The sequence below is a fragment of the Vibrio sp. 10N.239.311.G01 genome (assembly GCF_041465805.1).
Taxonomy (GTDB): Bacteria; Pseudomonadota; Gammaproteobacteria; order Enterobacterales; family Vibrionaceae; genus Vibrio; species Vibrio crassostreae_C.
The window spans coordinates 230686-288356 of the sequence record NZ_JBFSRM010000001.1; the positions used below are offsets into that span (position 1 = coordinate 230686).

The window sequence follows — 57671 nt, forward strand, 5'->3', positions numbered from 1 at the left end:
TCATCGGTGGCGATGAAACGCGATACAAGCGAGTGGTTTTTAACGAAATCACTAAGAATGCTATTCAACAAGCCTTCGAAACTCCGGGTGAGCTAAACATTGACGGCGTAAACGCACAACAAGCACGACGTTTTATGGACCGTGTTGTTGGCTTTATGGTGTCACCTTTGCTTTGGAAAAAAGTAGCACGAGGCCTATCCGCTGGCCGTGTTCAATCAGTCGCTGTAAAACTACTGGTTGAGCGCGAGCGCGAGATCAACGCTTTTATCCCTGAAGAGTTTTGGGATGTGCATGCTGATACCAAAACAGCAGAGAAAACAGATTTCAGACTGCAAGTCGCTCAGAAAGACGGCGTTGCGTTTAAACCTGATAATGAAGCGCAAACACAAGCTGCAGTTAGCGTTTTAGAAAAAGCGCAATACGAAGTCTGTAAACGTGAAGACCGCCCAACTAAGAGTAAGCCGTCTGCACCTTACATCACGTCGACACTGCAACAAGCGGCGAGTACCCGTCTTGGTTATGGCGTAAAGAAAACCATGATGCTGGCTCAACGCCTGTATGAAGCGGGTTACATCACTTATATGCGTACTGACTCAACCAACTTGAGTTCAGAAGCTGTAGAAGCCGCTCGTGAATACATTGGTTCTGAGTACGGCGCGCAATACCTTCCACCTAAAGCACTTGTATACGGCAGCAAAGAGGGCGCTCAAGAGGCCCACGAAGCGATTCGTCCTTCAAGTGTAGATGTTAAGTCGGAAGATCTAAACGGCGTAGACGCAGACGCACACAAGCTTTACTCGCTAATTTGGAATCAATTCGTTGCGTGTCAAATGACACCAGCTCAATACGATTCAACGACAGTAAGCGTTAAAGCAGATGAGTACACGTTGAAAGCGAAAGGTCGTATTCTTAAATTTGATGGTTGGACTCGTGTTCAGCGTCCAATGGGCAAGAACGAAGATACGATCCTTCCAGCAGTACAGATCGGCGATAAGCTTGATCTGATTGCGCTAGACCCTAAACAGCACTTCACTAAGCCACCGGCTCGTTTCACTGAAGCGGCGCTAGTTAAAGAGCTTGAGAAGCGTGGTATTGGTCGTCCTTCAACATACGCATCAATCATCTCAACGATTCAAGATCGCGGTTATGTAAAAGTTGAACAGCGTCGTTTCTATGCTGAGAAGATGGGTGAAATTGTTACTGACCGTCTAGATGGCAGCTTCAATGACCTAATGAACTACGACTTCACTGCTCGTATGGAGCAGAAGTTGGACCAAATCGCAGAAGGCGAAGCAAGCTGGAAAGGCGTGCTAGATAACTTCTTCGAAGACTTTACTGGCGATTTGGAAAAAGCAGACTTAGACGAAGACGCTGGTGGCATGAAGCCAAATCATATCGTGGAAACCGATATTGAGTGTCCGACTTGTAGCCGTAAAATGGGTATTCGTACTGCTTCGACAGGCGTATTCCTTGGTTGTTCTGGCTATGCACTTCCACCAAAAGAGCGTTGTAAGACAACAATCAACCTTGGTGATGAAGAAGGCATTATCAACGTGCTTGAAGAAGACGTTGAAACAGCAGCACTTCGAGCTAAAAAGCGTTGTCCTATTTGTGAAACGGCAATGGATGCCTATCTAATCGATGATAAGCGTAAGATGCACGTATGTGGTAACAACCCGAACTGTGAAGGTTATGTGGTTGAGCACGGCGAATTTAAAGTGAAAGGCTACGATGGTCCACTTGTTGAGTGTGACAAGTGTGGTTCTGACATGGTTCTGAAGAACGGTCGTTTTGGTAAATACATGGACTGTACGAGTGAAGATTGTAAGAACACTCGTAAGATTCTGAAAAATGGCGAAGTTGCGCCACCAAAAGAAGACCCGGTGCATTTCCCTGAACTTCCGTGTGAAAATTCAGACGCGTACTTTGTTCTTCGTGATGGTGCTTCTGGTCTATTTATGGCTGCGAGCAACTTCCCTAAATCACGTGAAACACGTGCACCATTAGTGGAAGAGCTGGTTCGTTTTAAAGACCGTATCTCACCTAAGTTCCAATACCTAGCATCAGCGCCAGTTGCTGACCCTGATGGTAAGCCGACAGTGGTTCGTTTTAGTCGTAAGACTAAAGAAAACTACGTTCGTACTGAAGTAGATGGAAAACCGTCCGGTTGGACTGCGTTGTACATCGACGGTAAGTGGGAAGTTACGGATAAGCGTAAAAAGCCTAAAGAGAAGTAACTGAACGTTATTGATGAAAAAGCAGCCTAATGGCTGCTTTTTTTTTGATCTCAATATGACCAATTATGCAACTTGTTGACCTGGTGTTTCGTCGGTGGGGATTTATTAAATTCACACCGCGAAATTAATGGCGGCAATTAATCATATCTTCTTATGCAACTTTAACGAAAATGTAACTTAATTAAAATATTGTAACTCACAGATCAGCGTTTAGTTGTATACCTGATGTGTGTCGGGTGTTAATGTAATGTTTCGTCTGGACGGTGTAGTGTGAGCTGCTTTAAGTCTTAGGAAAGCAATCAGCTTACGTACCACAGAATGGCGTATTAAAAATTGAATTCGGCCGAAAAGTCGATAACGTATATAAAACCAAGTGCAAAGAATAGTGCACACATAACAACGTTTGGCTTAGGATATTGTCACTGTATGTGATTGGATATTCGCTAAATACCGAAATAAGTGTTGGTGCTCATCCCCCAGAGGAAGATACCTCTACGAGTACTAACATCGACAAGCTATAGATATATGGAGAATAAAATGGCTGGTGTATTGGGAATGATTCTTGCTGGTGGTGAAGGCTCTCGCTTAAGACCTTTAACTGAATCTCGCAGCAAACCCTCGGTTCCTTTCGGTGGTAGTTACCGCTTAATTGATTTCGCTTTGAACAACTTCGTTAATGCTGATCTAATGAAGATCTACGTATTAACACAATTTAAGTCACAGTCACTGTTCCACCATATGAAAAAAGGCTGGAATATCAGTGGTATAACAGACCGTTTTATCGACCCAATTCCTGCGCAAATGCGTAAAGGAAAGCGTTGGTATGAAGGCACAGCAGATGCTATCTACCAAAACATGGGCTTTATGGAGTTGGAAGAACCTGATCAAGTATGTATTTTTGGTTCAGACCATATTTATAAGATGGACATCAAACAGATGCTTGATTTCCATAAAGAGAAGAAAGCGGCTCTAACAGTATCAGCATTGCGCATGCCGCTTGCTGAAGCATCAGAATTCGGTGTTATTGAGGTTGATGCTGACGGCCGTATGATTGGCTTTGAAGAGAAACCTGCAAATCCGAAGTCGATCCCGGGCGATCCAGAATCAGCGCTCGTTTCAATGGGCAACTACGTGTTCGAAGCGAAAGAGCTTTTTGCCGAACTAACGGAAGATGCTGATAGAGAAGGTTCGACACACGATTTCGGCAAAGACATTATTCCAAACATGTTCCCACGTGGTGATGTGTTTGTTTATGATTTCAGCACCAACCGTATTACTGGTGAGAAAGAAGAAGTTTACTGGCGCGATGTAGGTACGATTGACGCGTACTGGCAAGCGCACATGGACCTTCTTAAGAAAGATGCGCCATTCTCGCTATACAACCGTAAATGGCCTCTACACACTTATTACCCGCCACTACCACCAGCTACGTTTACTGATTCGGCAAATGGTCGAATTCAGATCATTGATAGCCTTGTGTGTAGCGGTAGTTATGTACGTGGTTCGCGTATTGAAAAGAGTGTACTGGGCTTCCGCAGCAATATCGCATCAGCGTGTGATATTAGCGAAAGCATCTTACTCGGTGATGTAAAAGTGGGTGAGGGTTGTATCTTGCGCCGCGTTATCATTGATAAAGACGCAGATATCGCACCGGGTACACAGATTGGTGTAAATCTGACAGAAGACAAAAAGCATTACCACGTATCTGACGATGGTGTCGTAGTGATTTCTAAAGGAGCACGAGTTGGTTACTAAGACTCTCTCGGTACTTTTTGTAGCGTCTGAAGTTGAAGGCTTGATTAAAAGTGGTGGCTTGGCTGATGTAGCCAAGGCACTGCCGAAAGCGTTGCAAACACTCGAACAGGACGTTCGAGTGACTATCCCCGCATATAGAAACATTCCAAACATTGATTCAGCAGAAGTTATTTTATCGACTGAACTCGATCATTGGCCTCATACGGCTTATCAAGTTAAAAAACTGAGCGTAGAAGGCGTTCCAGTTTTTGGTATTGAATGTGCCAAGTATTTCGACCGCCCGGAAATGTACGCAGAAAACAATCAAGCTTATGCTGATAACGGAGAGCGCTTCTCGTTCTTTAGTGCAGCCTGTCTTGATATGCTTCCTAAGCTTGGTTTTCAACCGGATATCATTCATGCAAATGACTGGCATACTGGTTTCGTTCCTTTCTTGCTTAAATCGCGTTATCAACAACACGATTTCTTTGAAAATACGCGCAGTGTTATCTCGATCCACAATGCGGTTTTCAAAGGTGTGTTCGCATACGATGAACTTCAATTCCTGCCAGAGATGCACAGTTACCATGCGCCTGAAGCTTCAGTGAGTGACACTCATGTCACTATGCTAAGAGCTGGAGTGATGTGTGCGGATAAAGTGAACGCAGTAAGTCCTACCTATGCAGAAGAGTTGAAAACGGAATTAGGTAGCCACGGTATGGCTGCAGAATTCCAACACAGATCTGCTGATCTGTTCGGCATTTTGAATGGGTGTGATTATGGGGCTTGGAATCCGGAAACTGATGCTTTCCTTCCTCGTAAATACAAAGCGACCAAGCACAGCATGGCTCGCGGAAAATCAGCTTGTAAGCAAAAACTGCAACAAGATGTAGGTTTACCCGTTGCCGATTGCGCGGTTTATGGCATGGTTTGTCGCTTGACGAATCAAAAAGGTGTTCATTACTTACTGCCTATCATCGAACAGTTTTTGAAAAATGATCTTCAGATCGTGATTGTCGGTACTGGCGATCCGGTTTTGGCGAGTCAATTGAAAGAGCTATCAGCGCTTCACTCAGATAAGTTCTCGTTCGTAGAAGCGTACAATAATGAACTTGCGCACTTGGTTGAAGCAGGCTCTGATTTCTTCTTGATGCCTTCGGAATTTGAACCGTGTGGCTTAAACCAAATCTACAGCATGGCTTACGGTACTTTGCCGATTGTTCGTTCTGTGGGAGGTTTAAAAGACAGCGTGAATGATTACGATGAAGATCCTGAAGTCGCGACTGGGTTTGCTTTTGAAGAGCCAACACCGCAAGCGTTATTGGCTGTGTTACATCGTTCATTACTGCTTTACGCACAAAACCCATCTGAAATTAAGCGTGTTCAGCTTTATGCGATGCAGCAAGATTTTAGTTGGGAAGATGCGGCTAAAGAATACCTAGCTATGTATCATTCAGCATTTTAACTTGTTGACTTAGCTTTAAAGTTAGCTGGCGAGCAACTGCCGCTCGTACTAAATGAAGGCGCTCTAATTGTAGAGTGCCTTTTGGTTTCCTGGTCAGAGCACATCACGTTTACGAAGACAAAGCTTGCAAACTCATTTTAGTCAGGTAGAAAAGGTGAGGTAGGTATTCACATGACTAATGATATGTTTGACACTATTATCACTTAAAGTTCTTAATAGCGTGGTATCCTTAGTCATCGCCTCGTGATGAGGCATAGCTCCATTCCAATAATTAAAGCGATAGGTATGTCTGAGAGTTTACTATTTCATAAAACATTTACTCACCCTACGAGCGATGAGTGGGTTGTATTTGTGCATGGCGCAGGAGGCAGTTCCTCCATCTGGTTCAAGCAGATCAAAGCGTATAAACAGCATTTCAACTTACTTCTCATTGATCTGAGAGGGCACGGTAAATCAGACAATATACTTAAAGGGCTGATTTCGAATCGTTATACGTTCAAATCGGTGACGCTTGATATTCTTAAAGTGTTAGACCATCTTAAGATCCGTTCTGCACATTTCGTTGGCATGTCTTTGGGCACGATTATTGTGCGTAACGTTGCCGAACTGGCGGCTGGCCGTGTACGTTCAATGGTACTGGGTGGCGCTGTCACCAAGCTAAACACTCGCTCTCAAGTGTTAATCAAGTTGGGTAACCTCAGCAAGCACATCATTCCTTACATGTGGTTATACAGCCTTTTTGCTTATGTTGTGATGCCACAAAAAAGCCAAAAAGAGTCTCGTCACCTTTTTATCCGCGAAGCCAAAAAACTGTGCCAGAAAGAATTTAAACGCTGGTTTATCTTAACAGCTGATGTAAACCCCTTGATGAAATATTTTAAAGATAGAGAGCTACCAATACCGACTCTTTATTTGATGGGTGAACGTGACTACATGTTTATTAAGCCTGTAAAAGAAATGGTTGCAGCGCATGAATCGAGCGAGCTAGTAGAAATCCCGAATTGTGGACACGTGTGTAACGTGGAAAACCCTGAAGAGTTTAATCAGCGTTCGATTGCGTTTATTCAAAAACAAATTCAGTGATTTTCTAGGCGTGAAATCAAAGATGATGAGTTAATCGAATTGAAATAAAAACGGGAAGCTAACTTTAGCTTCCCGTTTTTAATTGGAGGAGGTATCTGACCGAATCGTTCTATCAGGTCACTGAAACCCTGCTATTCAGGTGAGGCAGCACCGCACTGCCAGCAAGAGCCGAATTGCGCTTCGTTGACTTCATGACACTCACCACAACGCCACTCTTCATAGATGATCGAATCTTGCTGCTTTTGGTAGTCATTGACAAGCATGCGAGCTTTACTGGCCAATTCTGGCTCATATAACCATACGTAAGGGTCAGTTTCTTCAGTGAATGGGATTTCCCCTTTCAATCCGAACAACCCCTCGCCACGGACTTCACAGGCAATATTCTCGCTTTCTAACAACCCACAGATGATATGAGCTTCTGTCGGATTCGATGCACTGAAGATTTTCATTGAATTAGAACCTTATTCGGCTATCTGTGTTATTTAGTTATTATAAATTATTCAGCTACGGGCGCTGAACGAAACTTACCCATCAACCATTTAGCCACTATTGGGAATATACCCAATAACGCAAATGACAATAGTACTGAAGGGGAGACGATGCCCGAAAGTGAATCAATTTCTGCGAGCTGAGTACCAGCATTCAAGAAAACCGCCGTCCCCGGTAACATCCCGATTTGACTCGTAAGGTAGTAACGACTCACTGACATGGGTGTTAGACCCATCAATAGGTTGATAAGGAAAAATGGGAATACAGGAATCAGACGCAGAGAAAACAGGTAAAATGCGCCGTCTTTTTCAACCCCCTTGTTAATCGTCGCCAATTTGTCACCAAACTTGGTTTGAATCCAGTCACGCAACAGGTAACGGCTACTTAAGAAGGCTAAGGTCGCACCGATCGCACTTGCGAAAGATACCAGCAGCAAGCTGTTCCAGAAGCCAAATAGCGCGGCCCCTAATAGGGTCACAACAGCGGCACCGGGAATGGAGAAAGCTGTAATCATTACATACGCGACAAAATAGATAGCGGCAGCCGCAATAAAGTTGCTGTCAATGTAGTCATTTAACACAGCTTGTTGGGCCTTAGCATTTTCAAGCGTTAAGTACTGGCCGAAATTGATGCCTAACAAGACGATGGTTACGACCAACACAATACCCAATATCATTTTCTTACTCATTGATACTTCCTCTAAATTTTCAATGCATACCGATAGTATAGATAGACAGGCAAAGCATAGATTAACTTTCACCAGATATAAAAAAAGCCGCAGTAAATGCGGCTTAGTTATGTATATAGATTGCACTGACAATGTTAATTGACGCGATTGATAAGCTCTTCGCGACGCTGCTGCGGTATAACAGACCAATGTGTACCATTAATCGCGCCTTCTAGCGCCCAAAGTAGTTCAATACTGACAGAAGACGCATGCGATTCTTTGATGGCGTTAAATGCGTTTACAGAGCCAGATTCATATAAACGTTCTACAGAATCGATCCCTGCCTTTTTCAACATACGCTCGGTAGCGAGTCGAAGATTAGGCAGATCTTTGAGTCGGGTCGGCTTAGCAGAAGACTGCTCAGCTTTTTCTTCTTTAGCAAAACCTAGAGACGTGGTTGCAAGCTGCAAGATTTTCTCTTGGTCTTGCCAGAGGCCTTCAGGTAAAGCGAAATATTTAGTAACGACAGGGAAACCACGTTTTTTGTAGACGTACGGTTGAAACCCTTGTTGTTCGAATTGTTTCGTTGTGCCTTTGTCTGCGCGTATGTGCAACTGGTCATTTACAACCAGAGCAAACATAGTGTCATCAGCAAAAAGACCGAAGCCACCAAACATTGAGCGTGATTTTATTTTTCCTAGGGACTCAAATAACTTCATCGAGTCCTTTAGTATCGGTTTATCCATGTTATTTATCTCGGTGTATTTGAACTACGCCACCAAATAAGCAGGTCCGAGAGATTAGCAAAATGTTGCAATTAAATTGTCAATAAGCCGTAAATTACTAAATTATTAGTAGTTACTGCATTTTGCCATCGGTAACCCCGCTACCATACCAACGAGTGGTTTAGGCCGGAAGCTTTGCGTCTCACTCTTTCGAGTGGTTTGCCCTGTGCGTGACTGATTGAATAGAATAAAGTTTTTGTTGAATGAAGCTCACAGTTGATATTTCAAAATGTGACATTGCTTCAATTAATGATCTTTCATTTATGCATAAGGGTTCATTATAGTTGCTGATAAAAAAAGCGCACCTAAAGGTGCGCTTGATGAAATTAAACTCGAATTATCAACTAATTTAACGTTTTAACTGTACTTCGTTCAACAATTTCAGGGTGCATTTCGAAGACGCGTTTTTCGTGGTCTTTGTCTTTGATGCGCTCTAATAGAATTTCGAATGCATTCTTACCAACACGACGTTTTGGTTGGTGAACGGTCGTTAGCGGCGGAGAGAAGTATTCAGCGAGTTCGATGTTGTCGTAACCGATCACTGAGATATCTTCTGGAATGCGAATGCCTTTTTCTTGCAGGCGGCTCATTAAGCCGAGTGCCATTGTATCGTTAAAGCAGAATACCGCTGTTGGACGATCTTCCATCTCAACGATTTGTTCTGCAGCAAGAACAGCCGTATCACACTCAAAGTTGCCTTCGATGATCATATTTTCATCAGCAGAAATCTTTGCTTCGTTGAGTGCGCGCTTGTAACCGGCAATACGTTCAACACATGCTGCTTTGTCTAAGTGGCCACTTAAACATGCAATCTTAGAGTGACCGCGTTCAATAAGGTATTTGGTCGCTAGGTAGCCACCTTCTTCTGAGTTATCGATGATCTTATCAGCCTGAGAGCTCTCAGGGCCCCAGTCCATGATAACTTTAGGGATGTCAGCGTGACGGTCTAACATCTCTCTTAGTTCTTCAGTTAGGTCTGAACACATAACTAAGATGCCATCTACACGTTTCTCTGCAAGCATTCGAATGTAGTCACGTTGCTTCTCATAGATACCGCCCGTATTACACAGGATCAAAGTGTAACCTTGACGGTAGCAGTAGCTCTCAACACCATCGATAACTTCAGAGAAGAATAGGTTAGTTGATTGAGTCACTAGCATGCCGATGGTGCGTGTTGTATTACACTTCAAACTACGAGCAACAGCACTTGGTGCATAGTTCAGTTCATCTACGGCTTTGTTTACTTTTTCTTGAGTTGCTTCTGCAACAAAGCGAGTTTTGTTGATTACGTGAGAAACGGTTGTTGTTGATACGCCGGCTAAGCGAGCGACATCTTTTATAGTGGCCATGGTTTTATCCTATTAGAAGCTACTTTCCCAAAGTACGGAATAAAGTAGCCGTTAAGCTACCTAACTAAGAGCTTAAATTTGTAGGGCTCTTTGGGTACTAAAGTGCTAAAAAACAAAAAACCGCTATTGAGCGGCTTGTCTTAACACCGAAATGCTCTGAACTTTAATAAGCATAGCATTTCGTGAATGTTTCATATTTTATCGTTTGCGGTCACAATTTTAGACTGACTAGAAATTACTCGCAATAAAATTCACCCAGAAATCCGGGTGAATTGTCACATTCTACTGAATTTATTTACCTAGTCATCCAAGAAGCTATTCACCAGCTAAATATTGAGTGTCTAATTGACAGAATGCGAGTAGCAAAGATGAGACACTAGCGTAGAAACCGAATTCATCAACGTCATGACATTTTACGTTGAACTTTGGTACCCAAGTCAGCAGTTGTTGTTCGATAAACTGCTGTTGAACGGCAAATAATTTCTCTAGCTCTTCTTCAATATCTGTTTCGTTTGAACGAATGATCAAGTTACCAAGGAAATCGAGTTCAATAGCAATGTGGTCTGCTGGCTCTTTTAGATCTTGGTTCACGATTAAGTTGTGCTTAGCCATGATCTCTTCCATATCTTTTGCTGGCTTATCATTCAAAAGGCCAGTTTCGCCGATATACATAGAAGCGTAAGGAAGAGCGCCGTGCTTATCTGTCTTTAAGAAAAGATCGCAAAAGTCTGCAGACAGTTCTAGCTGAGCATCTTCACGAGTTTGTAGGCGGTTCAGCGCATCCACTAACTTATCAATCGCTGGCTTTAGTGTCTCATTTTCGCCTAAACCAGTTAGGAAAGAACGAATTTCAACAGAGTGGTAGTGATCGAGTTCTTCTTGAGTGAGCTCTTTGGCAAATAAGCTTGATAGCCACCAGTATATTTCTGCTCTTTGCTCGTTGAACGCTTTCGTATCTTTCATTTGTTAGATCCTGACTTAGTCTTGTGATGTTGCTTATATGCATCTTGAAGTCACTTGGGCATAAGCACACCAAGGCTGAATAACAAGGTTATTTGCGAAACGCAAAGTTACTCGTTAGTAGTAATGCCTATATTGAATTGCGATGGACGATAAATAGCAAGGTTTAAGATTGTCTTGTATCAAAAAAAATCCATGTTTCTGGCTTTTATCTTCTGTACCACTAGAATTGTTACTAGTTATGAATAGAATAGTCACTGAAACTATTAAATAAGAAAAGTGGTGTAGATGAGCTATCACGTATTAGTCGTAGAAGATGATGTGGTAACCCGCAGTAAACTGGTTGGATACTTCCAGAACGAGGGTTACACAGTGAGCGAAGCAGAAAGCGGCGCTCAAATGAGAAACGTGTTAGAAGAAAACAACGTTGACCTCATTATGCTGGACATCAACTTACCAGGCGAAGATGGATTGATGCTAACTCGCGAATTACGCAGTCAATCAGACATTGGAATTATTTTAGTTACTGGACGCACGGATAGCATCGACAAGATCGTAGGCCTTGAAATGGGCGCTGACGATTACGTTACTAAACCCTTCGAACTTCGCGAGTTATTAGTTCGAGTTAAAAACCTACTTTGGCGTATCTCTGCTGCTCGTAAAACAGCAGCGGGCGCTGTAGAAGAAACATCAGATGAGTCTGTGGTTCGTTTTGGTGAGTGGACATTTGATATCCCTCGTCGTGCGTTAAGCAAGAACGGCGAACCAGTGAAACTGACCAAAGCAGAATACGAACTGCTAGTGGCTTTGTCTTCTTACCCTAATCAAGTATTAAGCCGCGAACGTATTTTGAATATGATTAGCCACCGAGTGGACGCGCCTAATGACCGTACTATCGACGTGCTGATTCGTCGTATGCGTGCAAAAATGGAGTTCGATCCTAAGAACCCACAAATCTTTGTGACGGTTCACGGTGAAGGTTACATGTTCGCTGGTGATTGATTTCCTTCGGGAGTGATTAATTAACAACGACATTTAAACGTAAAAAGCCGAGACATCATTGATGTCTCGGCTTTTTTATTACTCAGCTTTTACTGTTAACAACCAGAGAATCTACAAATACTTGGCGACTCTGTATGCTTAAGATGAGTTTAAAGATTCAATGGGCTTATTGAGGCTGAGCCGCGGAAACTTCACCGTCATCTTCAATTAAGCTGGAAGCTTCTGGAATAACAGGCTCTTCAACAATGTCATTGCTTGTATCTAGCCAATCACGCAGGCTTTGCCAAACCAATCCCATGGTTTCGTGCCAGTAACGCTCAGTCTGCTCAAGGTATAGCGCTTTCGGCATGTACTTTTCCCACGGCTCAACTATACCTTCTTGTGCAAGGTAGTTAGTTGGTGCCGGCAGTGGTTTCATTCCAGCAGCATTGAATTCGTTCAGTGCGCGAGTCATATGGCTCGCTGAAGTCACCAACACCATTCTTTTATTCTTAACGAACGCAGCGGCTTGGCGGGCTTCTTCCCAAGTGTCTTTTGCGGTTTCAAGCAGAATGATGTCGGGCTTTGCTACGCCAAGTGCTAAAGCCACTTTAGCCATCATTCTTGCGTTACTTACTTCAGTGCCTGCGCCATAGCCAGACAAAATGAGTTTTGCACCAGGGTAGAGGCGTAGAATACGAATCCCTTCACTTAAACGCATCAGGCCGGTGCGGCTAAGTTCTGATGTCGGTGGAATTTGGTCGTCTACGACGTGACCACTTCCAAGAACCATCACGTAATCGACGGTTTCATCGACAGGTAAAAATGCGGTGTGTTGCCTTTCCATTGGCATTAAAAGTTGACTAGAAACTGGCTGGAAAGCGATTAGGAAAATACCACATAGGGCTGAGAGGGTGATTAGGCAACCAGTCTTCCTTTTGGTAGTAAACATCACTAGGGCTAAACCCAGAAAAGCGAGAATTAACATTGCTGGCAGTGGCATCAATAGCGAAGACACTACTTTTTTCAGCTCAAACATATCCGAATAGTCCGAAAAAACATCACTTAGTAGTAAAAAGAGACATCGCCTCTTTATTCCTGAAATTCCTGTGACAGAATAGCAGGCACGATAGGACATAATAACTCAAGTAGCCGTGACTGAAGACCGTAATTTCGACGATATTGCCCACAAATTTGCAAAAAATATTTACGGCTCTGACAAAGGAGAGATCCGTCAGATCATCGTATGGGAAGATTTAGAACAAGCTTTGAGCAAGTTTGAGCAATCAGCTTCGCCGCTGCATGTGCTTGATGCTGGAGGCGGCCTTGCGCAGATGTCGCAAAAAATTGCGTCGCTTGGGCATAACGTTTCTCTGTGTGATCTCTCTTCTGAAATGCTGAAGCTCGCCGAAGAAAGTATCAGCGAAGCGGGTTTGCTAGAGCAATATCGATTTATTCATTCACCGGTACAAAAAGTCGCAGAACATCTCGATGAGAAAGTCGATTTTGTGATGTTTCATGCCGTAATGGAATGGTTAGCCGATCCTAAAGAGGCGCTTGATTTATTGCTTGAACAAGTTAAGCCAGGTGGTGTTGCCTCGATAATGTTTTACAACCACCACGGATTAGTCCTGAAAAATGTGATTTGTGGCAACATTCCTCATGTATTGAATGGGATGCCACATCGAAAACGGTTTAAGCTGCAACCACAAAAAGGCTTGAAGCCGGAAGAGGTTTATCAATGGATAGAAGACGCTGGTCTAGAAATCTGTGGTAAATCAGGCATTCGCTCTTTCAGTGACTACATAGGTAATATGGAGTACATGGGCGATTACCAATTTGAAGATGTATTGGAACTGGAAAAACAGCTATGTCGTCAAGAGCCATATCTGTCACTAGGCCGTTATATTCACGTTTGGGCTCAAAAACCTGCGCAATAACAGCGGTGAATGTGGTAAAAGAAGCCACAACATGCGCTATGCAATCGTAAGAAGCCCGCGTCATAAAGAAATAGGCGTCATATCTAATACATTCGATATGACGAAGAACAGTAACAGGAACCACAATGAGTGAAATGACTCAAACTGCCGAAGAGCAGCCAATTGATGAGTTGGTGGGCTGGGTCAAGCAGCATGATTTTTCATTAAACTTGCCACCAGAGCGCTTAGCATTTTTGATTGCTATCGCAGTACTAAGCAATGAAAGGTTCGATGAAGAGTTGGGCGAGGGTGAACTGCACGATGCATTTACCATCGTCACTCGACTGTTTGAAGATACTGGCGAAGCGTCCGCGTTTCGTGCCAACAATGCCATCAACGAGTTAGTTAAACAGAAGTTGATTAGCCGCTTTACCAGCGAAATCACCGATGGTGCGAGTATTTATCGCTTATCACCATTGGCGATTGGTATTTCAGATTATTACTTACGCCACCGTCAGTTCTCTAAGTTAAAACTGTCTATCCAGCTTTCTATGGTTGCGGACGAGATGGCAAAAGCCATTGAAGCAGCACAAAAAGGCGGAACTCCAGGACATTGGAGAAAGAATGTTTACGGCGTGCTCAAGTATTCTGTTGGTGAAATTTTCGATCAGATTGATCTTAACCAACGTGTTATGGATGAGCAGCAGCAAACCGTTAAACAGCAAATTGCCGACCTTTTAAACAAGGATTGGCGAGAGGCGATTAACAACTGTGAAACCTTGCTTTCAGAAACCTCGTCCACACTAAAAGAATTGCAAGACACCTTGCAAGCGGCGGGGGATGAACTGCAAACACAGATCCTCGATATTCAAGAAATTGTTTACGGTGACGATGAACTCGAGTTCGTTGGCGAAACCCTGTTCGGCTTGCAGATGAAGCTAGACCGAATCACCAGTTGGGGCCAACAAGCCATCGATTTATGGATCGGCTACGACCGCCATGTTCACAAGTTCATCCGTACCGCGATTGATATGGATAAAAACCGCGCCTTTAGCCAGCGCTTGCGTCAGTCAGTCACTGACTACTTTGATGCGCCTTGGTTATTGACCTACGCCGATGCTGAGAAGCTGACGGATCTTCGTGATGAAGCGCTCGTGCTTCGTGATGACGAAGTGATGGGACAAGCACCAATCGACGTAGAGTACGAAGAATTTGAGCAAGTAAATGACCTGCTTTCAGATCGAATTGCAGAGATGTTAAAAGCTCACAAACAGCAAGGCGCGCCAATTGATCTTGGCCTTGTGTTACGCGATTACCTCGCTGCACACCCTCGCACACACCATTTTGATTTAGCCAGAATTGTTGTCGACCAAGCCGTGCGCTTAGGTTACTCAGAGTCTGACTATCAGGCTATTCAGCCAGATTGGCAGGCAATTAACGATTTCGGTGCAAAGGTACAAGCAAATGTCATTAACAAGTACTGATGATTACATGCCAGAGAAACTGGTAAAAGCGATAGCGAACCCACTGTTCCCTGCGCTAGATAGCATGCTGCGTTCAGGTAAGCATGTTTCAACAGAAGACCTAGATAACCACGCGTTGCTGTCTGATTTTGAAGTTGAGCTTCAGCATTTCTATCAACGCTACAATACGGAATTGGTAAAAGCGCCGGAAGGTTTCTATTACCTGCGTCCGCGTTCTACGTCTCTGATTGGTCGTAGTGTGTTGTCTGAGCTCGACATGTTGGTTGGAAAGGTGTTGTGTTTCTTATACCTAAGCCCAGAACGTCTTGCTCATGAAGGTATCTTCACCAACCAAGAACTGTTTGATGAGTTGATGTCGTTAGCGGATGAGAAAAAACTCATGAAGCTAGCAACCAACCGTGCGTCTGGTTCTGACCTAGATAAAGAAAAGCTGTTCGAAAAAGTACGTACTTCTCTACGTCGTTTACGCCGTATCGGCATGCTGATTGCGATTGGTGAAACCGGCAAGTTCCGTATCAGCGAAGCGGTATTCCGTTTTGGCGCTGACGTTCGTGTTGGCGATGATATGAAAGAAGCGCAGTTACGTCTTATCCGTGATGGTGAAGCTGTGGTGCATACCCAAGAGCCTAACCAAGGTAGCTTGTTGAATGAAGAACAAGCGGAAGCCACATCAGAAGTAGATGCAGACGTAGACGAAAACGGTCAACAAGACATTTTTAACGATCAAGCTGACTTTGACCTTGAGTCAAATGCTGGCGAACAAACAAAAGTAGAAGGTGAAGCATGATTGAAAGAGGTAAGTATCAATCATTAACCATGGTCAACTGGAACGGCTTCTTTGCGCGTACTTTTGATATTGATGGATTGGTTACAACGCTTTCTGGCGGTAACGGTGCGGGTAAGTCGACCACAATGGCGGCATTCATCACAGCACTGATCCCTGACCAAAGCCTTCTGCATTTCCGTAACACAACGGAAGCGGGTAGCTCACAGTCATCTCGTGATAAAGGCCTTTACGGTAAGCTTCAGCCAGGCGCATGTTATGCCGCACTAGATGTTGTGAACTCTCGTAATCAGCGTCTATTGTTTGCAGTAAAACTGCAGCAAGTCGCGGGTCGTGATAAGAAAGTCGACATTAAACCGTTCGTTATCCAAGGCCTTCCAAGCCATGTGAAACCAACGGATGTGTTGATTCAGAACGTTTCAGACAGCCACGCTCGCGTATGTCAGTTGAACGACGTGAAAGCGGCGGTTGCACAATACGAAGGCACGCATTTTAAGGCCTTCTCTTCGATTGTTGATTACCACTCGCAAATGTTTGAATACGGTGTGGTACCGAAGAAACTACGTAACAGCAGCGACCGTTCTAAGTTCTACCGCCTAATTGAAGCATCACTTTACGGTGGTATCTCAAGTGCGATTACGCGTTCTCTGCGTGATTATCTGTTACCGCAAAATGGTGGTGTGAAGAAAGCGTTCCAAGACATGGAATCAGCACTACGCGAAAACCGTATGACGCTAGAAGCGATCAAAACGACTCAGTCGGATCGTGATTTGTTTAAGCACTTGATCACTGAATCTACGAACTACGTGGCAGCAGATTACATGCGCCATGCTAACGATCGTCGCAACAAGCTTGATCAAACCATGAAGTTCCGTGGTGAGCTGTTTGGTTCTCGTGAAACCTTGCTTGATCAAAACAACTTGTTGAACCGCGTTCAAGAAGAACTAGAGTTACTTGTCGATCAAGAATCAGCACTAGAGCAAGATTACCAAGCGGCTTCGGATCATCTGCAATTAGTTCAAACTGCACTTCGTCAGCAAGAGAAAATTGCCCGCTACAGCGAAGATCTAGAAGAGCTTAACGAGCGTCTAGAAGAGCAAATGATGGTGGTTGAAGAAGCTCAAGAGCGAGTACTTCTTGCTGAAGAGCAGGCAACCATCACTGAAGAAGAAGTGGATAGCCTGAAAACTCAGCTTGCTGACTACCAACAAGCATTGGATGTTCAGCAGACTCGTGCACTTCAATACCAGCAAGCGGTTCAAGCATTAGAGAAAACTAAGCAGCTACTTGGTGATGAGTCTATTACGGCAGAAAGCGCACTAACTCTGGTTTCTGAGCTAAAATCACAAGAAGAATCAAGCACTCAAACGCTGCTGTCTACTAAACATAAACTAGACATGTCTTCTGCTGCTTCTGCGCAGTTCGACAAAGCGCTCGCTCTTGTTAAAAGTATTGTGGGTGACGTTGAGCGTAAAGAAGCGTCTCAAAGCGCTAAGCAAGCTTTAGAAAAAGGCCGTAACGCAAAACACGTTGTTGAAAATGAACAGCAGTGGCGTGCTCAGCACCGCGATATGGCTCGTGATGTGGCTCAGCAGCGTCAAGCAAAAGAGCTAGCGACTGAATACCAAAAGCAACACAACATCTCACTGACTGACGAAGCGGTTTTCGATGAAGAACGTGAACGTCATGCTATGCAGATCGAGTCTCTTGAGTACGCTCAAGAAGAGCTGCGTGAAGCGAAGAGTGAGCAACGTCGTGTACAACAAAACCACGATCAAGAGATTCAAAAACTTGAGTCTATTGCTCCAGCATGGATCACGGCAAACGATGCGCTTGAAGCATTAAGAGATCAAACCGACGCTGAGCTAGAAGATAGCCAAGCGGTGATGACTCAAATGCAACAAGTGCTTGAAGATGAGAAATCTCAAGCGGTAGCAAAAGATCAGTTGGCTACGCGCCGAGCTGAACTTGAGCACGAAATTGAGCGTTTAGCGTCTCCAGGTGGTTCTAACGATCCTCGCCTCAAAGGCCTAGCGGATACGCTTGGTGGCGTGCTGCTTTCTGAGATCTACGATGATATCACTATTGGTGATGCGCCGTACTTCAGTGCGATGTACGGCCCGGCTCGTCACGCAATTGTGGTTTCTGATCTTGATGGTATTAAAGAGAAGCTGGTGGATCTTGATGATTGTCCAGAAGACCTTTACATCCTAGAAGGCGATGTCGACGCGTTTGATGACAGTTCATTCAATGCCGATGAGCTTGAAGGCGCAGTGTGTGTTCAGCTGAACGATCGCCAAATGCGTTACTCTCGTTTCCCTGAGATCCCACTGTTTGGCCGTGCGGCTCGTGAACAACGTCTAGAGAAATTGCGCGAAGAGCGTGACGTTGTGGTTGAAAACCACGCGAAGGCAGCGTTTGACTCTCAAAAACTGAATCGCCTATACCAAGCATTCAACAGCTTTGTTGCGAAGCACCTGCACGTTGCGTTTAACGCAGACCCAGAGCAAGCACTTGCTGCGATTCATGATAAGCGTAATCAAATTGTTCGTTCTCTGGCTGAGCTTAACTCTAAAGAGCAGCAGCAACGCAGTCAGCTTCTACAAAGCAAGCAGGCACTTGGTGCGCTAGATAAATTAGCACCAATGGTTCGTATTTTAGAAGACGAAACATTGGCTGAGCGTTTAGCTGAATTAGAAGCGCAACTAGAGCGTTTAAGTGAAGCGAAATCTTACTTGAATACGCACGGCAAGGCGCTTACTTCTCTAGAACAGTTCGTATCTGCACTAGACGCTGACCCAGAGCAATTCGAAGCTTTGGAAGCAGAGTACCGTCAAGCAGACAACGCGCTACAAACGCTAAAAGGCAAAGTGTTCGCACTGTCTGATCTGATTGAGCGTCGTCATTACTTTGCTTACGCGGATTCTGTTGATTTGCTTAATAAGAGCAGTGAACTGAGCGAGCAACTGAAAGCGAAGTTGGTTCAAGCTGAACAAGCAAGAACCAAAGGCCGCGATGGCTTGAAGCAAGCTCGCGAACAGATGAACCAATACAACCAAGTATTGGCGGCACTGAAGAGCTCACATCAAGCGAAGCAAGAAACGGTTCAAGAGTTCAAACAAGAGCTACAAGAGTTCGGCGTAAACGCTGACGAAGGCGCTGAAGAGCGTGCTGTACGTCTTCGTGACGAGCTTCAAGAGCGTCTGCACACATCTCGCAGCCGTAAGAGTGAATACGAGCGTACGATTACGTCAACTGAACTTGAGATGAAAGCACTGGCTAAGCGTCTTAAGAAAGTTCAAAAAGAGTACACCGAGCTTCGTACTTTCGTTGTTGCAGCGAAAGCGGGTTGGTGTTCAGTACTTCGTTTAGCTCGTGAGAATGATGTTGAACGTCGTCTGCATAAACGTGAACTGGCTTATCTAACGGCAGGCGAGCTTCGCTCTATGTCGGATAAATCACTGGGTGCGCTACGTCTGGCGGTAGCCGACAATGACGACCTGCGTGATTCGCTGCGTTTATCTGAAGACAACGCGCATCCAGAGCGTAAAGTTCTGTTCTACATTGCGGTTTACCAACACCTTCGTGAGCGTATTCGCCAAGATATTATTCACACGGATGATCCGGTTGAAGCAATCGAAGAGATGGAAGTGGAGCTAGCTCGACTAACAGAAGAGTTGACGCAGCGTGAAAATCGCCTGGCAATCAGCTCTGAGTCCGTAGCAAGCATCATCAAGAAAACGATTCAGCGCGAGCAGAACCGTATTCGAATGCTGAACCAAGGTTTGTCTAACATTTACTTTGGTCAGGTTAAAGGCGTACGTCTGAACGTTAAGATCCGTGAAAGCCACGAGATCTTGCTATCAGGGCTAGCAACTCAACAAGAGCAACACAAAGACTTGTTTGAATCAACGCGCTTTACCTTCTCAGAAGCGATGGCGAAGTTGTTCCAACGAGTGAACCCGCATATCGATATGGGTCAACGTTCTCCACAGGTTCTTGGTGAAGAGCTACTGGATTACCGTAACTACCTAGAGCTGAGTGTTGAAGTTAACCGTGGTTCAGATGGTTGGTTACAAGCTGAATCGGGCGCATTGTCTACGGGTGAGGCGATCGGTACGGGTCAGTCAATCCTATTGATGGTTATTCAGAGCTGGGAAGAGGAATCTCGTCGACTTCGCAGTAAAGACATCGTTCCATGTCGTTTGTTGTTCCTTGATGAAGCAGCACGTTTGGATTCTAAGTCGATCTCTACGCTGTTTGAACTGTGTGACCGTTTGGGTATGCAACTTCTGATTGCAGCACCTGAAAACATTAGCCCAGAGAAAGGTACAACCTACAAACTGGTTCGTAAGGTCTTCAAAGACCACGAACACGTACATGTTGTTGGCCTGCGCGGTTTTGCTCAAAACAAACCAGCATCTCCGGTGCAAGAGCTTATCGAAGAAACTGAGCAATAACTTTGATAGCCGAATTATAATCTTGATAGCCGAGCAATAACCTTGATAGCCGAGCAATAACCTTGATAGCTTAGCTATAAGCTCGAAAGCGACTCAATGATATTTGTTCAAAGCCCCTAATCATTAGGGGCTTTTTTGTACCTTGAATCTAATTTCTTACTTCTTACTTCTTACTTCTTACTTCTTACTTCTACAGCAGAACCCCTCCCGCTTAATCCTTTCGTCGACACTGATAAGACCACTCATACATTATGGTTATTATCAATGGAACTTGTTTGAGGTCACACGCACAAAACCACAAATAATGTATGGTAATGACATAGATTTAATAATATTAATAATATTGTATTACTTAAATTTTAATTGTTGATAACTCGCGTGTGCGAAAGGTAAAGGTAGGACTTAGGTATGATTCAAATCGTTATTGATGGGAAATATCGAATCGTCGAGCAAGGACAAACCGTTCTTGAAGCGGCAAAAACATGTGGTTTGGAAATCCCATCTTTATGTGGTTTGAATAAAACAGCGGATAAAGTGCCGTGTGATTTGTGTGTCGTTGAAGTTGATGGCGTTGGTGTTACTCGCTCTTGTGAGCTTGAAGTGTCTAATGGGTTGAATATTACCACTCAGTCAAAACAGTTAACGAATCATCGACAAGAAGCGTTGAATCGCATTATGACCGATCACTACGCTGACTGTGAGGCGCCATGCCAAACAGCCTGTCCTGCTGGGGTCGACATCCAATCTTACCTGCACCATATTGCTCAAAATGATCACATCAAAGCGATTGAAGTGATCAAAAAGACATTACCAATGCCGCTTTCAATTGGTCGTGTGTGTCCTGCTTTCTGTGAAACCGAATGTCGTCGTAACTTGGTTGATGAATCCATTGCGATTCGCCAACTCAAACGACACGCTGCCGACGCGGATTTAGCGACTCAAGAGAGCTACATGCCAGCTAAGAAACCGAATAAAGGCAAGAGTATTGCAATTGTCGGTAGTGGCCCCGGTGGTCTTACGGCGGGTTATTACCTATCTAACGAAGGCTATGATGTCAGTGTCTATGAGTCGATGCCGCAAGCGGGTGGTTGGCTGCGTTACGGTATCCCTGAATATCGCTTACCTAAGTCGATTCTAGATAAAGAAATCGAGTTGATGTGTCGCAACGGAATGGTGGTTGAGTGCGGTAAAAAACTCGGTGTTGATTTTACACTGTCTGATTTAAGTAACGATTTTGATGCGGTTTGTTTAGCCGTTGGTGCATCGCAAGCGGTCGAGATGAATTACCCGGGTAGCGAACTCGGAGGTTGTTATTTGGGTGTCGATTATCTGAAAGATTACGTGACCGATCAGCAGTACGTCACTGGTAAAAAGGTTGCCGTGATCGGTGGCGGTAATACAGCGATTGACTGTGCTCGAACCGCAGTTCGTGATGGCGCGGATACTACGCTGATTTATCGTCGTACTCGAGATGAGATGCCAGCAGAAGATTACGAAATCGAAGAAGCTGAACATGAGGGTGTGAAGTTCCACTTCTTAACCAACCCTGCAGAAAACATAGCCGATGAAAATGGTCATGTATCAGAAATACGATTAGAACGAATGGCTTTGGGTCCTGCTGATGCTTCAGGCCGCCGCAGCCCTAAACCAACTGGCGAGTTCTTTGTTGAAGCGTTTGATACGGTTATTGCTGCCGTGTCGCAAAAGCCTGATCTGAGCTTTATGGACAATGAAGCGATTGATATTCCTCTTACTCGTTGGAATACCGCAGATGCTGATCCACAAACCATGCATACCGGAACCGGAAATATTTTCAGTATTGGTGATTTCCGACGCGGCCCTGCAACCGCAGTCGAAGCGGTGGGGGATGGGCGTATTGCTGCACAAGCGATCGATCGCTTCTTCCATGGTGATATGGACAATATTCCAGCCAAACCGTTTAACTCAAGAAAGCACAAACAGCTCAAAGCGGTGGATCCTGAGCAATACCAGTCGATACAACGCATGGCTCGTAAGATCATGCCAGAACTAACGCCCGAGCAGCGTGAACAAAGCTTTGATGAAGTAGAAACAGGGTTTGAGAATGCTGATGCAATAGCGGAAGCTGCAAGATGTCTAGAGTGTGGCTGCCAAGCCAATACCGATTGCGACCTACGAGACTACTCGACCGAATACAAAGCAACGCAAACGCATCCAGAGTACAAAATCGATGTGGCTTCGAATGAGAGTTGGCAGGCGATTCGTGCTGAAGAAGCGAAGGTCGGGTTAACAAGGCAAAAATTTTCGGTCGATGACAGTTCTGAGTTCATTATCTTTGACGCCAACCGCTGTATTAGTTGTGGCCAGTGTATTCAAGCATGTCGAGAACAGAATGTTCATGGCGTTCTAAGCTTCATGAATCAATCGGATGGCAAACCTGCATCAAGACCTGAATGTCGCCCTAACTTTGGGGCAGATAAGACCTTAATGGGCGACTCAAACTGCGTTCAATGTGGATCGTGTATTCAAGCGTGTCCAACAGGTGCGATGGTAGACGCGAGAGATAGAAAACAAGGCGACACAGATATTCTCAAGAAGATCGATACTATCTGCACCTACTGTGGTGTGGGCTGTAAACTGACCATGCATGTAGACGAAGCGAAGAACAAAATCCGTTATATCGAGGGCGGTGATTCTCCGGTCAACGAGGGCATGCTGTGTGTTAAGGGACGTTTCGGTTTCGACTTCGTCGGCAGTGATGCCCGCCTTACAACACCGTTAATTCGTAAAGATGGCTGGTTACAACCAGCGAGTTGGGAAGAAGCCATTACGCTGATTGCCGATAAGTTCACGGCTATTAAACAAGGTTTTGGTAGCAATGCTCTAGCGGGTTTCTCATCGGCTAAAACCACCAATGAAGATAACTATGCCTTCCAAAAATTTATACGTCGTGAACTCGGTACCAATAACGTCGATCACTGTGCGCGCCTTTGTCACGCATCTACTGTTACTGGTTTAGAGGCTTCGCTAGGTAGCGGGGCGATGACCAATGATATTCCAAGCATCAAGCACTCAGATGTGATCTTTATTATTGGCTCCGACACCACGTCAGCACACCCAATTATTGGCTCGCATATCAAGCAAGCTGTGAGACATGGTGGAGCGAGATTGATCGTTGCCGATCCAAAACGAATCGATATTGCTGACCATGCTGAACTTTATTTAGCGCACCGACCGGGTACTGATGTAATGTTGATCAATGGTGTGATGCAGCAAATCATCAAACACGGTTGGTACGACCAAGAGTATATCGAAGACCGTGTGGATGGCTTTGATACCTTGCTTCAAGAGGTAATGTCACCAAGTTATTCACTAGACAAAGTGGAGCTGGTAACTGGCGTTAAAGCGGAAGACATCTTCGCAATGGCGCGATTGATTGGTACTGCAGAGCGTACAGCGGTGTACTACTCGATGGGCATTACGCAACATACCACTGGTCACGATAACGTTCGATCAATCGCTAACCTACAGCTCTTGTGTGGCAATATCGGAATTGAAGGCGGCGGTATCAACCCATTACGTGGTCAATCCAATGTTCAGGGTGCGTGTGACATGGGCGCATTGCCAAATAACCTTCCGGGTTATCAGAAAGTGTACAACCCAATGGTTCGTCAAAAATTCGCGATGGAGTGGGGTGTTTCTGACCTACCGGCTGAAACAGGCTTAACGTTGACCGAAATTATTGATGGAGCGTGTCATCGAGATGTTCGTGGTCTGTACGTAATGGGCGAGAACCCAGTGCTGAGTGACCCGAACCAAGCGCATGTGATTGAAGGTCTTGAAGCGTTAGATTTCCTCGTGGTTCAAGATATTTTCTTAACCGAAACCGCTCAATATGCCGATGTGGTGCTACCGTCTTGCTCGTTTGCTGAGAAGTCTGGTCATTTTACTAATACCGAGCGTCGTGTTCAGCGTATTAACCCGGCGGTATTGCCTCCAGGTGAAGCGAAAGAAGATTGGGTGATTATCCAAATGTTGGCTAATGCGATGGGCGGCAATTGGGAATATGACTCGGTTGCTGATATCACCAATGAGATAGCGCGTGTCACGCCACAGTATGGTGGTTTACGTTGGGAGAACATTACGGTGAACGGCGTGCAATGGCCAAGTAATAAGAACAACCCTGATGGCACACGTATCATGCACCAGACCCAATTTACGCGTGGGCGTGGTCAAATGGAGGCGATTCCGTTTAGATACGCTGCTGAGCTACCGGATGCGGAATACCCGTTAGTATTAACGACAGGCCGTATTCTAGAACAGTTCCACACCGGAACCATGACACGTAAAACAAAAGGGTTGGATAACTTAGCAGGGCCGCGTGCCATGGTGAGTGTTCATGATGCTGAAGCGCTAGGTATCTCGAATGGTCAGATGCTTAAGGTCTCAACACGTCGTGGTGAAATCGAAATCGCGGCCTTTGTGACTAAACGAATGCAAAAGGGTGTGGTATTTATTCCATTCCATTTTGTTGAATCACCAGTTAACCGTTTGACTACCACAGCGACTGATCCACACGCGAAGATCCCTGAATTTAAGGTGGCGGCTGTGCGTATTGATCCTATTCGTGAGCCTGAGAGTGAAGTAACATAGGCTTAATCATATTAGCTCGGTGAAGACGGCTGGCATTAAAAAGCCGCGTAACTCTCAGAGTTATGCGGCCTTTTTATCGAGCTAGATTCAGTATCAATAACTGAGTCGTTTCGCTTTAATTTAGATGAGCTTAGTTTTGAACAATTTCGCTACCGTGAACACCAAATTGCTTAGCAGCGTAGGCAACGCGCTCTGCTGGTTTTGGGTATTCAGCCGGTGTGCCCAGGTTTTCAATATGATGCAAGCGAGGTAATAAACCTGCGCCGTTTGCAATCTGTATTGCTAATCCAGGGCGAGCGTTTAGCTCCAGTACCATCGGGCCTTCTTCTTGGTCTAAAACCATGTCCGTACCCATGTAACCAAGGCCTGTCATTTCCCAAGCACTTGATGCAAGTGTCAGCAGCTTTTCCCAATGGGGTACTTGTAGTAGCGCCAACTCTTTACCCGTATCTGGGTGGTGAGTCACTGGGTGGTCAAATTGAACCGCACGAACGGCTTTACCCGTAGCGATACAAATACCTACGCCCACAGCACCTTGGTGCAAGTTAGCTTTACCATCAGAAGCCGAAGTCGATAGACGCATCATCGCCATTACAGGGTAGCCCTTGAATACAATGATTCGTACATCTGGTACACCCTCGTAACTGAAGCCGTCAAAACACTCGTCAAACTTGATGAGGTTTTCAACTACAGCAACATCGTTCTTACCACCGAGTGAGAAAAGACCCGCGAGAGCGTTACTGATGTGGCGCTCTACGTCTTCTTCATTGATAGTCGAACCCGATGGCTTGGTGTAAACGCCGTCCTTGTGAGAAGTCACAACAAGGATACCTTTACCACCACTGCCTTGAGCTGGCTTGATTACGAAACCCGGCCACTCTTTTACCATCTTGTGGATTGTTTTTACTTCAGCTTGATGACCAATCACGCCAATCAGTTTTGGTACAGTAGCACCAGCCTGTTCAGCAATGATCTTCGTCTTAAGCTTGTCATCAACGAGTGGATACTTGGAACGATCATTGTAGCGACCAATATAACTATGGTTACGCTTGTTCATTCCCATTATGCCTTTGTCTTTCAACCTAAACGGTGAAGTAAACTGATCAAACATAACTTAGTCCTCCGCTAGCGGTTTAAAGCGACGAAGCTCGGTTAGACGGTATCCTGTGTAGTTACCTAGTAGCAAGATGGTCGCTAGAATAACAAGTTGTAAACCAATAAAGTTAAACGTTAAGTGCTGAATGAACGGGTTAGTCATGCCTAAGTAAACAAGAACCGCAGTGAATAGAGAACCACCACCTTGCAGCATTACTTCTTTCGCGCCTTCTTCTTCCCATAGGATAGACATACGTTCGATAGTCCAAGATAGGATAATCATAGGGAAGAACGTAATAGATAGACCTTCAGTCAGACCCACTTTAAACGCGACTACAGTAAACACAGAGATAATCATGATTACCGTGATGATTACGGCGGATATCCTGGCTACCAAGAGCAAGTTGAGTTTGGATAAGTAACTTCGAATAATAAGACCCGTACCTACAATAAGCAGGAAGCCAACAATACCCGTTACCAGTTGTGTTTGTACAAAGGCTACCGCAATCAGTACTGGCATGAACGTACCAGACGTTTTCAGGCCGATGATGACACGTAGGAACACAACAATCAGAGCACCGATAGGAATCAGCATGATGGTTTTAAACATCGCTTGCTCTTCTAACGGTAGGCTGTGAATTGAAAGGTTTAACAGTTGATCAGCAGAGACTTTACTATTGGTTGCTTCCGTTGGTGAAACCTCTTGAGCAATCATAGAGAAGTGAACTTTACTGTTCTGACCGCCAACAACATCCAGTAGAGAAACGTTTGATTCGTCCCAGATGAGTAGGTTTGGTTGGACTTGTTGTTCGCTTGATTCAGGAGAGAATAGGATCCACTCATCGTTATCCCAAATCTGAATCATGTTCTGAATTGATTGACGACGACGGCCATCTTCTAGCTCGATAACACCAACCACTTTGTTGTGTATTTTCGCTGCTGAAAGTAGCTTGTGTGTCGCTTCCACTTTGGTCATGTTGTTCAGAATCAGCGCAGAGTTTTGACTGTCTGGATCATTAAGTGTTTTGATGAGCTCACGAGTGAACGTTAGATTGTCTGCAGAACGCTTTGTTGCTCTGTCAATAAGAGCTAGAGACGCCGCTTCTTCCGGGCCGTCGAAGCTTGGTTGAACCACTTCACCTTCTGGTGGTGTGTCGTTCACTTTAGCTTGGTTGTCGACTAGGAATTGTGTCTTGTAGTAGATGGTTTGAGGGCCATCTGCGTAACGAATAGACCACTCTGCACGACGACCTGACTCAGTATTTAAGTAAGAAATACCGTAACCTGGTGATGAAGCCGATTCGCCGATAAGTGTGTAGTTAGACTGAGTATGAGGAGCCGCTAAGGAAACTTTTGCTTCTTTGCCTACTGCGTTGAACTCAATACGAGCTTCAACGTCCCAAACCTGCCTGGTTTCCCCTGGAGTCCAAGGTACACCGTAGGTCGTATGTCTGAACATACTCAGTGTTATGCCTGCCACGATAAGCAGGAATATAGAGATATAAAATGGAATTCTTGACGTCATAGCTTACCCTACTATTGTTATTTAACTTCCGTTTGTACGTACTTTTTACTTACATCTACTAGCGCTATGTCTTTGATAAATTCGCGCCCTAGTAATACAGGGTGACTCATTTGAGAGCGATCCGCCAATGTAAATTGCGCTTTTTCATGGATTTTTCCAACTTTAACCCATAATTCAATCACAGCTCGACGTTCTGTCTGATCATTGGTTGATTGGCGGATTTTCACATAACGTACAACAGGCGCTTCAATCCATTTTTGGTCTTCTGCCGCTTGTCCTTGGTCTTCTAGGTGGAACTTAACCCAGTTCTTACCATTTCGTTCGAATTCTTTAATATCGACGGCATTCAAAGAAGAGGTTGTTGCGCCGGTATCCACTCGCGCATCAAAGCTTTGTTTGATTGAGTCGATAGACACTTTTTCGATTCCGCCAAGGATAGTCGGTTGTGAGGTAGGAGCGATAGGAGCCGCTGCAACTGCCACGGGTTCTTCTTCCTCTAGCTCTTCAATGACTTTGTGTTCCATGCTTGTTAGATGAACATCTAACTGATTTGAAAGGGTGATGATTTCGTCTTCTAAGCTTTCAATGTAATCACTTTGATTACTGACTTGCAGTTCAAGATTTTGAACCTTATTTGCGATGTTTGTCTCTGAGCGGGCAATAGCATCGAGAGTTTCTTGGTGGTAGGCAGCACCGTTAGTAAGGGTACAACCAGAGAGCAAACCAACCGCCACAATAGGCGATAATCGCTTAAACATAAAAAAACCTTTGGAAATTAGAGAATAGTTCAGACTATTTAGAAGTTTAGCCCACAAAAAAGGATGCGTGAAGCATCCTATTGTAAGAGTCTGGTCATATTGAATCGCAATGTGAGCGCTACGCCAATTATTGTAATTTTAAATAGCTCACTTATTAAGCATAAGTCAATTTTTGTTCAATTTGCGCGCATTTTTGTGAAAGCTCACAGCGAAGCAAAAGGTGGCGCTGTAGCCACCAAAAAGCCATTACTCTGTTATCGGCTAAATAATGGCTTTCGGGCATCACATTTATGGCTTGGTCGCCACAAGAATGGCACGTCTTGGTGCTGGGTGACCTTCAACCGTTTTACTTGGATCATTCGGGTCTAAGTAATCTGGTAGAGAGTTGTGTGTCATCCATTCTGTCGTGCGTTGCTCGCCGATTGTCGTGACATTCTCATCCACGATGCGCACGTCTTCAAAGCCGACCTGTTCAAGCCAGCGTTTCAGAGCTCGAGCAGAGGGGAAGAAGTACACGTTTCTCATCTGCGCGTAACGGTCAACAGGAACCAGAACTGCATTTTCATCGCCTTCAATCACTAAGGTTTCAAGCACTAATTCACCGCCAGACACCAATTGGTCTTTCAGTTGAATCAAGTGATCAAGCGGAGAGCGACGGTGGTATAGCACGCCCATGCTGAATACAGTGTCGTACGCTTCCAGTTTTGGTAGTTGTTCAATACCTAGAGGTAAAAGGTGCGCACGTTGGTCATCGCCCATCAACTTACGGATCGCTTCAAACTGAACCAAGAAAAGGTGAGAAGGGTCGATACCTACTGTAAGACGAGCGCCTTCGCCAAGCATGCGCCACATGTGGTAACCATTGCCACAACCTACATCGAGCACAGAACGGTTTTTAAGTGGTGAGATATGTGGAAGCACACGATCCCATTTCCAGTCACTGCGCCATTCTGTATCGATATGAATGTCGTGAACCGTGTAAGGACCTTTTCTCCAAGGGTGGAAAGTCTTTAGCAAGCTTTCTAACTTTTTAAGTTCACCCGTGTGGAACGGTGTAGAGCTGCCAATGGTCACTGAGTTTTTCAGATCAACTTGGTCAGGCACACCTTGTGGAATCTTGTTCAATGCACGTAACCAGCGGTCGAAGTCACCGTGCTCTGCATTTTGCCAATCCGTCAGCTGTTGAGGAAGAACATTTAGCCACGGCTGAAGGCGAGTATCTTGGGCAATAAGTTGATAAAAATTGGCAAAATTAAACATAGGTTTTCACTGAGTTGGTGGTGTAGAAATTAAATTTGTCACTCCATTAAGAGTGTGGACAAACATGCTAGGGAATCTCGTTTATCGTGTTTGATAAGAGATCCCCAATTCGTTTGTTCCTCGCTCTTGAGGATGACATTTTAGTACGTGCTAACGGTGTCGCGACGGTTACGTAATCTAAAATGTTTACTTTATCGCGAACATTGAACCAAAGTTGAAACATTGGAACCAGACTTCGCTGCTTGAGAAGCCAATCTTATCAAATCGCTCTCTGTGAACAGGGATCGAATCCGGGCGCATCACGTTTTCAATTGCGCTACGTTTCTGACTTACTTCTAGCTCGCTGTACCCGTTAGCACGTTTGAAATCATGGTGCAGGTCGATAAGCAGTTCATTTGAGCTTTCATCTTCGAATACGTATTTTTCTGACAGGATTAAGATCCCGCCTGGGCGCAGGCCAGCATGAATTTTCTCAAGCAGAGCGTATCGATCGTCTGGAGAAAGAAATTGCAGCGTAAAGTTAAGCACCACAACAGACGCGTCTTTGATTTCTACTTCACGAATATCGGCTTCAATCACTTCTACCGGTGTGTCACTGCGGTAAGCATTAACGTGCAATTTGCAGCGCTCAACCATGGCTTCTGAATTATCGATCGCGAAAATCGTGCAGCCTTCTTGCTGAATGTGACGACGCATAGAAAGTGTCGCAGCACCAAGCGAGCAGCCAAGGTCGTAAATATTTGAGTGTGGCTTTACAAAGCGCTCAGCCAGCATGCCGATTGCAGAGATGATATTGCTATAGCCAGGCACCGAACGTTGAATCATATCCGGAAATACTTCAGCAACCCTTGCATCAAAGGTGAAGTCTCCAATTTTATCAATAGGAGCGGAAAAGATATTGTCTGTGTTGCTCATAGCATTTTCTCTCGACAGTCAGCGTAATTGGCACAAAATTCGTACCAAATAAAAGGGGGCGTATTTTACGTAAAAAAAACGCCACTGTCACGAAAACTGAGATTTAGCTCAAGGTTCGAAGCTACTTACAAGTGAGAGGTTAAAACATCGAGATTTGGTGATTGCCTTTTTGAGCTGGAAACTGAGCCAGTTCGGGCAGTAATAATGATGTATTTTCAGAGACTTGCTTTTGTAGCCTCTTATAAATAGCAATCGCAAGTTCAGGTGCGTGGTTATTGTCTGGGGTGTGGATCATTAAATAGGGCTGCTTGCCTTCATTAAGCCAGTTTGGGATTTTGGCAAACCAAGGCTTAAAAAACTCAATATTAGGTTCTTGGTCTGGGTGACCAATAAATCGAATCATCGGGTTATTGGCGGTAGCAATTGCATGAACAGGAACACGCGGTTTTTTCTGATGCGCATCGATCACCGCTTCTGTGGTGGGTGGCGCAGAGAAAACGGGGCGGCTGTCCATGATGATGCGATTGATGCCTTCCTCAACCAGCCATTGGTTGAAGCGTTTTTCCGCATCGCCCTTATCAAAGAAACCTAAGTGTCGAACTTCGACGCCAAGCTGCATATCTTTTGGGAATAAGGTGCAAAACTTTTGTAGGGCAGGCAGCATGCTGGGCTCAAAACTGTGCGGCAGCTGAATCGTCCATTGACCAATACGGTCATGCAGTGGCGACATCGTCATCAAGAACTCTTTGAGTTCGGCTAGGCAGTGTCTCAGTTGTTGCTGGTGGGTGATGAATTTGGGCAATTTGAAGGTGAACTTGAAATCATCGTGACTGGCGGCTTTCCAATTGTGAACGGTAGACATACTTGGCGTAGCGTAAAAGGTGGTGTTGCCCTCAACGGTATGGAAAACTTGGGTGTATTTTTCCAAGCGTTCGGCAGGCTTGGTGCCTTTACCGTAGAACTGACTTTGCCACTCAGAATGAGACCACATAGTTAATCCAAGTCTTAGAGGTAAAGTTTCTGTTGTTATTACACGATTATCCATCTATTACACCGTTATCCATCACGCCATCAGTCATTACAAAAAGTTTTTGGGTTGAAACGAAAATCTACTTTACGAGAGTTTTGCTGATTAAGGTACTTTCGAGATATAATTATCGCAATTTTTTCGGTTTTGATGAATCTTTGCGCACTTGATGGGCTAAAAAGCAGCAAAGCCAGATAAAACACAATAAATTCGAATGTGGAAGGTCGATTTTAAGCGAGTTTCCGCGTATAAATGTTCCTTTGCTCTGTTGTGTGGAATGACCACTGACAGCTTGGAAATTAGTAAATAATTAAGAGATTGGGAAATTCATTATGCGTACCCATTACTGTGGTAACCTGAACAAGTCCCTGGCGGGACAAACTGTAGAATTGTGCGGCTGGGTAAACCGTCGCCGTGATTTAGGCGGTCTTATCTTTATTGATATGCGTGATCGTGAAGGCATCGTTCAGGTTGTTGTCGATCCAGATATGAAAGATATCTTCCCGATCGCTAACCAACTGCGTAATGAATTCTGTATCAAGTTTACTGGTGAAGTACGAGTTCGTCCGGACAGCCAAGTAAATAAAGACATGGCTACTGGTGAAGTAGAACTTTACGCGACGGGTCTAGAGATCATTAACCGTTCAGAAGCGCTTCCACTAGACTTCAACCAAACGAACTCTGAAGAGCAGCGTCTTAAGTACCGTTACATCGATCTTCGTCGTCCAGAAATGAGCGACCGTATTAAGCTTCGTGCACGTGCTTCTAGCTTCGTTCGTCGTTTCCTAGATGAGAACTTATTCCTAGACATCGAAACGCCAGTACTAACGAAAGCGACACCAGAAGGTGCTCGTGACTACCTAGTACCAAGCCGTGTTCACAAAGGTAGCTTCTACGCACTTCCTCAATCTCCTCAGCTTTTCAAGCAACTGCTGATGATGTCTGGTTTTGACCGTTACTACCAAATCGTTAAATGTTTCCGTGATGAAGATTTACGTGCTGACCGTCAGCCTGAATTTACTCAAATCGATATCGAAACATCTTTCATGACTTCTCAAGAAGTACGTAACGTGACTGAGAAGCTTGTTCACGATATGTGGAAAGAACTTCTAGATGTTGAACTAGGTCAATTCCCAGTAATGCCTTTCTCTGAAGCGATTCGTCGTTTCGGTTCTGATAAGCCAGATCTACGTAACCCACTAGAGCTAGTGGACGTTGCTGACTTGGTTAAAGATGTTGAATTCAAGGTATTCTCTGGCCCAGCTAACGACGAAAAAGGTCGCGTAGCAGTTATCCGTGTTCCAGGTGGTGCTAAGCTAACTCGTAAGCAAATCGACGGCTACGCTGAACATGTAAACATCTACGGCGCGAAAGGCCTAGCTTGGATGAAGGTTAACGACCGTGCTGCAGGCATGGAAGGTATTCAATCTCCAGTTGCTAAATTCCTAAGCGAAGACGTAATCAACGGTATTCTAGATCGTACTCAAGCTGAATCTGGCGATATCATTCTGTTCGGCGCAGACAAAGCGGGCATCGTTGCTGAAGCAATGGGCGCACTTCGTCTTAAACTAGGTACGGATCTAGAGCTAACAGACACATCTGCATGGGCTCCACTGTGGGTTGTTGACTTCCCAATGTTCGAAGAAGACGGCGAAGGTAACCTACACGCAATGCACCACCCATTCACATCACCACTAGGTGTGAACGCAGAAGAGCTAAAAGCGAACCCAGCAGCAGCAAATTCTGATGCATACGACATGGTAATCAACGGCTACGAAGTAGGCGGCGGTTCTGTACGTATCCACAACGCAGAAATGCAAACAGCGGTATTTGGTATCCTAGGTATCGAAGCACAAGAGCAACAAGAGAAGTTCGGCTTCCTACTTGAAGCGCTTAAGTACGGCACGCCACCGCACGCTGGTCTAGCATTCGGTCTTGACCGTCTAGCAATGCTGCTTTGTGGTACTGAGAACATCCGTGACGTTATCGCATTTCCGAAAACAACAGCTGCAGCATGTCTGTTAACAGACGCGCCAAGCCTAGCAAACCCAGCATCACTGGAAGAGCTAGCAATCGCTGTTAACTTAGCTAAGAAAGAAGACTAATCAAACGATTAAGCTCAGCTTTCTAATCAAGCAGTGAGTTTTCGATAGAGCTTAAGTCTTAGATAGCACTTTAGCTTTCAACAAAACTTAGTTTTTGATAGAACTTTTTCTTTCGCAGAACAACGAAATGCCCGTTAATTTGACGGGCATTTTTTTTTGCGTCCGATATACTAAGCTCATAAAGCATGTATAAATAATCAGTATTTGAAGTTATGTCTATTATCTTAGGGATTGACCCTGGCTCTCGCATTACCGGCTATGGCGTGATTCGTCAAAATGGTCGCCATCTATATTACTTAGGTAGCGGTTGTATTCGCACGTCAGAAAAAGAATTGCCGGGTCGCTTAAAGCAGATCTATGCCGGTGTGAGCGAAATCATCACCCAGTTCCAGCCTGACGTATTCGCGATCGAACAAGTGTTCATGGCGAAGAATGCTGATTCAGCACTTAAGCTGGGACAAGCGCGTGGCAGTGCGATAGTGGCAGCGGTAAATGCTGATCTCCCCGTTCATGAATATGCGGCTCGTCTAATCAAACAAGCGGTGACAGGCAATGGTGGTGCAGATAAGTCGATGGTTCAGAACATGGTGATGAGCATGCTTAAGTTACCCGCTAAACCACAGGCCGATGCTGCCGATGCTCTAGGCGTAGCGATCACTCACGCCAACACCAATAAAACCTTGGTAGCTCTTGCTGGTAAAGCGACAGGCGCGAGAAAAGGGCGCTACCGATAACCATAGGCTATGGCGTTTCTGAAGACAGAATCATTCGGTTTCTTAAGCTAAGCAAGCTTAAATAAATCATCTTAATAAACACAAAGAACTGGATAAGCATCCAGTTCTTTTATATTCTGTCCCTCAAATTATATTCCATCAAGAGAGTGAATTGTGATCGGACGTCTACGCGGTACATTAATAGAAAAACAGCCACCAGAATTACTAATCGAAGTGAGTGGCGTTGGCTATGAAGTTCAAATGCCAATGAGCTGTTTTTACGAATTACCAAACGTGGGCGAAGAGGCAATCATCTACACGCACTTTGTTGTACGTGAAGATGCGCAGCTACTTTATGGTTTTAACACGGTTAAAGAGCGTGCGCTGTTCCGTGAAGTGATCAAAGCGAACGGTGTGGGCCCTAAGCTAGGCCTTGGCATTCTTTCAGGCATGACGGCTAGCCAGTTTGTTCAAAGTGTTGAACGTGAAGACATCTCGACGCTGGTTAAACTTCCGGGTGTGGGTAAGAAAACCGCTGAACGTCTGGTTGTTGAAATGAAAGACCGCCTGAAAGGGTGGGGCGCGGGTGACTTGTTTACTCCAGCGACAGATGCAGCTCCGATTGATTCTATTCCAACCGTTCACGACGCGGAAGAAGAAGCGGTAAGTGCGCTACTTGCATTAGGCTACAAGCCGACTCAAGCTTCCAAGGTGGTTTCTCAAGTGGCTAAAGATGGCATGACCAGCGAACAGTTGATTCGCGAAGCTCTGAAATCGATGGTTTAATACCCAATATACTTGTTCGACAAAATAGACTCATTCACTTTGCCTTTACACAGAGTCAAGAAGCGCAGAGTCAACAAGAGCATAGTTAGGAATAGCAGAATTTATGATTGAAGCCGATCGCCTTATTGCACCGGATAACCCAGTATTCAAAGATGAAGATGTCATTGATCGTGCAATACGCCCTAAAGCACTGGCTGACTATCAAGGTCAGGATCACGTTCGTGGCCAGATGGAGATTTTCATCAAAGCGGCACAACTGCGTAACGAGGCGCTCGACCATCTGTTGATATTTGGCCCTCCAGGCTTGGGTAAAACCACGTTGGCGAACATTGTTGCCAATGAGATGGATGTCAACATTCGTACGACTTCAGGCCCTGTTCTAGAAAAAGCAGGCGACCTAGCGGCGTTACTGACCAATCTCGAAGAAAATGATGTCCTGTTCATTGATGAGATTCACCGTTTAAGCCCTGTGGTTGAAGAGGTGTTGTACCCTGCAATGGAAGACTACCAATTAGATATCATGATTGGTGAAGGCCCAGCGGCACGCTCTATCAAGATTGACCTTCCTCCTTTTACTTTGATTGGCGCAACCACTCGTGCTGGCTCACTGACATCGCCGTTACGTGACCGTTTTGGTATTACTCAGCGTCTTGAGTACTACAAGGTTGAAGATCTACAAAACATCGTTCAGCGCAGTGCAGATTGCCTTGGTCTTTCTATGGAGTCCGAAGGGGCGCTAGAAGTTGCTCGCCGAGCTCGTGGTACGCCACGTATTGCTAACCGTCTACTGCGCCGTGTTCGTGATTATGCGGAAGTAAAAGGCGACGGGCATATTTGTCCGGAGGTTGCTGACAAAGCGCTAAACATGTTGGATGTCGATGCTAAAGGTTTCGACTACATGGATAGAAAGCTTCTGCTGGCGATTATGGAGAAGTTTGGTGGTGGTCCGGTAGGTATCGACAACATGGCTGCCGCGATTGGTGAAGAGAGAGACACTATTGAAGATGTGTTAGAACCTTACTTGATTCAACAAGGTTACCTACAAAGGACGCCAAGAGGTCGAATCGCGACCGACAGAGCGTATTTACACTTTGGAATAGATAAACCCTCCAATCGTTAAATTATTCATTTTTAAAGATCCAAGTTGCATAAGCGCTGGTTTTTTTGCTTTTTACTGAATAACAACTCTTTGAGCGAGTCGATAAAAAGATCGAAAAGGGAGCTTCAAAAATGGAAACTTTGATTTCAGGTTTGATTTAGATAACAGGAAATGAAATAAGTTGTCATATTTTTTGTTAATACTTTATAGGTAGTTGTAATTCGGATGTTGAGGCGGTGCTGAGCATTTGTCACAGATATCATGCGCTGTTATTAAGACAAGCATAATTGGTGTGATTTTAATCATAATTGTACAAAAATAACTCTAATTTGCTCAAATAAATTTGATACAAATCAACGCAGGGTTCTCCCATAAACCTTTTGAAACATACTGATTTTACCAGTAATATTAGCGTCAGCTATATTAGCTCATGCTTAACAATAATCTAACTATAACGGTACGTTTTTGCTACAAATTTCAATTTGTAATAACAATTACATAAATTGTTTTAACATGGATTTTTGCGGTGAATAATCACACAAGTGTCATTCAGCCGACACAAAGGAGTTACCATGATTGATGTTGTTGATCTGTCGCGATTGCAGTTTGCATTTACAGCGATGTATCACTTCCTATTTGTTCCACTGACTTTAGGTATGGCATTTCTACTTGCCATTATGGAGTCAGTTTATGTAATGACTGGCAAGCAAATTTACAAGGACATGACCAAGTTCTGGGGTAAATTGTTTGGTATTAACTTTGCTCTTGGTGTAGCGACAGGCTTAACCATGGAGTTCCAGTTTGGTACTAACTGGTCTTACTATTCTCACTATGTTGGCGACATTTTTGGTGCTCCGCTAGCTATCGAAGCGCTTGTTGCATTCTTCCTAGAGTCTACTTTTGTTGGCCTATTCTTCTTCGGTTGGGACAGACTGTCAAAGCGTCAGCACTTAGCGGTAACTTGGTTAGTAGCACTTGGCTCTAACTTCTCTGCGCTTTGGATCTTGGTAGCAAACGGCTGGATGCAAAACCCAGTGGGTGCGGAATTTAACTTTGAAACTATGCGTATGGAAATGGTGAGCTTCGCTGAAGTTGTACTAAACCCAGTAGCACAAGTTAAATTCGTACACACAGTAGCGTCTGGTTACACAACGGGTGCAATGTTCATCCTTGGTATCAGCTCATACTACATTCTTAAAGGTCGTGACCTTGCCTTTGCTCGTCGCTCTTTCGCGATTGCAGCGTCTTTCGGTATGGCGGCGATCTTGTCAGTAATCGTACTAGGTGATGAATCTGGTTACGAGCTTGGTGAAGTTCAAAAAGTGAAGCTCGCTGCTGTAGAAGCGGAATGGCACACTGAAGAAGCACCAGCCGCATTTACTGTTTTTGGTATTCCAAACCAAGAGACAATGAATACTGACTACGCAATTAAAATTCCTTACGTAATGGGTATCATCGCAACGCGTTCGCTTGATACTGAAGTAACGGGCCTACGTGACCTACGTGATGACCACGTTGATCGTATCCGTACTGGTATGTACGCGTACGAGCTGCTTGAAAAGCTACGTGCAGGCGATAAGTCTGAAGAAAACATGGCTGCGTTCGACGAAGTGAAAGGTGACCTAGGTTACGGCTTGCTTCTTAAGCGCTACACAGACGACGTTGTTGATGCAACTGAAGACCAAATCCAAATGGCTGCGGATGATTCTATCCCAACAGTTTGGCCTCTATTCTGGTCATTCCGTCTGATGGTTGCTTGTGGCTTCATCATGCTGTTTGTATTCGGTGCTGCGTTTGTTCAAACGTGTCGTCAGAAAATCGAACAGAAACCATGGGTACTTAAAGCTGCGCTATTCTCAATCCCACTTCCTTGGATTGCGATTGAAGCAGGTTGGTTCGTTGCTGAGTTTGGTCGTCAACCATGGGCGGTTGGTGAAATCCTACCGGTTAACGTTGCTGCATCAGCACTGACTATTGAACAGCTTTGGACTTCTCTATTCGCTATCCTGGCACTTTACACAGTGTTCTTGATTGCTGAAGTTTACCTAATGCTGAAATTCGCACGTAAAGGTCCAAGTAGCTTGAAGACAGGCCGTTACCACTTCGAACAAAACGATAACTCTGTTGAAGACAAAGTTAGCCGTTCAGTTGAAGTATAAGTGAGGGAATATTATGTTTGATTACGAAAGCTTACGACTTATTTGGTGGGTATTGATCGGTGTTCTACTGGTTGGTTTCGCCGTAACTGATGGCTTTGATATGGGTGTTGCCGCTCTGTCACCTGTTATCGGTAAGAGCGACACTGAACGTCGTATTATGCTAAACACGATTGCCCCTCACTGGGATGGTAACCAAGTTTGGCTTATCACTGCGGGTGGTGCATTGTTTGCTGCATGGCCACTGGTTTACGCAACGTCGTTTTCTGGCTTCTACTTCGCAATGTACGCGACGTTAGCAGCGCTTTGGTTACGTCCACTTGCACTTGACTACCGCTCTAAGATCGAAGATCCAAAATGGCGCAAAACTTGGGACTATGCACTTTGCTTTAGTGGCGCAGTACCACCAATCATTTTCGGTGTGGCATTTGGTAACCTACTACAAGGTGTTCCATTTGAACTGAACGAATTTATGATGTCTAAGTACCATGGTACGTTCTTCGCTCTGCTTAACCCATTTGCATTGCTTTGTGGTGTGTTGGCTCTGATGTTGTTCGTGATGCAAGGTGCAACATGGCTTCAAATGAAGACAACAGAAGCGCTGCACGCTCGTGCTCGTAACGTTGCTCAGATCACTGGCCTAATTGCTATTGCTCTATTCGTTATTGGTGGTTTCTGGGTTCAATCTATCGAAGGCTATGTAATTACGAGCACTATCGATACGTTTGCTGACTCAAACCCACTAAACAAAGAAGTATCACTTCAAGTGGGTGCTTGGATGACAAACTTCGAAACTTATCCAGCAATGTGGGCTGCGCCGATCCTTGGTGTAGCAATGCCACTGCTTGCTGTGATTGCATCTCGCTTTGAGCGTGGTGGTTTCGCATTCTTGTTCTCAAGCCTATCGAACGCTGGTGTTATTCTAACGGCTGGTTTTGCAATGTTCCCATTCGTAATGCCATCAAGCCTGAACCCTAACCAAAGCTTGACTATGTGGGATTCAACAGCGAGTGAGCTAACGCTTGGTCTTATGACTGTCGTTGCGGCGGTAATGGTTCCTGTGATTCTTGGCTACACAACTTGGACATACTACAAAATGTTCGGTCGTCTAGATAAGAAACACATCGAAGATAACGACGTTTCAGCTTACTAAGCTAGAAGTTAAATAACTTAGGAGAAATTTTATGTGGTATTTCGCATGGATTTTGGGTGTACTTCTAGCATGTGCATTCGGCATCATCAATGCTCTATGGCTAGAGCATTCAGAAATGATGGACAAAGACAGTGAGTAATCTCGCAGAGCAAATCGCTAAGCTGCATCAACCAATGGATAAGACTCTGCTTAGAGCCTTATCCCTAGTATTGGGTTTCATGCATGTGGGTTTAGTGATGTGGGATCCTGAAGCGTATGCGACAAGCATCGGTGGCTTTAACGCGATCATCGGGCCAATGTTCATTTGGGCAGTATGCTCAAGCATGGTTTACGGTATCGGATTTAAGCCAAGAGCTTGGATGTGGCAGCTACTGTTTAGCCCATATGTTTCACTCACAATTTTGCTCTACCTAACGACGCTGCGCCTTCTATAAAAGGCAAAGGATTTAGGTTCATAACAACGTGAGCCTTTATACTTGTTGGGTTTTTAGCCAAAAAGAGGTCATCTTATACAGATGGCCTTTTTTTTCGTCTCTCAAATCAAAAAATTCACAGCGATATACTATTAATGATAAGGAGTTAGGTTATAGTGAGATCTTTATCGTTTTGGATTGTGGTAGCAAATTGCAGGGATTATCTAAGCTATTTACGTGGCCAGTGACTGTGTATTACGAAGACACCGATGCGGGTGGCGTTGTATACCATTCAAACTATCTTAAGTTTTTCGAACGCGCTCGAACTGAGATGTTGCGCTCAATTGGCGTTTCTCAGCAAGTATTGTTAGAACAAAACATCGGTTTTGTAGTCCGACATATGGACATTGATTTTATTCAAGGCGCGCGTCTTGATGATTCTTTACAAGTCATTACAAATATTTACGAGTTGAAGCGAGCTACCTTGGTCTTCTGTCAAGAGATCGTAAATCCTGATGGCAAGGCATTGTGTAAAGCAATGGTTAAGGTAGCATGTATCGATAATCAAAAAATGAAACCCAAAGCAATGCCAACATTTATTCTCACGGAGCTAACGAATAGTGACTGCTGAAATCTCAATCTTAGGCCTAATTTTAGAAGCTAGTTTACTAGTTAAGATGGTCATGCTGACTCTTATGGGCATGTCTGTTGTTTCTTGGGCGATGATCATAAAAAGAAGTAAAGTGTTATCTCAAGCTTCTAAACAAACAGAAGTGTTTGAAGACAAATTTTGGTCAGGCGTTGATCTTGCAAAACTGTACCAAGAGAGCAACAAACGCAAAGACGAGCTTTCTGGTACTGAAGAAATTTTCTACGCAGGCTTTACTGAGTTCGCTCGCCTTCGTAAATCGAATGCAACATCACCTGACTTCATTATGGAAGGCACTGGCCGTGCGATGCGCGTTGCCGTTGCTCGTGAGGTTGATGAACTAGAAACTAACTTACCTTTCTTGGCGACCGTTGGCTCTATCAGCCCATACATCGGCCTATTTGGTACGGTTTGGGGCATCATGCACTCATTCATCGCATTAGGTGAAGTGAAGCAAGCGACGCTCGCAATGGTTGCTCCTGGTATTGCAGAAGCACTGATCGCAACAGCAATGGGTCTATTCGCTGCGATTCCAGCGGTAATGGCGTACAACCGCTTCAGCAGCCGAGTAGGCAAGCTAGAACACAACTACGCGACTTTCTCTGAAGAGTTTCACAGTATTCTTCACCGTCAAGCGATGGCTGGCAGGGAATAATAGATGGCTGGATACCAACCTAAAAAACGCAAAATGACAGCAGAGATTAACGTTGTACCTTACATCGACGTTATGCTTGTTTTGCTGATCATTTTTATGGTGACTTCGCCGTTTGTTACTCAAGGCGTTGACGTTGAATTGCCTCAGGCTTCAACGGCTAAATCGGCACAAGACCTACTGGGTGACGACAATGTAAGTTTCATCATCGTTGAAGTGAACAAAGACGGTGAACTTGGCTTGAGCGTTAATGACGAAGAAGTACAGCGTGGCTTATCAATGGAAGATATTATCGTCCGTGTGAAAGCCGAGTTGTCTCTGAAGCCAAACTCTCCAGTGGCGGTTGGTGGTGATGCCGCAACGCCATACGCTGAAGTGGTTTTATTACTTGATGAATTAAGCCGTGCAGGTGTGCCAAAGGTTGGCCTTTTAACGGATATAAGGGAATAGCTCCGTAGCATTCATGAAAGCGAATAATAAAAAATCCAATAATTTCAGATCACCGCTTCTTATTTCTCTTGGGCTGCACGTCATTTTATTCGTTGCGCTCATTTGGGGGGCGGATTTCACGATGTCAGAGCCAAAGCCTACAGGGCAGATGGTTCAAGCAGTGGTGATTGATCCTCAGTTGGTTCGCCAGCAAGCTCAACAGATTCGTCAACAAAGAGAAGCGGCAAGCAAGAAAGAGCAAGAGCGTCTTGACAAACTAAGACGTGAAAGCGAACGACTTGAAAAGAATCGTAAAGCTGAAGAAGAAAATATTCGCAAGCTAAAAGAACAGCAAGCGAAAGAAGCTAAAGCAACTCGTGAAGCTGAAAAGCGTCGAGTTGAGAAAGAGAAACAACGCAAAGCTGAAGAAGCGCGTTTACAGCAAGAGCAAAAGAAAGCCGCTAAAGCCGAAGCTGACCGTAAGCTAAAAGAAGCTGCGTTAGTGAAAGCCGAGAACGAGCGTAAAGCCAAAGAAGCGGCAATCGCAAAAGCTGAACAAGAACGCGTGGCAAAAGAAAAAGCAGCGAAAGAGGCAGCAGACAAAGCTCGTAAAGAGAAAGAAGCCGCTGAACTCGCGGAAAAGCAACGCATAGCGAAAGAGAAAGAAGCGGCAGCCGCAGCAGAGAAAGCCCGTAAGGCAAAAGAAGCTGCAGCAAAAGCAGAAAAAGAGCGTAAACAACAAGAAGCCGCATTGAACGATATCTTTGCTGGGCTTGAAACGGAAGCGACTCAAAACTCTTCAGCAAGACAACAATTTATCACTGATGAAGCGCAACGTTACGGGGCTATCTATACCCAACTGATTCAACAGAACCTGTTGTTAGAAGACAGCTATCGAGGACGCTCATGTCGAGTGAACCTTAAGCTGATTCCAACGGGCTCTAACGCGATATTGGGTAGTTTGAGTATCTTAGATGGCGATAGCCGTTTATGTGCAGCAACCAAGCGTGCGGTGGCACAAGTACAATCTTACCCGTTGCCTAAAGACCCAGACATTGTGAACTCACTGAAAGACATTAACTTAACTGTATCACCAGAGTAAAAGGACGAACTTGTGTTAAAGAAACTATTACTGAGTTTTGTTTTCTTAATAGCTACAAGCAGCCAGTTTGCACATGCAGCGCTGGAGCTGGTTATTACAGACGGTATTAACTCTGCAAGACCTATAGCTATTGTACCTTTCCGTTGGGAAGGCTCAGAGCCATTGCCACACGATGTATCAGCGGTTATCGCTTCTGACTTACAGCGCAGTGGTAAATTCAGCCCAGTTGCGACAAGCAAAATGCCTCAAACGCCTTACAGCGAAACTGAGGTTAACTTTGATGCTTGGACTAACCTAGGTGTTGACTCATTGCTTACCGGTAGTATCACTAAAAATGCCGAAGGGCAGTATGTGGTGAATTACCAATTGATCGACATTGTTCGTGGTCAACTGACCAAAGGACAAAGTCGTGCGCTGAGTGATGAAGCCCAATTAGTGCTTTCTAAAGATCACGTTCTATTCAATAAGAAGGCTACGGTTCCTGGTAATCGCTTGAGAGAGTACGCACACCGTATCTCAGACCTAGTGTATGAAGAGCTAACTGGTGAGAAAGGCGCGTTCTTAACTCGTATCTCTTACGTGGTAGTGAACGATAAAGACAAGTACCCGTATCAACTTCGTGTTGCTGACTACGATGGCTTTAACGAGCGTTTAGTACTTCGTTCTAAGCAGCCTCTCATGTCTCCAGCATGGTCACCAGACGGCAAAAAGCTAGCTTATGTGAGCTTCCAGAATGGCCAAGCTGAAATATTCATCATGAATATTTACACGGGTGAACGTGAGAAAGTGACGTCATACCCTCGTCACAATGGTGCGCCAAGATTCTCGCCAGATGGTAAAACATTGGCATTGGTATTGTCGAAAACGGGCAGCCTTCAGGTGTACACACTTGACCTTGCTAGCCGTAAGCTGACTCAAATTACCCGCGGCCGTTCGAATAATACTGAACCATTCTGGCACCCAGATGGCAAGTCTCTTATTTTCACATCGGATCGTGGTGGTAAACCACAGATTTATAATGTAAATTTGTCCAATAATTCGACTTCTCGTATTACTTGGCAAGGTAGCCAAAACTTAGGTGGCCAGATCACTCCTGATGGTCGATTCATGATCATGGTGAATCGCAGCAACTCAGGTTTTAACTTGGCTAAGCAAGATTTGGAAACCGGTGCGGTTCAGGTACTAACAAAAACATTGTTAGATGAGTCTCCAAGTATTGCACCGAATGGAGGTATGGTTATCTATAGCTCTATTTACAACAAAACAAATGTACTATCGATGGTTTCTATCGATGGACGTTTTAAAGCTAGATTACCGGCAACTAACGGACGCGTAAGAGCGCCTGCATGGTCACCGTTCCTCTAGGGAAAATTACATATTCTTTTAGCTATTGATAGTGTTAACTATTGTGGCATTTAACTATCTATAGCACTCTTAGTCGCTGTAGAAACTAAGTTTGATAACGTAAGGAAAAAAAGATGCAACTTAACAAAGTTCTTAAAGGCTTGATGATTGCACTACCAGTGATGGCAGTAACGGCATGTAGCTCAACTGATGAAGCAACATCTGCAACATCTGGTACTGAAAGCAACCAAACAACTTCAGGTTCAGAAGGCAATGTAGACACAACTGTTGTAACGCCAATTGACGCTAACGGTCAACTGTCTGAGCAAGAGCTTAAAGAGCAAGCGCTACGTGAAACTCAAACAATCTACTTCGCATTCGATAACTCTACTATCGCTGGCGATTACGAAGAAATGCTAGCAGCTCACGCAGCATACCTAGTTAAGAACGTTGACATGAACGTTACTATCGAAGGTCACGCTGATGAGCGCGGTACTCCTGAGTACAACATCGCACTTGGCGAGCGTCGTGCACAAGCTGTAGCGAAATACCTACAAGCTCTAGGTGTTCAAGCTGACCAAATCTCTATCGTAAGCTACGGTGAAGAGAAGCCACTTCTTCTAGGTCAATCTGAAGATGTGTACGCTAAAAACCGTCGCGCAGTACTAGTTTACTAATTTTAGTAGACTATATAATTGAGGAATTGCCTCATGTTCAGTAACACAAAGCGAGTCATTTTGCTTTCGTTACTGGCAAGTGCAGCGAACACCGCGTTCGCTGCACCAGCTCCAGTATCCGATCTCAATAGCACCGCAACCAATTCATCATCTTCCTCTCGATCAGCATCTAACGAATCAGATATTGAGCGTTTAGAGCGCCTGCTTCAAAATCGCAATCTCGTTCAGCTTCAAATGCAACAGCAAATCGACGACATGGCACTGGAGATCAGTGAACTTCGTGGTGATCTGGAACGAAACAGCTACGATATGAAGCAAATGCTAGAGCGTCAGCGTGAACTGTTCATTGAACTGGATCGCGTAAGAGGCGAGGTGAAAGCAGCAGGAACAGCAACGGTAGCAGTGGCGGCGAGCGAAGGCTCTAAAGACGCTTCTGGTACGTTCAGTACTGATGTGGATGAGCAAACTGCTTATCAAAATGCTGTAGATATGATTCTAAAGCAACGAGACTACACGGGTGCTATCGCTGCATTCCAAAAGTTTCAAAAAGACTTCCCAGATTCTACCTTCACACCTAACTCACATTACTGGTTAGGTCAGCTTTATTTCGCTAAGAAGCAAGATAAAGAAGCCGTGAAGAGCTTCGCTGCTGTTGTGTCGTACAAAGACTCAAACAAGCGAGCAGATGCACTGGTTAAGCTTGGTGACATAGCAGCGCGCAACAACAACGCGACGCAAGCTAAGAAATATTACCAACAAGTCGTAACCGAGCACCCAAACAGTGCTTCGGCTAAAGTGGCCAAAACCCACTTATAACCAAAATAGGGGTGCTTAGGCGCCTCTTTTTTATACCTGTTCACTTCCGTTTAGTGTTTACTTCTCTTGCTAGTGATGACAACACATCGCCTTGTTTATGCGTTTTAAGCATTAGCTAGTCACCGCTTGCAACCAATCCTTTTTGATCCCAATCGCTGTCCTGTGTAGAATACTCGGATTCTCGGAAGAAGTTGCGTAGAGCAAGAGCAATGAGTCATATACTAGATAAAATCGATACAGTTTACCCGTTTCCGCCTAAGCCAGTTCCATTGAGCGACGCTCAGAAACAGGCCCACATCGCAAACATCAAAAAACTACTTCAAGAAAAAGATGCAGTTCTAATTGCACACTACTACACCGATCCTGAAATTCAGGCTCTGGCAGAAGAAACTGGTGGTTTCGTTGGCGATTCATTAGAGATGGCTAAGTTCGGTAACCGTCACTCAGCAAGCACTTTGATCATCGCTGGTGTTCGTTTCATGGGTGAGTCTGCAAAGATTCTTACTCCTGAAAAACGCATTTTAATGCCAACACTTGAAGCTGAATGTTCGCTTGATCTTGGCTGCCCAGCTGACAAATTTACAGAATTTTGTGATGCTCACCCTGACCACACTGTGGTTGTATACGCGAACACCTCTGCAGCTGTTAAAGCTCGTGCAGACTGGGTAGTTACGTCGAGCATCGCTTTAGAAATCGTTGAAAGCCTAGACGCTGAAGGCAAACCCATTATTTGGGGGCCAGACCGTCACCTAGGTTCTTACATCGCAAATCAAACTGGCGCTGACATGTTGCTTTGGCAAGGTGAGTGTATCGTTCATGATGAGTTCTCAGCTGATGCTTTGAAGAAAATGAAATCGGTATACCCAGAAGCGGCTATCTTGGTTCACCCAGAATCACCAGCAAGCGTGGTTGAACTGGCTGATGCTGTAGGCTCAACAAGCCAACTGATCAAGAAAGCAAAAGAGCTGCCTCATCCACAGATGATTGTTGCGACAGACAAAGGCATCTTCTTCAAGATGCAGCAATTGGTTCCTGAAAAAGAGCTGATTGAAGCGCCGACAGCGGGTGCTGGTGCAACGTGTCGTAGCTGCGCACACTGTCCTTGGATGGCAATGAACGGCCTTGAAGCGATTGAAAACGCGCTTGAGAATGGTGGTGAGCAACACGAAATCTTCGTTTCTGACGAATTACGCGTGAAGTCTCTTATTCCATTGAACCGCATGCTAGATTTTGCAGAGCAGTTAAATGTGCAGGTAAAAGGTAACGCGTAAGTCGTTCTTTTATCTAACCAATAAAAAAACCAGCCAATAGTGCTGGTTTTTTTGTATCGCGTATAGGCCGCCAATATCAATCTTGTGGTCATGTATCTTTTTCTGATGATACATCTTGTTGATATCGCGTATTTTTTCTAGCATGTAAGTAAGAGGAAAAGATTAGAGGCTCGAATGATAATCTGGTTACAACTCAAACGCTGGATCAAAGCAAACATCTTTGTTTTGAATGGCAAAAACTTACTGTTCACTTTTCTTGGCTACATCGCTTTATCGTGGTCGATGCTGTATTTGGCGGGTGAAACAGATTTAACCAGTTCGGTTACCGTATTCGCTTACTACTTGGTGGTGACGGCTTCTACGGTTGGTTATGGTGATTTATCACCGACCACGGTAGCGGGGCAGTGGATCGTTATTCTATTTGTGATTCCAGGCGGGTTGAGCCTTTTTGCCGCGTTGCTCGGTAAAGTGGCGACAGAAGGTGTTGAATATTGGCGAGCGGGCTTGCTAGGAAAAAGGAGAGTTAGAGTGGACAACCACATTTTGATGTTGGGGTGGAATGAGCAAAGAACCATTCATCTCATCCGCATGCTACAACACGAAGAAACGGGTAAACGACCAATCGTGCTATGTACGCGTTCAGATATCGAGAACCCGTTACCCGGTGAAATCAATTTCGTCAAAGTAAACAGCTACACCGATGGCAAAGAGATGGAGAAAACGGGCATTGAGTCTGCAAGTTGCATCCTGATTGATAACCCAGAAGACGACATTACGTTATCTGCGGCGCTTTACTGTGCCAACCGAAACCCTAAAGCGCATCTTCTTGTTTACTTTAAAGATGAAGCGCTGAGCGATTTGTTACACAAGCATTGCCCTAACTCAGAATGTATTCCAGCGGTGGGTGCTGAGATGCTAGCAAAGGCTGCGGTAGACCCAGGTTCCAGTGCGCTTCACCAAGAATTATTGAGCTCAACAAGAGGCATGACACAGTATTCAACGTATTTCCCTGAAGACGCTGAGTCTGTCACCGTCGCGCCTATTTTCTCAGTGTTTAAAGAGAAGTATCAAGCAACTCTGATCGCCATTGATACGGGGAGCGGTATTGAACTCAACCCAGAGTTAGATCAAGTGGTCAGCAGTGGCACTAAGCTGTTTTATATTGCTGATGAGCGAATTGATGACTTCGATTGGAAAGGCTTCTAAAGCGACTATTTTATTTCGTCTGAAAACTAAAAAAGGCCTCATAATGAGGCCTTTTGGCTTGTATAAAGCTAACTGTTATTGAGCTTCAGCCAGTGCAATGCCACGCTGCGTTAGTCCGCAAAGCATCACAGGAACAGCGTTAAAGATCTCTTCGAACTGCTCTAGGCCTTCGATGCCTTGCTCTGCAAGCGTAGCAATTGACGTTTCTGGATCGTAAAGCATGCTCAGTGACAGCAGGACACCGCCAACGAGTGCGTTATCTTCGCTCTCTTCAGGCATTAGTGTTTCCCAATCGTCGCGAGCAATCTGCCAGCCTTGAAGCAAGCCTTCACAAAAATCACGAGCGGCAGTGTTCACCACTTCTTCGTCGTCTAATTGACAAGCTTCAGGCCAAACCCAAGTCCCTTCAATCAGTTCTGGGCGGGTTTTATTCCAAAGCTCGATGATAACTTCAATGTAGCTTTCTAGCTGTTCACCATCCGTAAAAGGTGCGACTTCTTCGCCACCCCATAAGAACGGTAGCCACTCATGCGGGGTTAACACATTCGGTGCCGCTGCCATTGCAGTGACAAAGCCCATTGTTTTGTGTTCTGTGATTAGCTTTCCTTCCAACTCTGGAAGCGCAAGAATATCTTGTAAAGTCAAAGTGAGGTACCGTAAAAGGGAACATATTTGCGCTTATAGTACCAATGAACTTGTGCCAATCAAGCTTCAATCTAAAAAGGCTTGATGTCATGGATGATAAACACTAGGTTTAACAGAAAAGAAAACAATAAAAGAATTATGCAGATACGGTCGTCTTTAAAGAAAAAAAGCATGGTAGCGCTTGGATTATACCTTGCGATGTTTATTGCCATTGTCGGTAGTGTGACGTATTACGTCGTAGAATCCCCTGTGCGCGCCAAATTACAACAAAACCTCGACTTGCGTACGCAACTGTTATCCGCATTGATTACAGAGCCACTCAGCAGCTCTCAAGGCTTTGTAGACAGTCTCGTTGGGTTTGCTCAAGCACATCGCAATGGTGATGATGTTATTCCGCTATTTAAGTCCATGTTGGCGGCGAGCGACGATACAATTGTCAGTGCCGGTATTTGGCCTGAACCTTATGCGCTCGATTCTAAAAAGCTTCTCAACAGTTACTTTTTTAATAAAGCCGACGATGGAAGAATCGATCAGATATATTCTTACAACAACCCCAAAAATGCCCCTTATCAAGAAGAGTATTGGTACACCTCTGTCGTCAACAAAAAACAAGGAACGATCTCTTGGAGCGATGTGTATATCGACCCATACACACACGTTCGAATGATTACGGCGTCTTCCCCTTATTATTACGACGGTACTTTTGCCGGTGTTGCCACGGTGGATCTCTCGCTCGAAGAGCTGCTTGGTTTTATCAAGAACCACGCCGAAGAATACAACCTTGGCATTACGCTCAGAGATAAGCTTAACCAAGTGTTGGTTTCGCATAACTTTAATCTCGTTGAAGGCATTTACATCAGTAGCAATCAATTTGGTGATTTCGGCTGGCAAGTGGATGTGGTGAACTCCAAATCACGAGTAGAAGACGAAGTGTTTCGTCAGGTGATGAGCATTGAAGGTGGTATTGTTCCGCTATTGCTACTTTGTGTCATGGCGGGGTATTACTTATTGAACCGTTATTTGATTAGTCCAATCACAAGGATTGCAGCACAGGTTGATAGCTCGAAAGCCGGCGAAATCATTGATGTGGATTACCCGAGTGATGACGAAATCGGCCATTTGATTAAAACCTTCAACGAAAAGACCATTTATCTCGAAGCGGAAAAGGTTAAAGCTCAGGCATCCACCAATGCAAAAACCGCTTTCCTTGCGACCTTGTCACATGAAATTCGCACTCCGATGAATGGGGTATTGGGTACCGCTCAAATCCTATTAAAAACGCCTCTAAATTCTGAACAAGAGAAGCATCTTAAGAGCTTGTATGAGTCCGGCGATCATATGATGACTCTACTCAACGAGATCTTAGACTTCTCGAAGATCGAGCAGGGCAGGTTGGATCTTGATGAAACGCGTTTCCCGCTTGATTCGATCATCGGCAGTATTAACAGTGTTTACTACACATTGTCTTCCGAGAAAGGGCTTCAATTCAAAGTGTACTCTGAGGTGACTTCGGGTCGTTGGTACTTCTCAGATAAAGCTCGCCTTCGCCAAATTTTGTTTAATCTATTGAACAACGCGGTGAAGTTCACCTCCAGAGGCTTTGTTGAGGTGTACCTGAAAGAAGTTGTAGAGGGGAGTGATACCTATCTGAGCATTAGAGTTCGTGATACCGGAATTGGTATTTCTAAAGAAGCTCAGAAGCGTATTTTTAAACCGTTTGAACAAGCGGAGTCTTCGACCACAAGGCGTTTTGGCGGTACTGGCCTTGGCCTCGCGATTGTGAAGAAAATTGCCCAGTTGATGGATGGCAGTATTACCGTCACCAGTGAAGAAGGGATAGGCACGAGTTTTGATGTTCGCTTGAAGATTCAGCCATGTCAGCCAGGAGAAATCGAGAGTTTGCCACATAAGAAGTTGGACTACTCTGGCTTAAAGGTACTGATCGTCGAGGACAACCGAACTAACACGGTGATCATTGAAGCCTTCATGAGCAGTAAAGGCTTTACCTGTAAGAGCGTCGAAAACGGTGAACTTGCGATACAAGCCGTGGTTGCTGAGCGCTTTGATTTGGTGCTCATGGATAACCATATGCCTGTGATGGATGGCGTTGAATCAACCACTGCTATTCGTGCTTTGATAGGCGATGTGTCATCGGTATTGGTGTTTGGTTGTACGGCTGATGTCTTTAAAGAGACTCGTGAGCGTATGTTGGGGGCAGGTGTGGATTATATTATTGCTAAGCCGATTGACGAGTGTGAACTGGATGATGCCTTGTTCCGCTATTCAAATAAGCTTTATCAATACCATGAAGTAAAAGCGGATGAGCTCGAAAGCCAAGACGTAAAACCACACGATTCGAAAAGTAAAAGCGAGTCACTGCCTAAACCTGATCTTCGCAACAAAGATAACACTGAAGAGCTGTTAGTGACGTTGTATGTGGCGCTAGAAGACAACAACCTAGAACTGATTCAATTTGCACTAGAGAGCCTACGTGTCCACGTTGAAGCTATGAACAACGCGGAACTTACTGAACAAGTCGATAAAGCGTTAGAGCAGGTTGCTTTAGGATCACCACCTACACAAGATGTCATTAATATCATTACTGTAAATCTACCTATGGCTTAAATGTTGTTTAATTACGGTAAGTAAATGACGAGCTGTCCAATATTTGACCTTGGTTGGATTTTTTGGTGAAAGTGACTGCTTTTAAAGTGGTTTTTGGTTGTTAATTTACAACTTGATTTTTAATTTGGAGTGTATGACTACTAATCTTGTGATTTAATAGCGACATTATCTGGTGAGGTGCAAATGTGCCTTGTTTATATGTTACTAAATCACTAATTAAGCAGTGATATATTTTAGGTTTGTCGTCAATGAAGTCTCGTGGTCCATTTTGTATTCGAAACGCAGCTGCGGATACATTTGCTATGGTCGTTTTCTGTTTTATTTCTGGCATGATCGTAGAAGTGTTTATTTCTGGTATGACGTTTGAGCAATCTCTTGCTTCTCGAACGTTATCTATTCCTGTAAACATTGCTATCGCTTGGCCTTATGGCGTTTTTCGTGATTGGTTCTTACGCAATGGTGCAAAACTTTCAGAAAGCTCATTGATGAAAAACTTGTCTGATTTGATGGCATACGTGTTATTCCAGTCTCCAGTGTATGCGGGTATTTTGTTGGCAGTGGGTGCTTCAGGCGACCAGATCGTTACGGCTGTCACCAGTAATGCAGTTATCTCGTGCGGTATGGGCGTACTTTACGGCTACTTCCTCGATATGTGTCGTAAATGGTTTCGAGTTCCTGGCTACTATCAACAAGCTTAAGAAAAGCAACAAGCGTAAGTGCAGCGAAAGAATGAAATTTGGTTTGTTTTTGATCTAATGAGTTAATTTGTAATCGAACAAACCGAAAAAGGCACTTTTTTTGAGAATGCCCCTTGACCAAAGCAAGCAGAATCAATAAAGTAGCGCCTCGTTGAGTGACATGCTCAACACACAATTTGTGGAAGGATGGCTGAGTGGCTTAAGGCGCTCGCCTGGAAAGCGAGTATACGTTTATAGCGTATCTGGGGTTCAAATCCCCATCCTTCCACCACTATTCAAAACCTTAGCAGAAATGCTGGGGTTTTCTCGTTTTAGAGCCTCTATATCCCACCTCATCTGTATACCTCCCTAATATCCGTTCCTTTAATCATTGCTTTATAGTTATAATCTCTATTAATACCGTCGCAGAATTAACCATATTAGGTGTTTTTATCATAGATAATCGCTTGATTTTTTGGCGTGAACCTAGATTATTAATAGTACGCAATATTATGAATAATCTAACTATTAGGAATCCATAACCTCATGACAGAAACCCTAGTTTCTCCAATGCTCTCTTTTACGATCGCGATTTCATTACTGTTTATCGGTAAAGGTTTGATCGAGCGATCTGAAGTATTAAGAAAGTATTCACTGCCAGAGCCTGTGATTGGTGGCTTTGTCTGCGCAGCGACCGTAGCGGCGCTTTACTATATTTTTGAAATCCAAATCACTTTTAGCCTAGATGTCAGAGACTTTTTGCTTCTCTACTTTTTTGCTGGCATCGGGCTCCAAGCGGATATTAAAACACTGATTAAAGGCGGGCGACCGTTGTTCATCCTACTGTGTCTTGCTGCCATTTTTATCGTGTTGCAAAACGTAGTCGGAATGGCAGTCGCTTCTGGCTTTGGAATGGATGCGAAAGCAGGCTTGCTATCTGGGTCTGTTAGCTTGATAGGCGGCGTAGGCACAACGTTAGCTTGGGCGCCAATGTTTGTGGAAGAGTTTGGTATTGCTAACGCGCTCGAACTTGGTGTCGCTTCAAACACGGTTGGTTTAATTGCAGCGTGTGTGATTGGTGGTCCGATTGCGAACTACCTGCTCAATAAACACAAAGTAAGCCCTTCTAATGAAGAAGAGGTTACGGTTGGTGCATTCCAAGAGAGTGAAACAAAAACAGAGCTTAGTCACTACGGCGTTCTATGGGCGTGGTTGATTCTTAACTTAACACTAATGCTGGGTTACAGCTTGAGTGAAGTTATCGACTCTATGGGCCTAAAACTGCCGTTATTCGTTAGCTGTTTAATCGCTGGTATCTTAATCGGAAACGTCGGTCGTGCATTGTTTAAGAAGCGTCGTACACAAGAGAAAATCGCTCAAGGCCGCAAAGGCTTAGCGATGATCTCTGATATTTGTTTAGGCATGTTCTTGACCATGGCATTGATGGGGTTGCGTATCTGGGATCTCGATGGACTGTTTGGCTATATTTCTGTTGTCATGAGTATCCAGATCTTGCTTTCCCTGTTGTTTACTGTGTTTGTCGTTTATTACTTGATGGGAAGAAACTACGATTCTGTGGTGATATGTTCAGGCTTCGGTGGTATCACTCTAGGCTCGACCGCAACAGCAATTGTGAACATGACCGCAGTAACTCACCGCTATGGCGCAAGCCCACAAGCGTTCATTGTGGTGCCATTAGTGTGTGGTTTCTTTGTTGATTTGATTAATGCGCTAGTGATCAGTTTCTTTGTTGGTCTGTAGTGAAGTGACCGGTTATTGACTGCTTGAGGTTTACATCGGGATAATGACCACAAAGGCGATGACGAAAGTTGTCGCCTTTGTGTTATCTACAGCAAAAAATACACGTATATCAACCTTTGATGTAATGCCTTGAAGTGACTCGGTGCACAAGTTAGTAAGCGCAATTCCGATCTCGATAAATTGGGATACGTGTTCGCAGCAAAATTGTGAGACGCTTGATTAGTGTCAGTTGAATTACAAGGAAGTTGAATGCACCACTTTAATATCCGTGCTCTCGAGTACTTAAACGCGTTATCAAAATACAGGTCGTTACGTAAGGCATCTAAGATGATGAACGTTGACCCTGCCGCGATGAGTCGAATGCTGACACAGTTAGAAGCGCAAGCGGAAATGAAAGTATGGGAGCGCAACAACCGCCAATCTCTGCTGACTGAGGCGGGGAACGAACTGTTGAACTACTATCGCTCCATTGTTCGTGGAGAGGCGGCAGTGCTTGCTCGACTAACCAAGCTTAAAAACCTCAAGGGCGGTAATGTTAGCATCGCGATTGGAGAAGGATTTATTACTAACTTGGTCTCTAAACCGATGCAAACCTTCATGGCTCGATACCCTGATATCAATTTATCGATTGAAATTGCAGGTGCATTGGATGCCGTGAAAATGTTAGAAGATCAACAGATAGATTTCGCGATCACCTATGCGTCTGCACCTCATCCTAAACTGCATTCACACGTCGAGCGTAGTCATCCGCTCGAATTGATTGCTCCGAAGGGGCACTTCCTTACGATGAAAGATGCACCAGTGGTAATGCAAGATATTCAAGACGCTTCTCTCGCCTTGATCGATAACTCGACCGGTATGGGGAGGCTGGTAAAGCAGGCTGAACAAATTTCCCATCTTACCTTGCAGCCAAAACTTCAAACTAACTCAGTCACGGCACTGACTAACTTCGTTTCAGCAGGGTTGGGCGTCACCTTTATGCCTAAGCTCACTGTGATCGATGAAATAAAGTCAGGGCAGATTGAAGTGGTTGCGACCGAGTTGGAGATGCTATCGAAGGCGACGGTTAAGGTTCAATCTTTGAAAGGCCGTGCACTTACGCTACAAGCCGAAACCTTGTTGGATTTCTTACTCGAGAACGCCACTTTCTTAAGCCATGACGCTTACAATATCTAGGCTTAGTTGATTTACTTAGCGACTCCTACCTAAGCTTTCAAATACCGCCAATATCACACTTTCAAACTGCCGAATTCGTTTTTAAGCTGAATTGAGTTTTTGTCAACGATTACTCTATTGTTAAGTCAACATGTGCGGAATAAGTTACAAATCATTAACGAAACGAGTTTTAGACTGACAGCTGTGTTCGACAGATTCTGTCTTTGTCGGGCATTAGGGGAAGATAATGGAAGTTATTGTAATTGGCAGTGGTGTTATTGGATTGACCAGCGCATGGTATTTAGCAAAAGAAGGTCACTCGGTCACGGTTATTGATCGTCAAGATAGCAGTGGTAAAGAAACCAGCTTTGCGAATGCCGGGCAAATTTCTTACGGTTATTCTTCACCATGGGCAGCGCCTGGTATTCCATTGAAAGCGATGAAGTGGTTAACCCAAGAGCATGCTCCCCTAAAAGTGAAGCCTTCTCTTTCTCCAGAGTTAATGTCTTGGGCGACTAAGATGCTTGCCAACTGTAATGAAGCCAAGTACGCACAGAATAAATCGCGCATGTTGCGAGTCGCTAACTACAGCCGAGAGTGTCTCACTCATCTAAGAACCAGTGAACAACTGGCTTACGAAGGTAGGCAAAAAGGGACACTACAAGTGTTTCGAAGCGAGAAGCAACTCGATGCTATTCAGCAGGATATGAAGCTGTTAACAGAGAGTGGAATCGAACACTCGTTGTTTGATGTTGAACAGTGTCTGTCAGTGGAGTCGGGCTTAGCAGACGTTAAAGACAAGCTGGTGGGCGGTCTGTATTTACCACACGATGAAACCGGTGATTGTCATCAGTTCTGTTTAATCCTGACTGAGAAAGCCAAGCAACTCGGCGTTCAGTTCGTGTTTGATACCGAAGTGGTAAGTTTGAATCATCAGAATCAAACCATTGAGAGTATTACAACGACTCAAGGCGAGTTCAAAGCGGATGCTTATGTGGTTGCTTCAGGAAGCTATTCTCGAGAACTGTTGAAACAAGTCGACTTGTCTATCCCGGTTTATCCAGTGAAAGGGTATTCGTTAACACTACCGATCGTGAATGCAGATAAGTCACCAACCTCGACTGTGATGGATGAAACCTACAAGGTAGCGATGACGCGATTTGATGACCGTATTCGTATCGCGGGTACGGCCGAGCTTGCGGGTTTTAATTACCTGATTCCAGAAAAACGCAAAGCCACGATTGATATGGTGATTAAAGATCTTTTCCCACAAGCGGGGGACTTTTCTAAAGCCGAATACTGGACTGGGTTAAGACCAATGACGCCAGATGGCACGCCTATCATAGGAAAGACGCCTATCAAGAACCTATTTACAAATACTGGACATGGGACATTAGGTTGGACAATGGCATGTGGCTCAGGAAAGATCTTGGCAAGCGTGGTCAGTGGCTCAGCTAGTGATATTAAAACTGATGACTTAAGTATCCACCGCTATTTGTAGTGAGATGATGCAGTGATAATTAAACAACCCCATTCTTAAGCCTTAGAATGGGGTTATGGGTTCTGAGGGAGAAGATTATCTGGTGGTGGTTTCTAGCACATGGGTAAATCTATCCCACGATTTTTGGTCAGCTTCTTGTTGATAGTTGTTTGAGCCGAATACAGTAAAGGCATGTGGCGCACCACTGTAGGTGATCATTTCATGCGGAACCTTGGTTGTTTCAAGTTGAGCGGCGAGGCTGCCAAAATCTTCCATTGAGATCATGGCGTCAGCTGTGCCATGGAACACGACAACAGGAGCTTTTGTCTCAGAGTAGTCTTGCCCTTTTGGTGTCGATAAACCGCCATGGAAGGTAACATAAGCTTTCGATGGGATACCCGCACGAGCGGCTTCTAAAACGGCTGCGCCACCAAAACAGTAACCCATCATCACGTTGTTATCTAAGTTACCACCAAGCCTTTTCGCTTCCATTGCTCCCGCGCTAAGTAGCGCACGCATTTTTTCTCTGTCTTTATACAGCTCGCCTGTGTGTTGCTTTTTATCTTTCACTTCGGTCGGGCGAATGCCTTTACCAAATAGATCGATGGCGAACACGTTGTAACCGAGTTCGTTGAGCATCTCAGAACGTTTCTTTTCGTAATCGGTTAAGCCATCCCAATCGTGTATTAGAAGTACCAAAGGCGCTTGGTCACTGGCTTCACTCCAATAACCTTCGTAATCCATCCCATCGACTTGATAAGTGACGTTTTCTCCTGAAATCGCAGAGAAGGGCAGTAAAACTGAAAACAGGCCGAGCGTAGTGAGTTTTCGCATGCGTAATTCCTTTCGATGACAATTGACGTTCCAATCGAAAGTATAGATAACGCGATGATTCTCGCCAGATTTATGTCTCTAACTTGAAATGTATGGCAGGGATAGCAGGTGGCGATTACTGATAAACAGCCATCGAAAGGGAGTGCGATGGCTGTTCATGATGTGCTGAGAAATTCTCAGGTCCGCAGAAACGCGGGGGGTATTAGAGTAGAAAAGAACGGATTACTACCAAGTAGCGTTATCAGCGGTGTGACTACTTCGAAGTTCTGGGTACTTACGTTGATAGCGCGGCAACATCGACTCATTACCTAAGA

The 57671-nt window shown here is 44.6% G+C and carries 47 protein-coding genes, 1 tRNA gene and 1 riboswitch (2 of these 49 only partly in view); of the genes, 33 read left to right on the forward strand and 15 right to left on the reverse strand.

Annotated features, from left to right (window positions below; translation table 11 throughout):
- The 4 genes from topA to AB6D06_RS01015 all read left to right on the forward strand — a co-directional run.
- Nucleotides 1-2237, forward strand: the 3' portion of a protein-coding gene (gene topA / locus AB6D06_RS01000; RefSeq protein WP_372109830.1) for a type I DNA topoisomerase. It extends 394 nt beyond the left edge of the window; 2237 of the gene's 2631 nt are visible here — the last part of the coding sequence; the start codon falls outside the window, past its left edge; the stop codon is at nucleotides 2235-2237.
- A gap of 525 nt (nucleotides 2238-2762) precedes the next feature.
- Entirely contained in the window at nucleotides 2763-3992 is a 1230-nt protein-coding gene (gene glgC / locus AB6D06_RS01005) for a glucose-1-phosphate adenylyltransferase (RefSeq protein WP_080582251.1), read from the forward strand.
- On the forward strand, nucleotides 3982-5436 hold the full coding sequence (glgA, locus tag AB6D06_RS01010; RefSeq protein ID WP_017067845.1) for a glycogen synthase GlgA: 1455 nt from the start codon (nucleotides 3982-3984) through the stop codon (nucleotides 5434-5436). The genes glgC and glgA overlap by 11 nt, the downstream gene beginning before the upstream one ends.
- A 285-nt stretch (nucleotides 5437-5721) precedes the next feature.
- Nucleotides 5722-6519 carry an alpha/beta fold hydrolase gene (locus AB6D06_RS01015; RefSeq protein ID WP_017062100.1) on the forward strand — a complete coding sequence of 266 codons (798 nt, stop codon included), beginning with the start codon at nucleotides 5722-5724 and terminating at the stop codon, nucleotides 6517-6519.
- 131 nt (nucleotides 6520-6650) lie between these two features.
- Here AB6D06_RS01015 and AB6D06_RS01020 read toward each other — a convergent pair whose 3' ends face one another.
- The 5 genes from AB6D06_RS01020 to torD all read right to left on the reverse strand — a co-directional run bounded on the left by AB6D06_RS01020 (nucleotide 6651) and on the right by torD (nucleotide 10772).
- Complete coding sequence (locus AB6D06_RS01020; protein WP_017062099.1) at nucleotides 6651-6968, reverse strand: DUF2007 domain-containing protein; 318 nt, start codon at nucleotides 6966-6968, stop codon at nucleotides 6651-6653.
- A 47-nt stretch (nucleotides 6969-7015) separates the two neighbouring features.
- Entirely contained in the window at nucleotides 7016-7696 is a 681-nt protein-coding gene (locus AB6D06_RS01025; protein ID WP_059020315.1) for a TVP38/TMEM64 family protein, read from the reverse strand.
- Between the two features lie 134 nt (nucleotides 7697-7830).
- Nucleotides 7831-8421 carry a TfoX/Sxy family DNA transformation protein gene (locus AB6D06_RS01030; protein WP_019820997.1) on the reverse strand — a complete coding sequence of 197 codons (591 nt, stop codon included), beginning with the start codon at nucleotides 8419-8421 and terminating at the stop codon, nucleotides 7831-7833.
- Nucleotides 8422-8548: 127 nt separating this feature from the next.
- Nucleotides 8549-8634, reverse strand: a riboswitch (cyclic di-GMP riboswitch).
- 170 nt (nucleotides 8635-8804) lie between these two features.
- Nucleotides 8805-9809 (reverse strand): HTH-type transcriptional repressor PurR, encoded by a 1005-nt coding sequence (gene purR / locus AB6D06_RS01035; protein WP_017062096.1) that lies wholly within the window; start codon nucleotides 9807-9809, stop codon nucleotides 8805-8807.
- A 315-nt stretch (nucleotides 9810-10124) separates the two neighbouring features.
- Nucleotides 10125-10772 carry a molecular chaperone TorD gene (torD, locus tag AB6D06_RS01040; RefSeq protein WP_102332488.1) on the reverse strand — a complete coding sequence of 216 codons (648 nt, stop codon included), beginning with the start codon at nucleotides 10770-10772 and terminating at the stop codon, nucleotides 10125-10127.
- A 285-nt stretch (nucleotides 10773-11057) separates the two neighbouring features.
- Between torD and torR the strand changes: the two genes are divergently transcribed.
- A complete protein-coding gene (gene torR, locus AB6D06_RS01045) occupies nucleotides 11058-11771 on the forward strand; it encodes a two-component system response regulator TorR (protein ID WP_017067841.1) in 714 nt (237 codons plus the stop codon).
- 166 nt (nucleotides 11772-11937) lie between these two features.
- Here torR and elyC read toward each other — a convergent pair whose 3' ends face one another.
- On the reverse strand, nucleotides 11938-12789 hold the full coding sequence (gene elyC, locus AB6D06_RS01050) for an envelope biogenesis factor ElyC (protein ID WP_102332487.1): 852 nt from the start codon (nucleotides 12787-12789) through the stop codon (nucleotides 11938-11940).
- Between the two features lie 115 nt (nucleotides 12790-12904).
- Here elyC and cmoM point away from each other — a divergent pair, with 115 nt between their 5' ends.
- From cmoM to fdhF, 5 genes are all read left to right on the forward strand, one after another.
- Nucleotides 12905-13690, forward strand: a complete 786-nt coding sequence (gene cmoM, locus AB6D06_RS01055) for a tRNA uridine 5-oxyacetic acid(34) methyltransferase CmoM (RefSeq protein WP_017063509.1) — start codon at nucleotides 12905-12907, stop codon at nucleotides 13688-13690.
- A 125-nt stretch (nucleotides 13691-13815) separates the two neighbouring features.
- Nucleotides 13816-15153 carry a chromosome partition protein MukF gene (gene mukF, locus AB6D06_RS01060; RefSeq protein ID WP_017055049.1) on the forward strand — a complete coding sequence of 446 codons (1338 nt, stop codon included), beginning with the start codon at nucleotides 13816-13818 and terminating at the stop codon, nucleotides 15151-15153.
- On the forward strand, nucleotides 15134-15940 hold the full coding sequence (gene mukE, locus AB6D06_RS01065; RefSeq protein ID WP_017067527.1) for a chromosome partition protein MukE: 807 nt from the start codon (nucleotides 15134-15136) through the stop codon (nucleotides 15938-15940). The genes mukF and mukE overlap by 20 nt, the downstream gene beginning before the upstream one ends.
- Nucleotides 15937-20397: a chromosome partition protein MukB gene (gene mukB, locus AB6D06_RS01070; RefSeq protein WP_372109831.1), complete on the forward strand. Its 4461-nt coding sequence runs from the start codon at nucleotides 15937-15939 to the stop codon at nucleotides 20395-20397. The genes mukE and mukB overlap by 4 nt, the downstream gene beginning before the upstream one ends.
- A gap of 408 nt (nucleotides 20398-20805) precedes the next feature.
- The gene (gene fdhF, locus AB6D06_RS01075) at nucleotides 20806-25029 is read left to right on the forward strand and encodes a formate dehydrogenase subunit alpha (RefSeq protein ID WP_372109832.1); all 4224 of its coding nucleotides are present in this window, start codon (nucleotides 20806-20808) and stop codon (nucleotides 25027-25029) included.
- Between the two features lie 130 nt (nucleotides 25030-25159).
- Here fdhF and AB6D06_RS01080 read toward each other — a convergent pair whose 3' ends face one another.
- From AB6D06_RS01080 to AB6D06_RS01105, 6 genes are all read right to left on the reverse strand, one after another.
- Nucleotides 25160-26140 (reverse strand): alpha-L-glutamate ligase-like protein, encoded by a 981-nt coding sequence (locus AB6D06_RS01080; protein ID WP_029235672.1) that lies wholly within the window; start codon nucleotides 26138-26140, stop codon nucleotides 25160-25162.
- A gap of 3 nt (nucleotides 26141-26143) precedes the next feature.
- Nucleotides 26144-27649 (reverse strand): inactive transglutaminase family protein, encoded by a 1506-nt coding sequence (locus AB6D06_RS01085; RefSeq protein ID WP_065585128.1) that lies wholly within the window; start codon nucleotides 27647-27649, stop codon nucleotides 26144-26146.
- A 17-nt stretch (nucleotides 27650-27666) separates the two neighbouring features.
- Nucleotides 27667-28407 carry an ATP-dependent zinc protease gene (locus AB6D06_RS01090; protein ID WP_065585129.1) on the reverse strand — a complete coding sequence of 247 codons (741 nt, stop codon included), beginning with the start codon at nucleotides 28405-28407 and terminating at the stop codon, nucleotides 27667-27669.
- Nucleotides 28408-28695: 288 nt separating this feature from the next.
- Complete coding sequence (cmoB, locus tag AB6D06_RS01095) at nucleotides 28696-29667, reverse strand: tRNA 5-methoxyuridine(34)/uridine 5-oxyacetic acid(34) synthase CmoB (RefSeq protein WP_009846365.1); 972 nt, start codon at nucleotides 29665-29667, stop codon at nucleotides 28696-28698.
- A gap of 186 nt (nucleotides 29668-29853) precedes the next feature.
- Nucleotides 29854-30582: a carboxy-S-adenosyl-L-methionine synthase CmoA gene (gene cmoA, locus AB6D06_RS01100; RefSeq protein WP_017062083.1), complete on the reverse strand. Its 729-nt coding sequence runs from the start codon at nucleotides 30580-30582 to the stop codon at nucleotides 29854-29856.
- A 139-nt stretch (nucleotides 30583-30721) separates the two neighbouring features.
- Nucleotides 30722-31627: a DUF72 domain-containing protein gene (locus AB6D06_RS01105; RefSeq protein WP_372100490.1), complete on the reverse strand. Its 906-nt coding sequence runs from the start codon at nucleotides 31625-31627 to the stop codon at nucleotides 30722-30724.
- Between the two features lie 314 nt (nucleotides 31628-31941).
- On the opposite strand from AB6D06_RS01105, the gene aspS reads away from it, so the two are divergent.
- The 17 genes from aspS (at nucleotide 31942) to AB6D06_RS01190 (ending at nucleotide 48180) form a co-directional block, all read left to right on the forward strand.
- Nucleotides 31942-33714 (forward strand): aspartate--tRNA ligase, encoded by a 1773-nt coding sequence (gene aspS / locus AB6D06_RS01110; protein ID WP_017072253.1) that lies wholly within the window; start codon nucleotides 31942-31944, stop codon nucleotides 33712-33714.
- 212 nt (nucleotides 33715-33926) lie between these two features.
- Nucleotides 33927-34448 carry a crossover junction endodeoxyribonuclease RuvC gene (gene ruvC / locus AB6D06_RS01115; RefSeq protein WP_004736470.1) on the forward strand — a complete coding sequence of 174 codons (522 nt, stop codon included), beginning with the start codon at nucleotides 33927-33929 and terminating at the stop codon, nucleotides 34446-34448.
- 153 nt (nucleotides 34449-34601) lie between these two features.
- Entirely contained in the window at nucleotides 34602-35213 is a 612-nt protein-coding gene (gene ruvA, locus AB6D06_RS01120) for a Holliday junction branch migration protein RuvA (protein ID WP_017072254.1), read from the forward strand.
- Nucleotides 35214-35316: 103 nt separating this feature from the next.
- Entirely contained in the window at nucleotides 35317-36333 is a 1017-nt protein-coding gene (gene ruvB, locus AB6D06_RS01125) for a Holliday junction branch migration DNA helicase RuvB (RefSeq protein WP_017062078.1), read from the forward strand.
- A 551-nt stretch (nucleotides 36334-36884) separates the two neighbouring features.
- Complete coding sequence (gene cydA, locus AB6D06_RS01130) at nucleotides 36885-38471, forward strand: cytochrome ubiquinol oxidase subunit I (protein WP_017062077.1); 1587 nt, start codon at nucleotides 36885-36887, stop codon at nucleotides 38469-38471.
- Nucleotides 38472-38484: 13 nt separating this feature from the next.
- Nucleotides 38485-39621 carry a cytochrome d ubiquinol oxidase subunit II gene (cydB, locus tag AB6D06_RS01135; RefSeq protein ID WP_017067531.1) on the forward strand — a complete coding sequence of 379 codons (1137 nt, stop codon included), beginning with the start codon at nucleotides 38485-38487 and terminating at the stop codon, nucleotides 39619-39621.
- A gap of 31 nt (nucleotides 39622-39652) precedes the next feature.
- On the forward strand, nucleotides 39653-39760 hold the full coding sequence (gene cydX / locus AB6D06_RS01140; RefSeq protein ID WP_000270284.1) for a cytochrome bd-I oxidase subunit CydX: 108 nt from the start codon (nucleotides 39653-39655) through the stop codon (nucleotides 39758-39760).
- Nucleotides 39753-40055 (forward strand): cyd operon protein YbgE, encoded by a 303-nt coding sequence (gene ybgE, locus AB6D06_RS01145; RefSeq protein ID WP_017067532.1) that lies wholly within the window; start codon nucleotides 39753-39755, stop codon nucleotides 40053-40055. Before cydX ends, ybgE begins: the two co-directional genes overlap by 8 nt.
- Before the next feature lie 172 nt (nucleotides 40056-40227).
- Nucleotides 40228-40665: a tol-pal system-associated acyl-CoA thioesterase gene (ybgC, locus tag AB6D06_RS01150; protein WP_017062074.1), complete on the forward strand. Its 438-nt coding sequence runs from the start codon at nucleotides 40228-40230 to the stop codon at nucleotides 40663-40665.
- The gene (tolQ, locus tag AB6D06_RS01155) at nucleotides 40655-41338 is read left to right on the forward strand and encodes a protein TolQ (protein WP_017062073.1); all 684 of its coding nucleotides are present in this window, start codon (nucleotides 40655-40657) and stop codon (nucleotides 41336-41338) included. The genes ybgC and tolQ overlap by 11 nt, the downstream gene beginning before the upstream one ends.
- Before the next feature lie 3 nt (nucleotides 41339-41341).
- Nucleotides 41342-41785, forward strand: coding sequence for a protein TolR (gene tolR / locus AB6D06_RS01160; protein WP_372100492.1), 444 nt, complete (start codon nucleotides 41342-41344; stop codon nucleotides 41783-41785).
- A 13-nt stretch (nucleotides 41786-41798) separates the two neighbouring features.
- The gene (gene tolA, locus AB6D06_RS01165) at nucleotides 41799-42866 is read left to right on the forward strand and encodes a cell envelope integrity protein TolA (protein WP_017062071.1); all 1068 of its coding nucleotides are present in this window, start codon (nucleotides 41799-41801) and stop codon (nucleotides 42864-42866) included.
- Nucleotides 42867-42878: 12 nt separating this feature from the next.
- Nucleotides 42879-44231, forward strand: coding sequence for a Tol-Pal system beta propeller repeat protein TolB (tolB, locus tag AB6D06_RS01170; RefSeq protein ID WP_372109833.1), 1353 nt, complete (start codon nucleotides 42879-42881; stop codon nucleotides 44229-44231).
- A 113-nt stretch (nucleotides 44232-44344) separates the two neighbouring features.
- Nucleotides 44345-44887 carry a peptidoglycan-associated lipoprotein Pal gene (gene pal / locus AB6D06_RS01175; protein WP_017062069.1) on the forward strand — a complete coding sequence of 181 codons (543 nt, stop codon included), beginning with the start codon at nucleotides 44345-44347 and terminating at the stop codon, nucleotides 44885-44887.
- A 33-nt stretch (nucleotides 44888-44920) separates the two neighbouring features.
- Nucleotides 44921-45703 (forward strand): tol-pal system protein YbgF, encoded by a 783-nt coding sequence (ybgF, locus tag AB6D06_RS01180; protein WP_017062068.1) that lies wholly within the window; start codon nucleotides 44921-44923, stop codon nucleotides 45701-45703.
- 209 nt (nucleotides 45704-45912) lie between these two features.
- Nucleotides 45913-46974 (forward strand): quinolinate synthase NadA, encoded by a 1062-nt coding sequence (nadA, locus tag AB6D06_RS01185; protein ID WP_017062067.1) that lies wholly within the window; start codon nucleotides 45913-45915, stop codon nucleotides 46972-46974.
- Between the two features lie 174 nt (nucleotides 46975-47148).
- The gene (locus AB6D06_RS01190; RefSeq protein ID WP_017063519.1) at nucleotides 47149-48180 is read left to right on the forward strand and encodes a potassium channel family protein; all 1032 of its coding nucleotides are present in this window, start codon (nucleotides 47149-47151) and stop codon (nucleotides 48178-48180) included.
- 75 nt (nucleotides 48181-48255) lie between these two features.
- On the opposite strand, the gene AB6D06_RS01195 is transcribed toward AB6D06_RS01190, so the two are convergent.
- A complete protein-coding gene (locus AB6D06_RS01195; protein WP_017062064.1) occupies nucleotides 48256-48825 on the reverse strand; it encodes a UPF0149 family protein in 570 nt (189 codons plus the stop codon).
- Between the two features lie 171 nt (nucleotides 48826-48996).
- Here AB6D06_RS01195 and AB6D06_RS01200 point away from each other — a divergent pair, with 171 nt between their 5' ends.
- The 6 genes from AB6D06_RS01200 (at nucleotide 48997) to AB6D06_RS01225 (ending at nucleotide 56544) form a co-directional block, all read left to right on the forward strand.
- Entirely contained in the window at nucleotides 48997-51450 is a 2454-nt protein-coding gene (locus AB6D06_RS01200; protein WP_372109834.1) for an ATP-binding protein, read from the forward strand.
- A gap of 248 nt (nucleotides 51451-51698) precedes the next feature.
- Complete coding sequence (locus AB6D06_RS01205; protein ID WP_017062062.1) at nucleotides 51699-52148, forward strand: L-alanine exporter AlaE; 450 nt, start codon at nucleotides 51699-51701, stop codon at nucleotides 52146-52148.
- A 180-nt stretch (nucleotides 52149-52328) separates the two neighbouring features.
- Nucleotides 52329-52419, forward strand: a tRNA-Ser gene (locus AB6D06_RS01210).
- A gap of 254 nt (nucleotides 52420-52673) precedes the next feature.
- Entirely contained in the window at nucleotides 52674-53888 is a 1215-nt protein-coding gene (gltS, locus tag AB6D06_RS01215; RefSeq protein WP_017062061.1) for a sodium/glutamate symporter, read from the forward strand.
- Nucleotides 53889-54137: 249 nt separating this feature from the next.
- Nucleotides 54138-55064 (forward strand): LysR family transcriptional regulator, encoded by a 927-nt coding sequence (locus AB6D06_RS01220; RefSeq protein WP_136973584.1) that lies wholly within the window; start codon nucleotides 54138-54140, stop codon nucleotides 55062-55064.
- Nucleotides 55065-55290: 226 nt separating this feature from the next.
- Nucleotides 55291-56544, forward strand: a complete 1254-nt coding sequence (locus AB6D06_RS01225) for a D-amino acid dehydrogenase (RefSeq protein WP_372100496.1) — start codon at nucleotides 55291-55293, stop codon at nucleotides 56542-56544.
- 75 nt (nucleotides 56545-56619) lie between these two features.
- Here AB6D06_RS01225 and AB6D06_RS01230 read toward each other — a convergent pair whose 3' ends face one another.
- On the reverse strand, nucleotides 56620-57357 hold the full coding sequence (locus AB6D06_RS01230; protein ID WP_050643811.1) for a dienelactone hydrolase family protein: 738 nt from the start codon (nucleotides 57355-57357) through the stop codon (nucleotides 56620-56622).
- A 225-nt stretch (nucleotides 57358-57582) separates the two neighbouring features.
- Nucleotides 57583-57671, reverse strand: partial view of a pyridoxal-phosphate dependent enzyme gene (locus AB6D06_RS01235; protein ID WP_229647088.1) — the 3' portion only. The gene runs 847 nt beyond the window's last position; 89 of the gene's 936 nt are visible here — the last part of the coding sequence; its start codon lies beyond the right edge, outside the window; its stop codon occupies nucleotides 57583-57585.

What these genes read in the sequence shown, in the direction of transcription:
- glgC (WP_080582251.1), top strand. Translation starts at nt 2,763, where the DNA reads ATGGAGAATAAAATGGCTGGTGTATTGGGAATGATTCTTGCTGGTGGT.
- AB6D06_RS01015 (WP_017062100.1), top strand. Translation starts at nt 5,722, where the DNA reads ATGTCTGAGAGTTTACTATTTCATAAAACATTTACTCACCCTACGAGC.
- AB6D06_RS01020 (WP_017062099.1), bottom strand. Translation starts at nt 6,968, where the DNA reads ATGAAAATCTTCAGTGCATCGAATCCGACAGAAGCTCATATCATCTGT.
- AB6D06_RS01025 (WP_059020315.1), bottom strand. Translation starts at nt 7,696, where the DNA reads ATGAGTAAGAAAATGATATTGGGTATTGTGTTGGTCGTAACCATCGTC.
- AB6D06_RS01030 (WP_019820997.1), bottom strand. Translation starts at nt 8,421, where the DNA reads ATGGATAAACCGATACTAAAGGACTCGATGAAGTTATTTGAGTCCCTA.
- purR (WP_017062096.1), bottom strand. Translation starts at nt 9,809, where the DNA reads ATGGCCACTATAAAAGATGTCGCTCGCTTAGCCGGCGTATCAACAACA.
- torD (WP_102332488.1), bottom strand. Translation starts at nt 10,772, where the DNA reads ATGAAAGATACGAAAGCGTTCAACGAGCAAAGAGCAGAAATATACTGG.
- torR (WP_017067841.1), top strand. Translation starts at nt 11,058, where the DNA reads ATGAGCTATCACGTATTAGTCGTAGAAGATGATGTGGTAACCCGCAGT.
- elyC (WP_102332487.1), bottom strand. Translation starts at nt 12,789, where the DNA reads ATGTTTGAGCTGAAAAAAGTAGTGTCTTCGCTATTGATGCCACTGCCA.
- mukF (WP_017055049.1), top strand. Translation starts at nt 13,816, where the DNA reads ATGAGTGAAATGACTCAAACTGCCGAAGAGCAGCCAATTGATGAGTTG.
- mukE (WP_017067527.1), top strand. Translation starts at nt 15,134, where the DNA reads ATGTCATTAACAAGTACTGATGATTACATGCCAGAGAAACTGGTAAAA.
- mukB (WP_372109831.1), top strand. Translation starts at nt 15,937, where the DNA reads ATGATTGAAAGAGGTAAGTATCAATCATTAACCATGGTCAACTGGAAC.
- fdhF (WP_372109832.1), top strand. Translation starts at nt 20,806, where the DNA reads ATGATTCAAATCGTTATTGATGGGAAATATCGAATCGTCGAGCAAGGA.
- AB6D06_RS01080 (WP_029235672.1), bottom strand. Translation starts at nt 26,140, where the DNA reads ATGTTTGATCAGTTTACTTCACCGTTTAGGTTGAAAGACAAAGGCATA.
- AB6D06_RS01085 (WP_065585128.1), bottom strand. Translation starts at nt 27,649, where the DNA reads ATGACGTCAAGAATTCCATTTTATATCTCTATATTCCTGCTTATCGTG.
- AB6D06_RS01090 (WP_065585129.1), bottom strand. Translation starts at nt 28,407, where the DNA reads ATGTTTAAGCGATTATCGCCTATTGTGGCGGTTGGTTTGCTCTCTGGT.
- cmoB (WP_009846365.1), bottom strand. Translation starts at nt 29,667, where the DNA reads ATGTTTAATTTTGCCAATTTTTATCAACTTATTGCCCAAGATACTCGC.
- cmoA (WP_017062083.1), bottom strand. Translation starts at nt 30,582, where the DNA reads ATGAGCAACACAGACAATATCTTTTCCGCTCCTATTGATAAAATTGGA.
- AB6D06_RS01105 (WP_372100490.1), bottom strand. Translation starts at nt 31,627, where the DNA reads ATGGATAATCGTGTAATAACAACAGAAACTTTACCTCTAAGACTTGGA.
- aspS (WP_017072253.1), top strand. Translation starts at nt 31,942, where the DNA reads ATGCGTACCCATTACTGTGGTAACCTGAACAAGTCCCTGGCGGGACAA.
- ruvC (WP_004736470.1), top strand. Translation starts at nt 33,927, where the DNA reads ATGTCTATTATCTTAGGGATTGACCCTGGCTCTCGCATTACCGGCTAT.
- ruvB (WP_017062078.1), top strand. Translation starts at nt 35,317, where the DNA reads ATGATTGAAGCCGATCGCCTTATTGCACCGGATAACCCAGTATTCAAA.
- cydA (WP_017062077.1), top strand. Translation starts at nt 36,885, where the DNA reads ATGATTGATGTTGTTGATCTGTCGCGATTGCAGTTTGCATTTACAGCG.
- cydB (WP_017067531.1), top strand. Translation starts at nt 38,485, where the DNA reads ATGTTTGATTACGAAAGCTTACGACTTATTTGGTGGGTATTGATCGGT.
- cydX (WP_000270284.1), top strand. Translation starts at nt 39,653, where the DNA reads ATGTGGTATTTCGCATGGATTTTGGGTGTACTTCTAGCATGTGCATTC.
- tolR (WP_372100492.1), top strand. Translation starts at nt 41,342, where the DNA reads ATGGCTGGATACCAACCTAAAAAACGCAAAATGACAGCAGAGATTAAC.
- tolA (WP_017062071.1), top strand. Translation starts at nt 41,799, where the DNA reads ATGAAAGCGAATAATAAAAAATCCAATAATTTCAGATCACCGCTTCTT.
- pal (WP_017062069.1), top strand. Translation starts at nt 44,345, where the DNA reads ATGCAACTTAACAAAGTTCTTAAAGGCTTGATGATTGCACTACCAGTG.
- ybgF (WP_017062068.1), top strand. Translation starts at nt 44,921, where the DNA reads ATGTTCAGTAACACAAAGCGAGTCATTTTGCTTTCGTTACTGGCAAGT.
- nadA (WP_017062067.1), top strand. Translation starts at nt 45,913, where the DNA reads ATGAGTCATATACTAGATAAAATCGATACAGTTTACCCGTTTCCGCCT.
- AB6D06_RS01190 (WP_017063519.1), top strand. Translation starts at nt 47,149, where the DNA reads ATGATAATCTGGTTACAACTCAAACGCTGGATCAAAGCAAACATCTTT.
- AB6D06_RS01200 (WP_372109834.1), top strand. Translation starts at nt 48,997, where the DNA reads ATGGTAGCGCTTGGATTATACCTTGCGATGTTTATTGCCATTGTCGGT.
- AB6D06_RS01205 (WP_017062062.1), top strand. Translation starts at nt 51,699, where the DNA reads ATGAAGTCTCGTGGTCCATTTTGTATTCGAAACGCAGCTGCGGATACA.
- gltS (WP_017062061.1), top strand. Translation starts at nt 52,674, where the DNA reads ATGACAGAAACCCTAGTTTCTCCAATGCTCTCTTTTACGATCGCGATT.
- AB6D06_RS01220 (WP_136973584.1), top strand. Translation starts at nt 54,138, where the DNA reads ATGCACCACTTTAATATCCGTGCTCTCGAGTACTTAAACGCGTTATCA.
- AB6D06_RS01225 (WP_372100496.1), top strand. Translation starts at nt 55,291, where the DNA reads ATGGAAGTTATTGTAATTGGCAGTGGTGTTATTGGATTGACCAGCGCA.
- AB6D06_RS01230 (WP_050643811.1), bottom strand. Translation starts at nt 57,357, where the DNA reads ATGCGAAAACTCACTACGCTCGGCCTGTTTTCAGTTTTACTGCCCTTC.